Source organism: Arthrospira sp. PCC 9901, assembly GCF_059013425.1.
This window is the reverse complement of sequence record NZ_CP102296.1, coordinates 5,435,932-5,493,602: the sequence shown is the minus strand read 5'-3', so window position 1 is coordinate 5,493,602 and position 57,671 is coordinate 5,435,932. Positions and strand designations below refer to the sequence as shown.

47 protein-coding genes and 1 pseudogene (2 of these 48 only partly in view) are annotated in these 57,671 nt (G+C 42.5%); 25 read left to right on the top strand and 23 right to left on the bottom strand.

Going from position 1 to position 57,671, the window contains the following annotated elements; genetic code table 11:
* From NLZ44_RS24250 to NLZ44_RS24225, 6 genes are all read left to right on the top strand, one after another.
* Positions 1-497, top strand: the 3' portion of a protein-coding gene (locus NLZ44_RS24250; RefSeq protein WP_493751439.1) for a cytochrome c oxidase subunit 3. Its footprint begins 130 nt before the window's first position; 497 of the gene's 627 nt are visible here — the last part of the coding sequence; the start codon falls outside the window, past its left edge; the stop codon is at positions 495-497.
* 123 nt (positions 498-620) lie between these two features.
* Positions 621-1,448 carry a Ycf66 family protein gene (locus tag NLZ44_RS24245; protein ID WP_493751438.1) on the top strand — a complete coding sequence of 276 codons (828 nt, stop codon included), beginning with the start codon at positions 621-623 and terminating at the stop codon, positions 1,446-1,448.
* On the top strand, positions 1,417-2,046 hold the full coding sequence (locus NLZ44_RS24240) for a TolB family protein (protein WP_493751437.1): 630 nt from the start codon (positions 1,417-1,419) through the stop codon (positions 2,044-2,046). The genes NLZ44_RS24245 and NLZ44_RS24240 overlap by 32 nt, the downstream gene beginning before the upstream one ends.
* Entirely contained in the window at positions 2,043-2,573 is a 531-nt protein-coding gene (locus NLZ44_RS24235; protein ID WP_008052260.1) for a TolB family protein, read from the top strand. Before NLZ44_RS24240 ends, NLZ44_RS24235 begins: the two co-directional genes overlap by 4 nt.
* 168 nt (positions 2,574-2,741) lie before the next feature.
* Positions 2,742-4,217 (top strand): trypsin-like peptidase domain-containing protein, encoded by a 1,476-nt coding sequence (locus NLZ44_RS24230; protein WP_493751436.1) that lies wholly within the window; start codon positions 2,742-2,744, stop codon positions 4,215-4,217.
* Between the two features lie 67 nt (positions 4,218-4,284).
* On the top strand, positions 4,285-4,824 hold the full coding sequence (locus NLZ44_RS24225; protein WP_493751435.1) for a PPC domain-containing protein: 540 nt from the start codon (positions 4,285-4,287) through the stop codon (positions 4,822-4,824).
* Positions 4,825-4,933: 109 nt separating this feature from the next.
* On the opposite strand, the gene NLZ44_RS24220 is transcribed toward NLZ44_RS24225, so the two are convergent.
* A complete protein-coding gene (locus NLZ44_RS24220) occupies positions 4,934-6,538 on the bottom strand; it encodes an Hsp70 family protein (protein ID WP_493751434.1) in 1,605 nt (534 codons plus the stop codon).
* 103 nt (positions 6,539-6,641) lie between these two features.
* Here NLZ44_RS24220 and NLZ44_RS24215 point away from each other — a divergent pair, with 103 nt between their 5' ends.
* Positions 6,642-7,400 carry a transposase gene (locus NLZ44_RS24215; protein WP_111894555.1) on the top strand — a complete coding sequence of 253 codons (759 nt, stop codon included), beginning with the start codon at positions 6,642-6,644 and terminating at the stop codon, positions 7,398-7,400.
* Between the two features lie 65 nt (positions 7,401-7,465).
* On the opposite strand, the pseudogene NLZ44_RS24210 reads toward NLZ44_RS24215, so the two are convergent.
* A pseudogene (locus NLZ44_RS24210) lies at positions 7,466-8,782 on the bottom strand (GUN4 domain-containing protein).
* A gap of 271 nt (positions 8,783-9,053) precedes the next feature.
* On the opposite strand from NLZ44_RS24210, the gene NLZ44_RS24205 reads away from it, so the two are divergent.
* Complete coding sequence (locus NLZ44_RS24205) at positions 9,054-9,419, top strand: hypothetical protein (RefSeq protein ID WP_108614823.1); 366 nt, start codon at positions 9,054-9,056, stop codon at positions 9,417-9,419.
* Between the two features lie 72 nt (positions 9,420-9,491).
* Here the strand turns inward: NLZ44_RS24205 and NLZ44_RS24200 are convergent, their stop codons facing one another.
* A complete protein-coding gene (locus NLZ44_RS24200) occupies positions 9,492-10,487 on the bottom strand; it encodes a GUN4 domain-containing protein (RefSeq protein ID WP_493753069.1) in 996 nt (331 codons plus the stop codon).
* Positions 10,488-10,741: 254 nt separating this feature from the next.
* On the opposite strand from NLZ44_RS24200, the gene NLZ44_RS24195 reads away from it, so the two are divergent.
* A complete protein-coding gene (locus tag NLZ44_RS24195; RefSeq protein WP_493751433.1) occupies positions 10,742-11,083 on the top strand; it encodes a hypothetical protein in 342 nt (113 codons plus the stop codon).
* Here NLZ44_RS24195 and NLZ44_RS24190 read toward each other — a convergent pair.
* Positions 11,059-12,209 (bottom strand): IS630 family transposase gene (locus NLZ44_RS24190; RefSeq protein ID WP_493751432.1). Its coding sequence is split into 2 segments (ribosomal slippage): positions 11,059-11,768 and positions 11,768-12,209, totalling 1,152 coding nucleotides; the frame shifts between segments, so codons are not numbered across the junction. The genes NLZ44_RS24195 and NLZ44_RS24190 overlap by 25 nt on opposite strands.
* Before the next feature lie 97 nt (positions 12,210-12,306).
* Here NLZ44_RS24190 and NLZ44_RS24185 point away from each other — a divergent pair.
* Entirely contained in the window at positions 12,307-12,957 is a 651-nt protein-coding gene (locus NLZ44_RS24185; protein WP_493751431.1) for a hypothetical protein, read from the top strand.
* Between the two features lie 1,210 nt (positions 12,958-14,167).
* Here the strand turns inward: NLZ44_RS24185 and NLZ44_RS24180 are convergent.
* Positions 14,168-15,571 carry a site-specific integrase gene (locus NLZ44_RS24180; protein ID WP_493751430.1) on the bottom strand — a complete coding sequence of 468 codons (1,404 nt, stop codon included), beginning with the start codon at positions 15,569-15,571 and terminating at the stop codon, positions 14,168-14,170.
* A 431-nt stretch (positions 15,572-16,002) separates the two neighbouring features.
* Between NLZ44_RS24180 and NLZ44_RS24175 the strand changes: the two genes are divergently transcribed.
* The 3 genes from NLZ44_RS24175 to argC all read left to right on the top strand — a co-directional run bounded on the left by NLZ44_RS24175 (position 16,003) and on the right by argC (position 20,334).
* Positions 16,003-17,196, top strand: a complete 1,194-nt coding sequence (locus NLZ44_RS24175) for a tetratricopeptide repeat protein (RefSeq protein WP_493751429.1) — start codon at positions 16,003-16,005, stop codon at positions 17,194-17,196.
* An 809-nt stretch (positions 17,197-18,005) separates the two neighbouring features.
* On the top strand, positions 18,006-19,178 hold the full coding sequence (locus tag NLZ44_RS24170) for a reverse transcriptase N-terminal domain-containing protein (protein ID WP_493751428.1): 1,173 nt from the start codon (positions 18,006-18,008) through the stop codon (positions 19,176-19,178).
* Between the two features lie 124 nt (positions 19,179-19,302).
* Positions 19,303-20,334: an N-acetyl-gamma-glutamyl-phosphate reductase gene (argC, locus tag NLZ44_RS24165; RefSeq protein WP_230428079.1), complete on the top strand. Its 1,032-nt coding sequence runs from the start codon at positions 19,303-19,305 to the stop codon at positions 20,332-20,334.
* Between the two features lie 47 nt (positions 20,335-20,381).
* Here the strand turns inward: argC and NLZ44_RS24160 are convergent, their stop codons facing one another.
* The gene (locus NLZ44_RS24160; protein ID WP_493751427.1) at positions 20,382-21,233 is read right to left on the bottom strand and encodes a universal stress protein; all 852 of its coding nucleotides are present in this window, start codon (positions 21,231-21,233) and stop codon (positions 20,382-20,384) included.
* 121 nt (positions 21,234-21,354) lie between these two features.
* Here NLZ44_RS24160 and NLZ44_RS24155 point away from each other — a divergent pair, with 121 nt between their 5' ends.
* Complete coding sequence (locus NLZ44_RS24155; protein WP_008049536.1) at positions 21,355-21,822, top strand: acyl-CoA thioesterase; 468 nt, start codon at positions 21,355-21,357, stop codon at positions 21,820-21,822.
* Here the strand turns inward: NLZ44_RS24155 and NLZ44_RS24150 are convergent.
* The 6 genes from NLZ44_RS24150 to NLZ44_RS24125 all read right to left on the bottom strand — a co-directional run bounded on the left by NLZ44_RS24150 (position 21,819) and on the right by NLZ44_RS24125 (position 32,057).
* Positions 21,819-23,126 (bottom strand): hybrid sensor histidine kinase/response regulator, encoded by a 1,308-nt coding sequence (locus NLZ44_RS24150; protein WP_493751426.1) that lies wholly within the window; start codon positions 23,124-23,126, stop codon positions 21,819-21,821. The genes NLZ44_RS24155 and NLZ44_RS24150 overlap by 4 nt on opposite strands.
* A 62-nt stretch (positions 23,127-23,188) precedes the next feature.
* Positions 23,189-24,985, bottom strand: a complete 1,797-nt coding sequence (locus tag NLZ44_RS24145; RefSeq protein ID WP_493751425.1) for a two-component system response regulator — start codon at positions 24,983-24,985, stop codon at positions 23,189-23,191.
* Between the two features lie 164 nt (positions 24,986-25,149).
* Positions 25,150-25,785 (bottom strand): endonuclease/exonuclease/phosphatase family protein, encoded by a 636-nt coding sequence (locus tag NLZ44_RS24140; protein ID WP_493751424.1) that lies wholly within the window; start codon positions 25,783-25,785, stop codon positions 25,150-25,152.
* A 14-nt stretch (positions 25,786-25,799) separates the two neighbouring features.
* Positions 25,800-26,657, bottom strand: a complete 858-nt coding sequence (locus NLZ44_RS24135) for a hypothetical protein (protein ID WP_493751423.1) — start codon at positions 26,655-26,657, stop codon at positions 25,800-25,802.
* Positions 26,654-31,117 (bottom strand): PAS domain S-box protein, encoded by a 4,464-nt coding sequence (locus NLZ44_RS24130; protein WP_493751422.1) that lies wholly within the window; start codon positions 31,115-31,117, stop codon positions 26,654-26,656. The genes NLZ44_RS24135 and NLZ44_RS24130 overlap by 4 nt, the downstream gene beginning before the upstream one ends.
* A 166-nt stretch (positions 31,118-31,283) precedes the next feature.
* A complete protein-coding gene (locus tag NLZ44_RS24125) occupies positions 31,284-32,057 on the bottom strand; it encodes a TIGR01548 family HAD-type hydrolase (protein ID WP_008049541.1) in 774 nt (257 codons plus the stop codon).
* Positions 32,058-32,153: 96 nt separating this feature from the next.
* Between NLZ44_RS24125 and NLZ44_RS24120 the strand changes: the two genes are divergently transcribed.
* From NLZ44_RS24120 to NLZ44_RS24095, 6 genes are all read left to right on the top strand, one after another.
* A complete protein-coding gene (locus tag NLZ44_RS24120) occupies positions 32,154-32,453 on the top strand; it encodes a 30S ribosomal protein PSRP-3 (protein WP_006619075.1) in 300 nt (99 codons plus the stop codon).
* Between the two features lie 145 nt (positions 32,454-32,598).
* Positions 32,599-33,291 (top strand): Mo-dependent nitrogenase C-terminal domain-containing protein, encoded by a 693-nt coding sequence (locus NLZ44_RS24115; RefSeq protein ID WP_006620542.1) that lies wholly within the window; start codon positions 32,599-32,601, stop codon positions 33,289-33,291.
* Positions 33,292-33,847: 556 nt separating this feature from the next.
* Positions 33,848-35,287 carry an AAA-like domain-containing protein gene (locus tag NLZ44_RS24110; protein WP_493751421.1) on the top strand — a complete coding sequence of 480 codons (1,440 nt, stop codon included), beginning with the start codon at positions 33,848-33,850 and terminating at the stop codon, positions 35,285-35,287.
* Positions 35,288-35,305: 18 nt separating this feature from the next.
* Complete coding sequence (locus NLZ44_RS24105) at positions 35,306-39,262, top strand: AAA-like domain-containing protein (RefSeq protein ID WP_493751420.1); 3,957 nt, start codon at positions 35,306-35,308, stop codon at positions 39,260-39,262.
* Positions 39,263-39,356: 94 nt separating this feature from the next.
* The gene (locus tag NLZ44_RS24100) at positions 39,357-40,391 is read left to right on the top strand and encodes a TRAFAC clade GTPase domain-containing protein (protein ID WP_493751419.1); all 1,035 of its coding nucleotides are present in this window, start codon (positions 39,357-39,359) and stop codon (positions 40,389-40,391) included.
* Between the two features lie 27 nt (positions 40,392-40,418).
* Positions 40,419-41,249: a hypothetical protein gene (locus NLZ44_RS24095; RefSeq protein ID WP_493751418.1), complete on the top strand. Its 831-nt coding sequence runs from the start codon at positions 40,419-40,421 to the stop codon at positions 41,247-41,249.
* Between the two features lie 34 nt (positions 41,250-41,283).
* On the opposite strand, the gene NLZ44_RS24090 is transcribed toward NLZ44_RS24095, so the two are convergent.
* The 7 genes from NLZ44_RS24090 to NLZ44_RS24060 form a co-directional block, all read right to left on the bottom strand.
* Complete coding sequence (locus NLZ44_RS24090) at positions 41,284-41,733, bottom strand: hypothetical protein (protein ID WP_493751417.1); 450 nt, start codon at positions 41,731-41,733, stop codon at positions 41,284-41,286.
* Between the two features lie 185 nt (positions 41,734-41,918).
* A complete protein-coding gene (locus tag NLZ44_RS24085) occupies positions 41,919-42,356 on the bottom strand; it encodes a hypothetical protein (RefSeq protein ID WP_493751416.1) in 438 nt (145 codons plus the stop codon).
* 205 nt (positions 42,357-42,561) lie between these two features.
* Positions 42,562-42,870 carry a DUF4359 domain-containing protein gene (locus NLZ44_RS24080; protein WP_493751415.1) on the bottom strand — a complete coding sequence of 103 codons (309 nt, stop codon included), beginning with the start codon at positions 42,868-42,870 and terminating at the stop codon, positions 42,562-42,564.
* 392 nt (positions 42,871-43,262) lie between these two features.
* Positions 43,263-45,029, bottom strand: a complete 1,767-nt coding sequence (pabB, locus tag NLZ44_RS24075) for an aminodeoxychorismate synthase component I (RefSeq protein ID WP_493751414.1) — start codon at positions 45,027-45,029, stop codon at positions 43,263-43,265.
* A 7-nt stretch (positions 45,030-45,036) separates the two neighbouring features.
* Entirely contained in the window at positions 45,037-46,083 is a 1,047-nt protein-coding gene (locus NLZ44_RS24070) for a bifunctional heptose 7-phosphate kinase/heptose 1-phosphate adenyltransferase (protein WP_493751413.1), read from the bottom strand.
* Between the two features lie 19 nt (positions 46,084-46,102).
* The gene (locus NLZ44_RS24065) at positions 46,103-46,681 is read right to left on the bottom strand and encodes a response regulator (protein ID WP_493751412.1); all 579 of its coding nucleotides are present in this window, start codon (positions 46,679-46,681) and stop codon (positions 46,103-46,105) included.
* Positions 46,682-46,739: 58 nt separating this feature from the next.
* Complete coding sequence (locus NLZ44_RS24060; RefSeq protein WP_493751411.1) at positions 46,740-46,919, bottom strand: hypothetical protein; 180 nt, start codon at positions 46,917-46,919, stop codon at positions 46,740-46,742.
* A gap of 108 nt (positions 46,920-47,027) precedes the next feature.
* Here NLZ44_RS24060 and lipA point away from each other — a divergent pair, with 108 nt between their 5' ends.
* Complete coding sequence (gene lipA, locus NLZ44_RS24055) at positions 47,028-47,888, top strand: lipoyl synthase (protein WP_493753068.1); 861 nt, start codon at positions 47,028-47,030, stop codon at positions 47,886-47,888.
* Positions 47,889-47,951: 63 nt separating this feature from the next.
* On the opposite strand, the gene NLZ44_RS24050 is transcribed toward lipA, so the two are convergent.
* Positions 47,952-49,790 carry a type II toxin-antitoxin system HicA family toxin gene (locus NLZ44_RS24050; protein WP_493751410.1) on the bottom strand — a complete coding sequence of 613 codons (1,839 nt, stop codon included), beginning with the start codon at positions 49,788-49,790 and terminating at the stop codon, positions 47,952-47,954.
* A gap of 357 nt (positions 49,791-50,147) precedes the next feature.
* Here NLZ44_RS24050 and NLZ44_RS24045 point away from each other — a divergent pair, with 357 nt between their 5' ends.
* Entirely contained in the window at positions 50,148-50,993 is an 846-nt protein-coding gene (locus NLZ44_RS24045; RefSeq protein ID WP_493751409.1) for an SWIM zinc finger family protein, read from the top strand.
* Here NLZ44_RS24045 and NLZ44_RS24040 read toward each other — a convergent pair.
* The 3 genes from NLZ44_RS24040 to NLZ44_RS24030 are packed head-to-tail and all read right to left on the bottom strand — an operon-like array spanning position 50,990 to position 54,511.
* On the bottom strand, positions 50,990-51,679 hold the full coding sequence (locus NLZ44_RS24040) for an HAD hydrolase-like protein (RefSeq protein WP_493751408.1): 690 nt from the start codon (positions 51,677-51,679) through the stop codon (positions 50,990-50,992). The genes NLZ44_RS24045 and NLZ44_RS24040 overlap by 4 nt on opposite strands.
* Positions 51,680-51,704: 25 nt before the next feature.
* Entirely contained in the window at positions 51,705-52,886 is a 1,182-nt protein-coding gene (locus NLZ44_RS24035; protein WP_008051688.1) for a DNA sulfur modification protein DndB, read from the bottom strand.
* 44 nt (positions 52,887-52,930) lie between these two features.
* Positions 52,931-54,511 (bottom strand): DGQHR domain-containing protein, encoded by a 1,581-nt coding sequence (locus NLZ44_RS24030; RefSeq protein WP_493751407.1) that lies wholly within the window; start codon positions 54,509-54,511, stop codon positions 52,931-52,933.
* Between the two features lie 109 nt (positions 54,512-54,620).
* Here NLZ44_RS24030 and NLZ44_RS24025 point away from each other — a divergent pair, with 109 nt between their 5' ends.
* From NLZ44_RS24025 to dndD, 3 genes are all read left to right on the top strand, one after another.
* Positions 54,621-55,571 carry an HNH endonuclease gene (locus NLZ44_RS24025; RefSeq protein WP_493751406.1) on the top strand — a complete coding sequence of 317 codons (951 nt, stop codon included), beginning with the start codon at positions 54,621-54,623 and terminating at the stop codon, positions 55,569-55,571.
* Between the two features lie 22 nt (positions 55,572-55,593).
* Complete coding sequence (dndC, locus tag NLZ44_RS24020) at positions 55,594-57,180, top strand: DNA phosphorothioation system sulfurtransferase DndC (protein WP_493753067.1); 1,587 nt, start codon at positions 55,594-55,596, stop codon at positions 57,178-57,180.
* Between the two features lie 192 nt (positions 57,181-57,372).
* Positions 57,373-57,671, top strand: the 5' portion of a protein-coding gene (gene dndD / locus NLZ44_RS24015; RefSeq protein ID WP_493751405.1) for a DNA sulfur modification protein DndD. 1,687 nt of this gene lie beyond the right edge of the window; only the first 299 of its 1,986 coding nucleotides appear in the window; it begins with the start codon at positions 57,373-57,375; its stop codon lies off the right edge, out of view.

The window sequence follows — 57,671 nt, the reverse complement described above, 5'->3', positions numbered from 1 at the left end:
CAGAAAGCATGATCTTTCTAGGGATGTTTTCTGCTTATTTAATTTATCGCGCCATGTCCGCACAGTGGCCCCCAGAAGGCATTGAACGGGAACTACTGTTACCCGGAATTAATACCCTGATTCTGATTTCTAGTAGCTTTGTCATGAATCGCGGCAACAAAGCCATTAAAAACGATGACCAAGCCGGTTTACGGGTCTGGTTCGCCGCCACTGCTATCATGGGCGCTATCTTTTTGGCTGGTCAGGTTTATGAATACAGTAACTTAGAGTTTGGGTTAACAACTAACCTTTACGCCAGTTGCTTTTATGTGTTAACTGCCTTTCACGGTTTGCACGTAACTTTCGGCGTTCTCCTCATTAGTGGCGTGTTGGTACGTTCCGCCAAAGATGGACACTACACCAAAGAGTCCCACTTTGGCCCCGAAGCCGCAGAACTATATTGGCACTTTGTTGATGTCATCTGGATTATTCTGTTTATCCTGCTTTATTTGCTGTGAACCCTTATCACACTTAATGTATTTTGTCAACCCCCATTACAGGGGTTTTTTTAATTATTGGCTCTCGCCTGAGCGATTTTCGTCGTTTGAGTTAAGATAGGACTGACGCTGGAGATTTAGATAATGGTCAATTTAGGATTGAACTGGAGCAGCCTACTAGGAATTGTCCTAGCCGTGGCTGGTGCCGCGCTATATTTTCTCCGTTCGTGGAAGCCGAAGTTAGCTCGTGATCATGATATTTTCTTTGCCGCAGTTGGTTTACTCTGTGGCGGGATTCTTCTGTTTCAAGGATGGAGACTTGACCCGATTCTGGCTTTTGGTCAGTTTATGTTAACCGGGACTGCTATTTTCTTTGCAGTCGAAAGTATTAAACTACGGGGAGTCGCGACAACTAAGGCTAAGGAACGAGCATCTTTTGTCGATGACGATCGCTATGTAAGTGATGTTTATCGGGTAGATGCAGAACTAGATGAAATCGAACCCGTCGAAGAGTACGCCCCCATGGCTCGTCAAATTCGCGGAACCCGAGATTCTCGCCCCTCCAAATCCGATATGTATGATACAGAATCGGAGCGTCGTCGCCCAAGTAGTCGTCGCAGTAGTAGCGCCGTCAATAGTTCCGTAGAACGTAGCAAATCGCGCCCCAGAACTGCGCCCGACCGTAGCAGCAGACCCAGATCAGACGGCTGGGAATCTGACCTAGAAACCGATAGTCGCCCAAGTAGTCGGACTCGCAGCAGTAGACCTGCATCAGTAGACCGCAGCGGCGCTGAGAGTGTGGGATACTCCTACTCAGATACAGATGAACCATCACCCCCCAGAAGTCGGTCTTCTCGGTCTTCCAGAGCCGCCAATCGACCAGACCGGAGGGATGTGGCGACCACCGACTATGTAGAGTATCGTCCAGTAGACTACTCAGATGATGATTACAACCGCTCTGGGGAATACTAGGATTTTCCAATACTCTAAAAGCCGACTATGGGGAAAAATATTTCCCTGGCGGCGGAGTCAGGGGACTGGTAGGGCGAAATTCGTCCTGGCGGTTTTATTGCTGTTTCAGGCGCTCATGGTGGGCTGTAGTTCAGTAGCCATCAATTCTTCTATGGTTGATGGTGCTATCAATAGCATAGCCACCGATGAGCAACCCGCATTAAGTGGAAACGGTCGGTTTTTGGCATTTGTGTCTAACCGAGAAGGTCAAAATCAATTGTTCCTGTATGACCTGCGGCGACGTAGCTATAAAACCTTGCTAGAATTGAGGCGATCGCTAACAGTAATGGAAAGCCCCAGTCTAAGTTATACCGGGCGTTATATAGTTTATAGCGCCAATGACTCAGGCCGTGCTGATATATACTTATACGATCGCCTTACCTACCGATTAGAAATGCTCACCCGGGGATATCGAGGTGCTGTCAGACATCCTCACATCAGCCCTAATGGTCGTTATATCAGCTTTGAGGGAGCTAGGCGAGGTCAGTGGGATATTGAAATTATCGATCGCGGTCCGAATATTGAACTCGACACAGAAACCTCTTTGTCTGAATCATGATCAACCCATATTACCAACGTCTATTTATAATCGGATTATTAGTAATTTGTTTGGGAATGGTTAGCGGTTGTGGTGGCTATCCCCGACTGTTAAATTTACCCCCCGACCCTAGCGGAAACAGCATCAACTCTCCCAGTTCTGAGATGAACCCCCAGATATCTTCTGATTATCTAGTTTTCGCATCCGATCGCCAAGGTCGTCAAGACATCTATCTTTATGATCGCCAACAAGCCGAATTTATCGATCTACCCGGCTTAAATTCCATAGATGCGATCGCCTCAGAACCCGCCATTTCCAGCGACGGGAATTATATTGTTTTCAATTCTACCCGTGGCGGACAATCAGATATTTATTTATATAACCGAAACACCCGCCAACTCAGAAACCTGACCGACAGCCTCAACGCTCAAGTACGCCATCCCACCATTAACGCTGATGCCAGTGTAATTGCTTTCGAGTCTAGTCTCAATGGGCAGTGGGATATTGTCGTGTATAACCGATACGGTCAAGCCCTAAATATACCCTAAGCTCCCGGTAGAGTTTCCGGGTTTTGGGTAGAGTATGTCAAACTAGAAGGTAGTGGTAATTTTCCCCCAAGTAGCGATCGCTCTAAATTTTGTTCCCCCAGAAAAATCCAATCAATAGCATAACCCCCACCCTAGTTGACAGCCGAATACCCGATCTGGGAAAAAGTCATGATTAAACGTATATTCTTAAACCATTTAACATCTGGATTTTTAACCCTTAGCACCAGCCTAGGTCTGAATATAGCCCCAGCTAGTGCCATTTCCCCCATCACCGAACCAGAGTCCTCTCCTATTCTCATCGCTTCCGATATCGAGGAACAAACGAATATCCGGGTTTATGAAACAGCCAGTCCTGCTGTAGTTTCCATCAACACAGATAAAGCTAATGGTAGCGGTGCAATTATCAGCGCAGATGGTATGGTGCTTACCAACGCCCATGTTGTCTCCCAAGGCGGTCAGGTAGAGGTAACACTGGCCGATGGTCGTAAAATGGTTGCCGATGTAGTTGCTTATGGCGAGAATGGGCTAGATTTGGCTTTGCTGAGGATTCGCAATGCTAGAAATTTGCCGACCATTCCCATTGCTAGACCCGGTTCCGTCAGAGTAGGACAAAGGGCCTTTGCCATTGGTAATCCCTTCGGTCAATTCCAAAATACCTTTACCGTCGGCATTGTCAGCCGCATTGACCGGGAACGGAATTTAATTCAGACTGATGCTGCTATCAACCCAGGTAACTCTGGCGGACCCCTGCTGAATAGTCAAGGGGAATTAATTGGCGTGAATACCGCCATTTTTACTAGAGGTCGTGGAGGTGGCAATATTGGCATTGGTTTTGCCATTTCCGTAGACAATGTACCCCCATTTTTGCAAGCCGCCAAAGAAGGACGCGCCCCCCGCACCGCCCAGCAACAGCGTCCGATTATGTTTAACAATCAGGATGCCAAACCCTTACCATTAAACGGTCAGGAGGTTAGGGGAGTTCTAGCAGAAGGTGCTAATGTTCTACCCGTTGATAACAGTTTTTACAATCTTTATACTTTTGAGGGGCAGCGAGGTCAGCGGGTAATCATCGACATGATGAGTGATGATTTCGACTCCTATTTGATTCTACTCGATATTGATGGCAATGAATTGGCTCAGGATGATGATGGGGGGGGTAATACCAATGCCCGCATTGAGGTGACATTACCTGCCACTGGCACTTATACCCTGCTGGCTAACTCCTACCAGGCTGGAGAAACCGGAAACTATCGATTAAGGTTGCGGACCGTTGCAGGCGATCGCCGTTCCGAGTTACCCTCTTCTTCTGATGATGTCATTTTGCGTCAATCGGGAATGTTAGACCCTAACAGCGCTTCTGTACTTCCTTCTGATGGTAGTCTTTACCGTGAGTATAGTTTTGATGGAGAGGCCGGTCAATCGGTGAGAATTGATCTAACCAGTTCTGATTTTGATACTTATTTGGCGCTGTTTAGCCCTAATGGTCGCCTGGTTGGTGAAAATGATGATATCAGTAATGCCGATACCAATTCCCGCCTGACCGTGACTCTCCCTGCTACTGGTCCTTATCGAGTCGTGGTTAACGCTTTTGATAGTACCGGTCGTGGTCAGTACCTGCTGACAGTTCGTGAAGTTTCTATATAAGGTTTGATGCTGAGGAAACTGTTTCTGTTGGTGGTTGGTCAATCTAATTTGTTGTTTGAGGTCTTTTATGCTTATTAAAGTTTTCGCGGCTACAGCCACCAGTCTATTCGCACTTCTGCCCATTTCGATTCTACTGCCTTTTTCTTCTGCGATCGCCTCAGAGTCTTCTTTCGCTCCCTCAGAGTCTTCTTTGGCTCAAGGTATGGAACCTGATGCCGTTGATACCCCCCTCCCGGAGTCGGAGTCTTTACCCCAGCAAGATACAGAACCTGTCGTGGGAGAAATTATTTTGTTGGAAGAGGGGGAACTGAGAGATGGCGATCCAGTTTTGCCCACTGATGGTAGTTTATTCCATCAACATACTTTCTTTGGGGAGGCTGGGAAAAAGGTTAAGATTCTCCTGGAAAGTTCTGATTTTGACACCTATTTAGCATTGTTTAATCCCCAAGATGAACTGCTGGAAGAAAATGATGATATTGATGAAACTAACACCAATTCACGCATCATTATTACCTTACCCGAAACGGGAACCTATCGGGTGATTGTCAACTCCTATGATGCTACTGGACGTGGTCGTTATCAGTTGCGGGTCAGTGAAGTTGAATAAAATCCCATTAATCCCCGGTTGAATAGCACTTAAACCCTAGGGGGGTATTTCCTCCCCTGGTGGCAGAGTTTTTTGGTAGCCTAAAAAAACCGCCATATTTCCTCGGTAATCAGTTGATAAATTCGTCCTCACGCATGACAAAACCTGGGAACATTTGCGCGATGATATTTCCCAGTTCATATTCAACTTTTCGCTTTCCCCCCACGGAGACGATCGCCAAATAAGCTACTTGGGAACGGTTCACCCGCATTCCCACCCGCCATTTTTCTGAGGTGGCGCTGATTGGGAGTTTGACCGTATCCGGTAAAACCTTTTTAAAAATTGGTCCCTTGGATTGGGGAATCACCCCTAATATCACCTCTGGGGTGTCGTGGAAGGCTTCCAGAGGGGGGATATTCGCCAAGCATACCGAGGCGAGGTCGTCTAAATTTGTGCCTCCTTCAATGATGGGAATAAATGTTTTTTCTACTTCCATAGAAGCCGTGATTATATCCACCACAATACCGATAGTGTGGATGTAGGTTTCGCTGGGTTGGACTAAACCATTGGCGATTAAACAAGCACCGTAGGAAATGGCAAAGGCACTCTGAATCAGGTTAAAATCATTATCAACTCGGGGGTCTGTCTCCGTTATTTTTAGGGCATCTAGGATGGTTTTTTGCACTAGGTAAAACTGACAAAATCCCCCCACTAAAAAAATGCGATCGCATTCTTCCTGATGTTCAGCCATCCACTGATTTACCCGTTCTAATACTCGGCAAATTCCCTCCGCGATCGGCTGGAAGGCTTGGTAAACTTGCCCGTTGGTGATGGTATAGCCACTAGAAAAGCTATAGAGCGTGGCTTCTGCGAAGTCTGAAGGGCTTTTGCAGTAGTTTTTGAGTTTTCTGGTGTATCGGTCATGCCCCTCGATTTTGACCGTTTCAAAGCTCTGTAGGAGGTGCATAAATTCCTGGCTGTGGAGGTCGGGTTCTGTGCCGTTTTTTTGTTGGTAGGCTTGGATAACACAACGGCGATCGAAGGCTACCCCCGCTGAGTCTAAACCGCGATCGCCTTCTCCGTCGAAGTACAAAACCTCAACCTTTTTGTCTCCATAAACGCGGCACAAACTGACATCAAAAGTTCCCCCACCCATATCGCAAACGAGGAGATTACCTTGGAAAGGTTCCTGATTTTCCCGTTGGTGTCGGCGTTGGGTTTCCCAGGCGTAATAGGCGGCGGCTGCGACGGGTTCACTCACCAGTTGAATCAGTTGTTTTTCTAGTCCCAAATTCTGGGCAATTAAAGTTTGCAGGTTTTCCCGTCCCCGGTTGTAGATATCTCGCTGCCAAATTTCCGGCACCGACACCACCAAACCCTCGATTTCCCCCTGTTGGCGGCGGAAGCTGTAGGTATTTTCTGGGGAGAGGAGGAGTTGTCGCAGGTAGTCGGTGGTAACGGTGATGGGGGTATGTTGGGATGAGTAATTATTGGCAAAGTTTTCCGTTAGCGGCAAGTCCATTTTAAAGTTACCGTAACTTTCTAGTTGCGGGTCGTTGGCTGCTGCTTGTCTAGCGGCTTTTCCGATGTCGATATAGCCGTCGTCTTCGTAGGCGATGAAGGAGGGAATTGATTGTTGTCCGCCATATTTAAAGGCGACGGGTTCGCCGTTTTCCAGGTAGGATATAGTGGAGTTGGTGGTGCCGAAGTCGAGACCGATTTTATATGATGCCATCGCGGGTTTTTGACTGTGGATGCAGGGCTATTCATATTATAGATGCGATCGAGAAATTTGGGTTGGGTTTCGTTCCCATACCCAACCTACATATTGGATGATTATGTCTCGCCCTACTCGAAACTTTCAACCTGGACACTGCCATCATATCACAGTTCGATGCAACAACCGCGAGTTCAAATTGACCCGGTTGGAATGTCGGAAGGTGCTGCTGTATACGATTAAAAGGGTTTTGGAAAAATATCGCTTTCGGCTGTATGCGGTCTGCATCATGTCCAACCATGTTCATTATCTCATTGAACCTAGCCACCCAGAAGATTTGCCCAAAATTATGCACGGGTTAAACTGGTATGCGGCAATGTGCTTTAATCGGATGCTGAACCGCACGGGTCATTTTTGGGAGAAACGCTATCACTCCTCGGCTTTTCCAAATACCGACAAACAGCGGGCACTGAACACCCTACGATATATCCATGCTAACCCGAAAGCGGCGGGAATGCAACAAGGGTTTTTCTACGATTTCTCTAATTATGGCAGCTATGACAGGTTGACAGATGATGGACTCACACAATGGCATCCGGCTTTTTTGGCTTTGGGAAACACCCTTGACGAGTGTGCCCGCAAGTATCGGGGGTTTTGCCAAAAGTATAAGCCTAAACCAAAGTCGGAAAAACGCTACCACTGGGGAAGTAAGTTTTTGCCGAAAGTCATCAAGGGAAGTGGCAGAAAGACATCTCCCGGACAGATGAAACTTCCTTGGAATATCCCGGATATAGAAAGTACAGAGGTTGCAGAAGTCGCCCAAAAGTTTGTCAAAGCCAATGGCTACCGCCCGGAAGGGGAAGTGCCAGGTATCGAATAAGGAAAAAGCCGATGTTTCTGTGAAAAAGTTGCCCATAACAAGAACTTGACAACTGCCTGAAGTGGTTATATGCTACAGGTTACAAGTCTGTGCGCGAGAGAAGATAACTTTCTTTTATTTTTTCTAATTTCATAACTATAATATAATCGCGCCAAGTGCCGTCGGTATCTACACCGTGAGGGTAGATGGCCCCGGGGAGCCGCCGCCGAAAACGTGCAATCAGACCATGATAGATACGACCCATTCACTCGCCATCCCACCTCGTCACTATACCGCTCAAATATTGTATCACTTGGTATGCTTCCATCAGGCTTACCTCCACAATTGATGTAAATTTGCTTCTGGACACTAAACCCGAAGCGTCCGTTGCTGTGTTTGACCCAAAGACCATCGATGATTCGCAAATCCTCGCAGGGAAAGTTTTTGATATCATCGTCGTCTAAATATCCCCCTTGGGTTTGTCCCGCCACCGCTAACATCATCTTAGCCGTTTCTTCGTCGGCAGCTTTCCACTGGCCTGATTTCAATAATCTGTTGAGTTCGGTATAATCAAAACCAGAAGAAGACAGGATGCGAGTATCTGGCACTGGTTTTGAAATCTGCTTAGGTTGAGATGCGATCGCTTCATTCTGGGATTGGAGTTGAGATGCGATCGCTTCATTCTGGGATTGGAGTTGAGATGCGATCGCTTTGACCTGCGATTCTAGTTGAGATGCGATCGCTTCATTCTGGGATTGGAGTTGAGATGCGATCTTTTCATTCTGGGATTGGAGTTGAGATGCGAGCGCTTCATTCTGGGATTGGAGTTGAGATGCGATCGCTTTGACCTGCGATTGGAGTTGAGATGCGATCGCTTCTATCTGCGATTCTAGTTGAGATGCGATCGTTTCATTCTGGGATTCTAGTTGAGATGCGATCGTTTCATTCTGGGATTGGGATTGAGATGCGATCGTTTCATTCTGGGATTGGAGTTGAGATGCGATCGCTTTGACCTGCGATTCTAGTTGAGATGCGATCGCTTCATTCTGGGATTGGAGTTGAGATGCGAGCGCTTCATTCTGGGATTGGAGTTGAGATGCGATCGTTTTGACCTGCGATTCTAGGCGTGATTGAGTAGTGGTAAAACCGTCAATTGGCTGAGTCATTTCATCTCCGTAAGACTGTAACTGAGAGACCATCAACTGTGCCTATTCTACCTGAGACTGAGACAATTGCCAAACCCGCTTGGCTGCCGCAATGCGTTTTTTCTCCTTCTCCAAAAACCCGGAGGGTATCCCACCAATCACAGGGGGATAGGGTGTCAGGTCATAACCACACACGGAACAGGTTTCCACCTCATTTGGTGTATATTCCGTTTCACAAACGGGACATTTCGCCATCATTCCCAACCCGATACATCACGACAACCGGGTGCAGGGAAACCCGGCTTTATGCTACTATAACCCACGGGGAGGAACTAGAAACCCAGTTTCTACCACCACTGGGGAAGTAAGACTTCGTAGGGTTGGTTACGCTACGCTAACCCACCGCCAATGGAGAGTAGGAGTGGTGTTGACATTTGATTAACATTGTAATGGTCAACGGTGCGTTACATTTCATTAAAGCACCACTAGGGACCTACGATATATCCATGCTAACCCGAAAGCGGCGGGAATGCAACAAGGGTTTTTCTACGATTTCTCTAATTATGGCAGCTATGACAGGTTGACAGATGATGGACTCACACAATGGCATCCGGCTTTTTTGGCTTTGGGAAACACCCTTGACGAGTGTGCCCGCAAGTATCGGGGGTTTTGCCAAAAGTATAAGCCTAAACCAAAGTCGGAAAAACGCTACCACTGGGGAAGTAAGTTTTTGCCGAAAGTCATCAAGGGAAGTGGCAGAAAGACATCTCCCGGACAGATGAAACTTCCTTGGAATATCCCGGATATAGAAAGTACAGAGGTTGCAGAAGTCGCCCAAAAGTTTGTCAAAGCCAATGGCTACCGCCCGGAAGGGGAAGTGCCAGGTATCGAATAAGGAAAAAGCCGATGTTTCTGTGAAAAAGTTGCCCATAACAAGAACTTGACAACTGCCTGAAGTGGTTATATGCTACAGGTTACAAGTCTGTGCGCGAGAGAAGATACTTTTATTATGCGTTGGGTATCGACCCAATAGGCGCCAAGTGCCGTCGTATCTGTATCTACACCGTGAGGGTAGATGGCCCCGGGGAGCCGCCGCCGAAAACGTGCAATCAGACCATGATAGATACGACCCATTCACTCGCCATCCCACCTCGTCACTATACCGCTCAAATATTGTATCACTTGGTATGCTTCCATCAGGCTTACCTCCACAATTGATGTAAATTTGCTTCTGGACACTAAACCCGAAGCGTCCGTTGCTGTGTTTGACCCAAAGACCATCGATGATTCGCAAATCCTCGCAGGGAAAGTTTTTGATATCATCGTCGTCTAAATATCCCCGTTGGGTTTGTCCCGCCACCGCTAACATCATCTTAGCCGTTTCTTCGTCGGCAGCTTTCCACTGGCCTGATTTCAATAATCTGTTGAGTTGGGTATAATCGAAACCAGAAGCAGAAACAATCGGAACATCTTGCACTTCTTCCAAAATTGGCTTGAGTTCAGATTTTATCGCTTCTATAATTTCTGTTTTTTGTTGTGATTGCGACTGAGTTAAATTCCCAATTTGCCGATTAATTTTATCGAGTTGAGATTGCAGATTCTGCAATTGCTGCTGATTCTGTTCCTTATTCAAACTGTCGATGCGTTCGACAATGCCATCCAACTGGGATTGAAAATCAGCCTGACGTTGATTTTGCGACTGAGCCAAACGGTTCATTGTCTGCGTCATGCCATCTATACTAGACTGCAACTGAGAAACCATCGCCTGTGCGGACTCTATCTGAGACTGAGACAATTGCCAAACCCGCTTGGCTGCCGCAATGCGTTTTTTCTCCTTCTCCAAAAACCCCGACGGTATCCCACCAATCACAGGGGGATAGGGTGTCAGGTCATAACCACACACCGAACAGGTTTCCACCTCATTTGGTGTATATTCGGTTTCACAAACGGGACATTTCGCCATCATTCCCAACCCGATACATCACGACAACCGGGTGCAGGGAAACCCGGCTTTATGCTACTATAACCCACGGGGAGGAACTAGAAACCCAGTTTCTACCACCAGTGGGGAAGTAAGACTTCGTAGTGGACCGACACACCTTAAACGGTGGGTTACGGCGGATTGATATATGGCTTTCACAGCATGGGTTTCAGCCGCCTAACCCACCCTACTGGACCGTTTCGGCTAATTTGCTGCTTTAGTATGCTCCACAAACAGTGACGCTCAAAAACTATCAGGCGATCGCCGAAAACGGACAGCACAAAACAGGCGATCGCGTCAAAAGGACGACACCAAACGGGCGATCGCCGAAAACGGACAGCAAGAAACAGGCGATCGCGTCAAAGGGACAACACCAAACGGGCGATCGCCGAAAACGGACAGCACAAAACAGGCGATCGCGTCAAAGGGACAACACCAAACGGGCGATCGCCGAAAACGGACAGCAAGAAACAGGCGATCGCGTCAAAGGGACAACACCAAACGGGCGATCGCTCCCAACTAACTCTCAGAAAGTGTGGGGGAATTCTGGAGGTCAAGCCATTTCAAAAACCGGATAAAGATGTTTTAATTTGAGGCGGGCATCGCCGGTGGCAAATTTCCAGATTACCCGAGATGCGGTCTGATTTCGCTCTTTTTGCCAGGCTTCTATCTCCCGGTGCAGCGCTTCTTTGGTGGCGATCCTTCGGGCCAAACATTGCTTGGATAAAATACTCAGTTCAATTTCGGCGACATTTAACCAACTGCCATTCCGGGGTGTATGATAAATTTCCAGCCGCCGGGCCAAACGATGGGCTTCGGGAGCCGGAAAAGCCTCATAAAGTGAGGCGATGTTATGGGTATTCAGATTGTCACACACCAGCTTGACTTTTCGAGCATGAGGATAGTCTTCATCTAAAAGTTGACGCACTTCCTCAGCCCAATCTACCCTCGTCCGAGAGTCTCGGTTGCTGACCCGTCGCCAGCCCCGATTGGGATCGAAAAACATGAACAAAGCTTGCACCCCTTCACGGGTATAGTGATAGTCCTCTTTTTTGTCATGTCCGGGTTTCATGGCGACCGCCTCATAGAGATGTCCTCGGAGTTGGATTGAGGCTTCATCCATATTGATTAAAGGCTCCTCTTCACTGTGGACGCTACTGTAGAGGTCGAGAACGACTTCCATTTGAGCCACAAATCTGGCTAAATCTCGTTCGGGAATACAGAATCGTTGGGTTTTCCAAGGTCGCAATTGGTTTTTTTTAGAGTCCGCCACACGGTCGTACAGGAAATTTCGGTGACAATTTGCCGTTTTTTGAGTTCGGATGTTAACAGTCTGAGCGTCCACTGAGCTCTCCCAGATGGGGGGTCCGAACAACACAGGGCAATAATTTGAGCCTCAGTTGCTCCATCCACTTTGGGTGGAGTCGGTGGGGTTTTTCTGGGTTGCCGATTGAGAGCCACTTGTTCCCCTTTTTGAAGGAATCTTTGGCGAATGCGCCCCACTGTATTCTGATGGACTTGTAAAGCTTCTGCTATTTGTTGGTCTGTCCATTTTCTCGGAGCCATTTCTCCTTCATCAGACATCAGCAAAATACGAGCGTGTAGGATTTTTTTGGCGGGTGCATGACCATTTCGACTGATTTGTTCCAGATTTTCTCTCTGTTCGACCGTTAGATAGACTTTATCTCGCCGACCTCTTCCCATAATTGCAGTCCTCCGTCCTCGGTATCTATTACCCTATTTTAGCCGAAACAGTCCACTACCCTAGTTTAGATAATTTAGAAAAAAGGAAACTAATATTATGCCTTTAGATGCTGCATACGCCGCCGCAGTCCAAGGATGGAAAGACGGTCTCGCCGCCGCGAAGACACCCCACCTAGGACCTAAGCTGGTAGTTGAAGTACCAGTTGATAAAACGTCAAAAATAGGTGTTGCATTCCCTTTGTTGTTGCTGTATGTGTTAGGTGGTAGTCAAGACACATTAAAAGATGAACCTGCGGACGTTAAAAGCTTAACCATCTGGAAACCGCCAGGAACCGCTACAACACCGGTTGCCAATAGGCGTACACCCCTAAAAAGCGCTAGGGTAGTAGCCTATCGTCGCAGTGAATATAATCACTATTTCATTAAAGCCCCGTTAGACCCAGGCCATTGGTTAAAATATACGCCCAAAACCAAAGAAAAAACGTTGCGTTATATCAGTGTTAAAGCTCCCCCTATAGTAGGGATAAACTCAATGCTGCATGTCTTAGCTCACTATTTCACTAAACAGCCAGCAGCACTTAAAACCCACAATAGTATGTTTGTTATACCAGACAAAGACACATTCACTTTAGATAGCTTAGGTGAATTAACCGCTGGCAAGAGTGAAGCTGAAAGTCAAGAAACAGGCGAAATTCCGGCAAGCGCGCCAGCGGGCAATCCCGGGGCTAAACAGAGCACGAAAAGCTAAATCGCCAAAAAGTAAAAAAAGTAAACTAACCACTATTTTTTTAGATAGTGGTTTTTTGTTTGAGTTGTCTGTGGCGATAATTTAAATATTGCACAATTATCGTATAAAGTCAATAATTGTTTTATCGTTTTTGATGATATATTTATTATTTATTTATAAGTATTGATTAATTCTAAAGTAATAATCATAAATAACAAAAAATATAAAAAACAGTGAATTGTTGCGTATTTTACTTGATTTTATGAAAAGTTCCTTTGATAGAATCGTTTGTAAATCGAGTAACAATCATCAGAACCCTAACCGTAAAGATACCCCTAATGCTGATGATTGGCGCAAACCCTAGTAGCCTACCTAGCACCTAACCCATAACCCAATACCCTAAAATGACCCCCTATGGTTTCTGACTGTAGGGGGTGTCTGCATATTTTCCCTTTACAGGCCTGTATTTACAGTCTTGAAAACGCTTTATATGAATGCTCACCCTATCATGTCCACATAATACCCATAACTAAATTACCCCCAATAGACGGCTAAGATTTTGGAGGTGAGCTGATTATGTGGGTATCGGTTGTTGCACGTGATGATTGCCAACATAGAATGGAGACTTGCTGAGGATTATGTTGGTATCGGTTCACATCTCGATAGTCTCCTCCAGCGGTAAATTTGTTTAGGGGTATCGGGTTAGTTCCGGTAGGAGATGATTCTGATTTTGAGAAACAATCCTCCCCCCAACCGGAACAGACACTATTGGGGAAGTGACCGATGTGATAGCAGTCAATGGTGACGTTAGGAACCGATAGGCTTGCCATTGACGGGTATCACAAGGGAACTACCCTATCACTTGTTTGGTTGGGGGGTGATGTGGCTGTTTGACAGATTAATTGAATTGTGCTTATTGATTAACCCGTCAATAATTAAGTTTTGTTGCTAGGGGATATGCGCTAATTGTCCCGTATGTTAAGACTAGATAGAGTGTATTAAGAGTGTAGTAATGCAACTATCGGGTTAAGTGTTTCCCGACAATCGCAGTTAGGGTAGGGGTTTAAGAGCAATGCGGATGGCGAGACTCGAAGTTACAAGGATAGCATAACCCCTATTCTACCGTCACTCTAATGCACTCAATGGCGATCGCACATTTAGGAGTTAGTGCAAAATGAAACCCCCTAGATATTTAACCTAGAGGGTATTGTATTGTGGGTTTATTAGGGAATTAATCGTCTAGCTGGTAAAGAGCTCTGATAATTGCTTTAACCTCTGGTAGGTCTGGGTTGATACCCATATTGATTAAGACTTGTTTCCCCATTTCTAGCGGCAATGGCTGCTTTTGATGTCGCGTCAGGATACCTAACTCCGTGGCAAGGTTGCGACGTTTTTTGTACTTACTGTCATTGATTGCCACACTGTGACCAAACGAACGCGCCCTGATTTCCTGTGGTATCCCGTTCATCTCTCCCAGTTGGTTGGCTAGATGTCGGAAAGCGTAGGCCTGAGTAAATCCCCATTTATGACGCTTAAGCCATTTGCGGTGATTATCATTAAACAAACCGGGATTTTTAGATGTTGTGACAGGTAAGCATACGTTATGAATCCCTAGGCGGTTAATCAAAGTTTTGTCTTTTGACATCGGGACTGCTAACCGTTGACCTGTTTTGGTGCTACTACCAAAGTAAGTAAACTCACCAATAACCAGCACTAACTCAAGGTTGTTAGGGTCAGATATGGCTGGGAAAGTGATGCTGTCAACTGTAATGGCTTTGGTTAGATTTTGACTTGCTGCAACTTCTGACGGCCTTAACCCATATAAAGCACACATTGCTGATACCCAACACCAACCATCGCGAGCATTATTATCTGTCAGCCTTCCGTAGTCGGTGTTACGCTCATTGTCTAGTAGGTTTAGTAGGGTATCCAAATCTACACTTTGAGCGTCAGCAAATACTGTCTGAATAACATCAATTTTGTCTAATTTCTCCAGTGCTTTTTTGCAGTCAGTACGCTCTGCTACTTGTCTCAACCGGTAGTATCTTTCTTTAAAGGTTTTGCTACCTACCGGACTGCTGCCATCTTGTAACGGGCTATATAACGCTTCTTTTATACCCTCCCAGCTAACGTAAGCGTCCCAATCTGTGACTTTGTTAAACACATCAAGGAAACATCGTTTAAATGACCTAATATCGCTAGATATATCGCGGGAACGCTTCCGTTTAGTGTTCTTGTGTACGCCATTAAAATAATCATCCTCTATTTCTTTAAATACTTGGCGATAGGTGATTAAGTCATTAACTAGGGGGGTTTTGTTTTCATCAAGGATAGTAGCCTTGTACCAGTCCAGCCATTCAGATACTGACTGGAATTGTCCGTCAAGGGATTTATGAACTAACCAGGCTTTGTCAACAGCCTTACGGATGCCCTCAGAAGTGAACTGACAATTGCATCCCCGTTGCTTACGTTCCCCGGTTTCCGGGTCAATGGTAATATCTAGCTGGATTGTCCCCCGGTTACGCTTAATCCTGACACCCTTGGGACATTGTTTGCGGGATAGGTTAAAAAACTCAAGAATGTCTTGAAAGCCTTGATATGTACCACTATGTGTACTGTTTGTACTTACACTCATTTTGCACTAACTCCTAAATGTGCGATCGCGATTGAGTGCACTAAAGTGGCGGTAGAATAGGGGTTGTAGCCTTTAAACCGAGTTCGAGTCTCGCCATCCGCATTGCTGAAAGTAACAATAAAAATTCAAAACCCGGCTTCTGTTGAGAGGCTGGGTTTTTGATTGGTGGGGATTTTGGGCTGTTAAACAGATAGATAAATCCTGGTAATTGGAGTAGTATAAAATGGATTAATTTAGGGTTAATAAGTAGGCAATTAATGGTTAATTAAGTTGTAGTAATTATCCCAGACTTGGGGAAATTACAGCTTGTTCACCAGTGGCTTAATACATTGCCCTCACCCTAAATCCCTCTCCCAGGGGGGGAGAGGGACTTTGAGAGAGGAATAGATTGGGTATAATAATAGTCAAAGTTTGGGATAAAGTTGATAGAGATGAAACTTAGCTTTTGTATAATTGCCAAAAATGAAGCCCATCAGTTAGGGGAATGTTTACAGACGGTGGGAAAGTTAGTAGATGAAATGATAGTGGTGGATACAGGTTCTACAGATGGAACGCCGGAAGTTGCTAAAAATATGGGGGCGAGAGTTTATGAGTTTAGCTGGTGTGATGACTTTGCGGCGGCGAGAAATGCGAGCTTAAAATATGTGACAGGTGACTGGGTTTTGGTATTAGATGCAGATGAGCGATTAAGGGAGGAGATTATTCCGAAAATTAGGAGCTTGATTAACCAGGAAGATTATTTGCTGATTAACTTGGTGCGACAGGAAATAGGGGCGGTGCAGTCTCCTTATTCTTTGGTGTCGCGACTGTTTAGAAATCATCCGGATCTGTATTTTTCTCGCCCTTATCATGCTTTGGTTGATGATAGTGTGATGGAGATTTTGCGGCGGGAACCTGACTGGCGGATAGGTTCTATTCCGGAAATAGCGATCGCTCATTATGGATATAGCACGGATGCGATCGCCGCCAGGAATAAACAACAAAGGGCTTGTCAAGCTATGGAAAGCTATTTAAAACAGCATCCCGATGATCCCTACTTAGCGAGTAAATTAGGGGCTCTGTATGTGCAATTAGGTAAACTCTCAGCAGGTATTGACCTGTTAGAAAAAGGGCTAAAGCAGGCATCTGGGATTGAGGGGGGGACTATGTATGAATTGCATTATCACCTAGGAATTGCCTATAGCAAAAGGGGACAACTAGAGGCGGCGGAAGCACAATATCAAAAGGCGATCGCAGTTAATGTATTCCCTCAATTAAAAATAGGGGCTTATAATAATCTGGGCAATCTGCTGAAAGAGAGGGGCCACCTAAAAGGGGCCCAAAGTGCCTATGAAACGACGATAGAAATTGATCCATTATTTAGCTTAGGTTACTATAACCTGGGTATGACTCTACGGGCGATGGGAAATTCCCAAAAAGCGATCGCATCTTATCAAAAAGCGATTTCTCTTAACCCTCACCATGGGGAAGCCTACCAAAATTTAGGGGCGGCTTTGTTAGGTATTGGCAACATTCCCGATAGTCTGAAAGCCTTTCAAACAGCCATAAGCCTATATGAACAAACCAACCCCCACCAGGCCAAACTGCTCAAAAAAACCTTGTCAGAAATGGGATGGCGAATATAGACTTCTGCACTATGGGGAAATTTGATACTACAATGCAGCAACAGAACTAGGATGGGTATGATGTGAAAGTCTCTATCAAAGGTTCTAAAAGGTCTGGGTAGGTCGTCAGACCTATCTCAAAGGCTAATCATGTTAGGAGTCATGCAATAGTGCGACCCGTTAGCCTGAAACTAGGGAAAATCCCCTAGGGGAAAGGCTGCAAGGGGATATAAACCCTTGACAACTGAATATCGCTTGTTGGTGCGGAAATCTGAAAAGTCCCAATATGGGAAGTATCAGAATCAAAAAATCTCCAAGTCCAACCCTCCAAGTGCGGGAGTGAAAACAGTTCCCCACGGTAGCGACTGGTCATCAATCCGTGAAGCGGGAATTGGGCGTAAACCCTGTTCAATGGGGATTTAAGCGCCCTGTAGCTGGCTATGAGTAGGGAAGCGAACTTCTGGGAGAACTACCGTTAGACTCCAAATTAGGCGGGTATACGCTGCCTTATATGTATGGGGCGAGAAAGCGTTGTTGTTGCCAACGTTAACAGGTTATTTCTGTAGGGAATAACTAGGCACTCAAAGGGCCCCCGGTAGAAAGGAAGACTCTAAGGCCAGGAACCAAAGCGATTTTCGGAACGGGATAACCCCTAAGTTGCTCTCGGTGGGTTTTTAGCCTATTACTGAGTAGTCAACCAAGGCGGATAACTGGGTATTCCAGGCGGCTTAGGGGAGGGATGGTGTCAGAAGCGAAGGCCCTGACCATAAATCGGGGATATGCAGACGGACACACGGAATTGAGTTGTTGTGCTGAGTGAGTGAGTTGCTGTGAAGAAGACTAAAGCCAGTCTGATAGGGACGAGGATGGTATGCGTAGATGAGTCGTTGTTGAGGGTGAAGGGGGAGATGAAAAGCCGCCGAAACTGTTGGCAACGTGGTCTATGGAAGCTGCAACAACGGATTTACCGCGCCTCGAAACGGGGTGATATTAAGGTGGTCCGTAAACTCCAAAAAATGCTCTGTCGTTCGGCTTCTGTGAGGTATCTTGCTAGTGATATTTGTGATGGGGGTTCTATAGCTGTTCAAGAGTGTTTGATGCAATGGGCTTTGGAACCGGAATGGCGGGCTCGTTGGGAGTTGGATGATGATAGTAGTTTCGGGGTTGCATCGGTTGGGGAACTGTTGCAAGCGATCGCTCAAAGTCTGGAAAATGGCCCTAAGTTTGTCTGGGTTATTGATTTAGCCAGGCTGGGTCAACCGAGAATCTTGGCTCAAAGGTTGCCGGATTTACCGCGCTTTATGGCTTTGAATAAGGCTCGGATTGATGGGGCTTTGGGGTGTTTCTTGGATGCGATCGCACTGGTCGAGTTCAACCACCAATTGAGTCGCTTAATTAGGGAACAGACCCACCCGGAAACTACTCTGATTCGATTCGGCGAAATTATGGTGATTTTAGATGGTGATATGAGGAATATCAACACCTATCAAAAAGCGGTCAGTGAGTGGCTAGATAAATTGGAAATTCCCCCAGTTTCTGATTTCTATGCTGTCACGAACACGGCTAATTGTGTTGACGACAACTCTCCGGGTGTTGACCTGTTGGGGTTTCATATTCGCCAGTTTAAAAATCATCATCGCCGGGGATTAAACTATCATACGACTATCAGCCCTAGTCGAGAATCTGCCCATCAACACTATCGAGAATTGGCGGCGATAGTTAGTAGCCATAAAGCCAGTCGTCAAGGGGATTTAATTAACCTACTGAATCGGAAAATTGAGGATTGGTCTGGTCAATATCAATGGGCTAATAACCGCAAAATTCACCGAAATTTAGATAGGTTAATTAACCAAAAATTGCGGAGTTGGGCGAAACGTCGTCACCCGGATAAACCTATTAACTATTGGCGGCGAAAATACTGGCAAGGCACCGAAACAGGTGGCTGTAGGTTTGGCTGTTTCCATAAGGGAAAATGGGTGAGCCTTCTTAAACATAGAGTATAACAGCATAGCTTGATTCTGAGGAGCCGTGTGAGGTGAAAGTCTCACGCACGGTTTTGGAGACGAGTAGGCTGGGTGACTGGCTTGCTTAGTTTAACTGAGTAATCAACGTACACCTATCGGAATTGTGGGTGCATCAGGTTATGGTGGGGTGCAACTGGTGCGCTTATTACAGGATCACCCCCTGGTTGAAATTGTTTATTTAGGAGGAGAAAGTAGCGCCGGAAAACCTTTTTGTAGTTTATATCCCCACCTGGGTCATCAGGTGGAGTTGATGATTGAACCAATTGATTTGGATAAAATTGCTAGTCGGTGTGAGGTGGTGTTTCTATCTTTGCCGAATGGTTTGGCCTGCGAAATGGCTCCGCAACTGCTAGAAAAAGGCTGTTATGTTCTGGATCTGTCTGCTGATTATCGGTTTACTAATTTAAATACCTATACCAAGTGGTATAACAAGGAAAGAAGCGCTGATCTGGATGTGGCTAGGACGGCGGTTTATGGTTTGCCGGAACTATACCGAGATGCGATCGCCTCAGCGCGATTAGTGGGCTGTCCTGGCTGCTATGTGACCGCTAGTTTGTTGGCTTTATCCCCCCTATTAAAACAGGGGTTAATTGTCCCTGATAGTGCCATTATTGATGCTAAATCGGGTGCTTCTGGTGGGGGACGACAAGCCAAAACTAATATGTTATTGGCGGAAGCAGATGCCTCGGTTTCAGCCTATGGTATTGGTGGACACCATCGCCACACCCCGGAAATTGAGCAAGTTTGTAGTGATTTGGCTGGACATGATGTGAAGGTGCAGTTTACTCCCCATTTAATGCCTATGGTGCGGGGTATTTTGGCCACGGTTTACGCTAACTTGCGCGACCCGGGTTTGGTGCGGGAAGATTTGCTGACCATTTATAAGGCATTTTACCGAAATTCTCCCTGGGTTAAGGTTTTACCTGGGGGAACTTTCCCCCAAAGTAAATGGGCCTGTGGCACAAATCTTTGTTATATCGGTATTGAGGTAGACCAACGCACCGATCGGGCGATCGTGATTTCTACTATTGATAACCTGATTAAGGGTCAAGCTGGACAGGCGGTTCAATGCCTCAATATTATGAAGGGATGGTCGGAAACTCTGGGACTACCTCAGTTGAGTTTTTATCCCTAAAATTAAGTCTGGGGCGGGTTAATCAGTCTCTCACCCGCCCTAAACTTTTACCCGGCGTGGCGGGTTAATAACACTGGACAGTTGGCGTAAACTCGCACATAGTCGGATAGGGAATTCCCCAGTAGGCGATCGATATCAATGAAACTCTTGGCTACCGTGGGACGGCGATCGGGAGAACCCAGCAACAGCAGATCCGCGTTGATATCTTCTGCGATCCGGCAAATTTCCGGGCCGGGTTTTCCGGTTCCGGTAACACAACGATAACTAAGTCCCATTTGTTTGGCTTGGGCTACCGCCGGGGCTAAAACTGGGTCGTTTTCCGCATTGGCGGTGTAGTCTTCTGCTGATTTGCCACTGAGATCTTTATTAACATGGGCGATAATTAATTGTCCGCCTTGGATGTCTTTCACAAAGTCGATCGCCGTTTTTAGGCATTCCTGGGCTTCTGGGGATGAATTGTAAGCTACCATGACCCGCCGTAGCTTCTTGACATAGGTATCGTCTTTGACCAACAGCATGGGCCGAGATGTGAGTTGGAAAACGTATTGACTGACTGAGTTTTCTAAAATGGCTTGCAGTCGTCCTAACCCCCGTGAACCGATAATAATTAGATCGGCGTTTTCTTCGTCTGCTACCTGACAAACGATATCTTTGGGATCACCTTGTTTGAGTCTAGGATTAACTCGGTTGGGATCAACTTTCACGGATTGGACGGCTTGGGCGAGGATTTTGCCTCCCTCTTCTAGTTTGGCGGACATTCCCTCAGCCGTGACTTGGCTGGGGACTACATGGAGAAGGGTGATAGATGCCTGTTGCAGAGATGGTAAATCCATCAGCATATTTAGCATCTCTTCGCACAGTCCACGACCAGCAACAGCAACTAAAATTTTATTGATCATAGGTTTTGCCCAAAATTCAAAACAACGCTCATTATCAAACGCACTATATATATAACTTAGGACAAAGCGGCTGATTAACTGATAATTTGTAGAAATGTAGCGTTTTGGAACGAATTGTAAAGTGTCTCGATTAGAATATCCTAGTTCACAAGATCAGCCCACTAGGACCTCAAATTGGTTTGAGTATCTGGTGGAAGTGTTCCCACATCAAACTGACTATGCGGGGGTGGTTTGGCATGGGACTTATGTGGGTTGGATGGAAGAGGCCCGTATTGGGGCGTTGCGGTCTGTGGGGGTTGGTTATGATCAGTTGGTGGCTTTGGGGTTTGAGTTGCCTGTGGTTGAGTTGGAAATCCGCTATCATCAATTTGTACACATGGGCGATCGCATTAACGTTAAAAATCGTATTGCTGGCTTGACAAAAGTTCGCATTCCCTGGGAATTTGAGATTGAGTCCCTAGACGGTAGTCAACGCTATGTTAGCGCTACTACTACTCTGGTGGTTATCGATCGCCAAACTGGCAAAATTAGACGACAATGGCCGCCTATTTTAAATGAGGCGATCGCTAAACTCATCGATAATGGTTAAGTTACACTCTCCTGGGAAATTGGGGCGATCGGTAATTCTACTCGAAATTCTGCCCCCTCTCCAGGAAGAGAAGATAAAATCAACTGTCCGTGATGTTTTTCTACCACAATTTGATAGCTGGTAGCTAGTCCTAATCCCATCCCTTTGCCCACAGTTTTGGTCGTGAAAAATGGGTCAAATAAACGAGATTGTAACTCCGGCGGAATCCCCACACCATTATCACGAATCCGAATCGCTACCCGGTTAGGATTAACTTGTTCTGTGGTTATCCAAATAGTCGGAACCCAGTGGGAATCACCCCCTTGATTTTGAGCAGATTTTAAGCTATCAATAGCATTATTGATTAGGTGCATAAATACTTGATTAATTAAGCCTGGATAGCAGGTAACTTTAGGTAAATTTTCTACCTCTTTATTAATTAATTGAATATCAATATTATTATCGTTTCCCTGCAATCTATGCTTGATTAAATGCAAAATGCTGTTGATAGATTCATGCAAATCAATCGATTTCATATCTGCTTCATTGGTGGTGCGGCAGAAAATTCGCAAAGCTAACATGATTTGATCAATCCGTTTTATCCCTGTTTTCATGGATCTAATTAAGTCCCGAAGATCCTGTAAGATAAAATCTAGTTCCAGTTTTTCTGCTAAGGCTAAAATTCTGGGGGAAGGATGGGGATATTCTTGTCGATATAAATTGATTAACTCGATGATATCTTGACAATATTGATAGGCAGGTTCAAGGTTGCCAGAAATAAAATTAATCGGATTATTAAGTTCATGAAAAATCCCCGCTAATAATTGATTTAAGGCTACCATTTTCTGCTTTTGGATTAGTTCAACCTGGGTAGCCGCTAACTGCTTTTGGGTAGCTTTTAGTTGCTGATTTTGTCGCTGTAAATCTCTTTGCAGATTTTGGATTTTTAGTTGATTGTTAATCCTCGCCATCACCTCTTCTACTTGAAAAGGTTTCGTGATATAATCGACTCCTCCCACTTGAAAAGCCCTAACTTTATCTTCAATTTGATTAATAGCACTCACAAAAATAATCGGAATTTCCGAAGTTTCTGGATTGTTTTTTAACGCTTCACAAACTTGATAACCATTGAGACCCTGCATATTGATATCAAGTAAAATTAAGTCCGGTTTTAAGGCATTAACTGCCATGAGTGCCATCTTACCATTAATAGATTTACGCACCCGAAATCCAAACTCCATTAACATAGTTGATAATAACCTAATATTTTCTGGCACATCATCAACTATTAAGATATCGGCTGATGCAAAATTATTATTATTCATAATTAATAGCTTTTAATAGTTTTAAGGATTGATTCTTTAGGAGTTAAAACTAGCGAAATTATTTACCATGTTAGATTTCCGGCGATTAAATCGAGCAATGAACTTTCGGGTAGCGGTGGAGAAAATAAATAACCTTGTGCAAACTCACATTCTAAACTTCTCAATAATGACAGTTGATTTGTGGTTTCTACTCCCTCAGCAATTACCCCCATTTTCATGGTTTTTGCAATGTTAACAATCACGGGAACTAAGCCGCAACTTGAACCGTTATTATCCATTCTTTGCACAAAAGATTTATCGATTTTAAGAGTGTCAACTTGGAAATTATGCAGATAACTTAAAGAAGAGTATCCCGTGCCAAAATCATCAATACTTAGTCGGACATTTTGGCTTTTAAAACCTTCCAGAATAGCTACTGCTGTTTTCGGGTTATCCATAATTGCGCTTTCTGTTATTTCTAATTTTAAGCAATGGGGATCTAGTTTGGTGGCTTCTAAAATTTGTTGTATTTGCTGACTTAGCTCCATATTAGCAAACTGTCTCGCGGATACATTCACACTGATAAACATCGAATCATTAATAAGTTTATTTTCTTGCCAGCTTCTGAATTGCTCACAAGCACTTTTTAACACTAAATAACCAATGGCGTTAATTAAACCTGTTTCTTCGGCTATGGGAATAAATAAGACGGGGGGAATTAATTTTTTGGTGGGATGTTGCCACCTAATTAAGGCTTCAAAACCTGCGATTTTTCCGGTTTTTAGATGGATTATGGGTTGATAATAAACGAGAAATTCATTATTAGTAATGGCTCGCCTTAAATCGTTTTCAATTTGCAGCTTTTCCGAAACATTGTGGTGCATACTCGGGTCAAATATATGATATTGACCTTTGCCTAAGTCTTTGGCTCGATACATGGCTGTATCTGCATCTCGTAGTATATGTTCCGGTTTTTGATAATCTAAATGTGACAAAGATATGCCAATACTTACATTGATAAATACTTCTTGATTTGGCAAGACAAAAGGATGGGAAAAACTATCAAGAACTTTTTGAGCCATGGTTTTGGCTTCCGCCATATCCTCGATTTTATTAACCATAATCGCAAATTCGTCGCCTCCTAAACGAGCCAGGGTGTCTTCCGGTTTTAGCAGGGATTTTAGACGTTTGGAAATAGCGACTAATAGTTGATCACCTACGGAATGTCCGAGGGATTCGTTAATCATTTTAAAGCGATCGCAGTCTAGCAACAACACCACAAACTGATAGTTAGGATATTGCTGTTTGATGTCAATACCATCAGCCAGACGTTCCAAAAATAAGGCTCGATTTGGTAAATTAGTTAACTCATCACGAAAAGCCATATCCCGGAGTTTACTGTTAGCAATTTCTAATTCTTGAGTTCGCTGTTCAACTCTTGCTTCTAGTTGGGTATTTAAAATTTGTAATTGCTGTTGAGTTCGCCGGAGAGTTAGTTGATTTTTTACCCTGATTAAGACTTCCTGAAACTGAAAGGGTTTACTGATATAGTCTACTCCACCACTTTCAAAGGCTTTCACCTTGTCAAAAATATCGTCCAAAGCACTCAGAAAAATTATGGGTACTTCTGCTGTATTAGGATCGGATTTAAGCTGATTACAAACTGTATAACCATCTATATCAGGCATCATAATATCCAGCAGGATTAAATCGGGTAACTTATTATTGACCTCCTCTAGTGCCGTTTTGCCGTCGATCGCCTCACGAACTTGATACCCTTTTTTTCTAAGAATTCGTGACAGTAGATGCAAATTTCCTGGCGTATCATCAACAATCAAAATATCTGATTCTTGGTGGTTATTTGACTGGTTATAACTCATAATGTATTTTAGTCTAGGTTGTGGGGTAAGCTATTGAACCCCCATGGTCAAGGGATTGATAAATAGGAAATATTAACATTGTACTCAACCCAGTTGTTTTTTGGGTATATGTTGCTTATTTGGGTAGCGATACGCCAAACAGACACCAAGATACCACAGTGTTATCAAGAATAGCCATTTAATTGAATTGTCGCCACCACCTGTCCATGATCTGACTTCCAGGGTTCTATTGATTCATCACTTAGGCTTTGGTCTACAAGGTGATCGTTGAATAAGGCAACATAACTAACCTTCCCAACTTGGCGGGAGTTTTCTAAAACTAATTCTTGACTGACCAAAATATGATCGAGAGTTTCATAATAACCATTATACATATAAGTGTAGTAGCAGTCTCGGTAACTTTGCCTAGCCTGAATATCTTTGACACTGTAAAGCTGTAACTCATCATGGTTGTGGTTTGGTTTAAATCGGGTTTTTTTCCAAGAAATATCACCCGCCATAATTTTGGTGGTAATGGCTAAATCACTATCATTAAAATCTCCTAAAATAATAATCGGATTTTGGTTATGGCTCCAAGTCTTGAGCATAATACATCGTAAAGCAGTGGCTTCGGCGGCTCGACGCAGTAAAGACCTGACTTTTCCTTTGGCTTTTTCTACGGGGTTTTGGCTATCTACTCCTTCGGGAATTTTGGGACGCTGGGATTTTAGATGCACAACAAAAACGGTACATTGTAGGCGGTTTTGTAGTTGAATATTAACTGCTAAAACTGGTCGAGAAAAATGGTTAATGGGAATCATAGTTCCTTCTATATCTATTTGAGACTCTGGGGGAATTTATCATAAATTTGCCAGGAGATAATTGGTAATTTGGAACAGAGACCTACTACGGGTTTATTCCGAGTGGGATTCGTGGTAATTAAATGAGCGTTATGATAGGATTCGGTGGCGGCGAGAATTTCTTGTAGCGCTTCGGGATCAAAGATTTCTTGAAATCCGATAATGTCGGCTTGCATGGTTGCTAACTGATGAGAAATCCAGGCTTTTTTTTGTTGGTAAAGTTCTGGGGTATATTGTCGGGTTTCGTAATAAGTTCGATTGGGTAAAACTAAGTTATATAGGTTAAATGTGCCTATTTTAAAGATGTTTCGGGGTATAATTACTGGGGATTTTACGGTTTTTTTAAAGGTTAAATATTCGAGAAATATTGCCCAACTAGCGATCGCATTTTTCTCCCCCACAGCCTGTCCCCCTGTTTCGGTGGCTAGACGATTATATGCTGTGTCTATTAAGTCTTGACTTGGGGAACTTTGGCGGTTAATATAAATAGTCACATCATGGAGTTTACATGATGCGATCGCTTGATTAATCGCCGTCGTTAAACTGGTGGGGTTTGGCTGACATTCTGTGGGTCTACCCTCCCAGTAATAAATCACTCTCATGGCTTGTGGTCGCCATTGAAAGTCACTACAAATATCCCCAATAGTATCAATAGCCGCCATGGTATTTGGGGGGATACCGTCTCGAACCTGTAACCATTCAACGCGCCAATTATATGATGAACTTGAAGCTACTGTAATCATCACTTCAGCAGTTTCTAAAAATTCTGGAAAGGGAGGTTCTAAATCATCAATAGCATTGATTAAAAGGACTATATCAATTGTCATCATCATTCTACCTTAGACATTCGCTGATAAAGATAATTATTAAACAGTCTAATTATCATGGTAGTGCCGACATTTTCCTGGGAGTCACATTCGAGATAACCACCATGTTGATCAACAATAGTCTTATGAGCAATAGATAAACCCAAACCCGTACCACGTCCCACAGATTTAGTCGTAAAAAATGGGTCAAAAATTTTCGACTGTATTTCCTGGGGTATTCCCAGACCATTATCAGCAATTTCGATTTGTACCCCCACATTACCAGACTTAGGATGATGAACAGGTAAAGTCGTGACCGTGAGGGTAGGAATAAAGTCTCTATGGACTTTGATCCGGTCTTCCAAAGCATCGATCGCATTATTTAATAAATTCAGAAATACCTGATTTATTTCACTAGCAAAGCATTCAATTCTCGGCAAATCTCCCAAATTCTTAATCAGTTGAATTTGGCATTTTTTGGCGACCATATTAAAGCGACCTTGTAGCATCATGATCGTACTTTCCAAGCCTTCATTAATATCGGCTTTTTTGATTTTAGCCTCATCAAGCCTAGCAAAATTTCGCAAAGATAAAACAATTTTAGTGACTCGCTCGGCTCCCCGTTGCATCGACTCTAAAATATTACCAAAATCTTCCTTAATAAACTCCAGATCGATTTCCTCAATCTTATCTTGAATATCGGGATGAGTTTCGGGATAAACCTGCTGATATAATTCACACAAATCTAATAAATCGGCTAAATATTGTCGAGCCGGATTAACATTACCGTAAATAAAACTAATCGGATTGTTAATTTCATGAGCCACCCCAGCCACTAACTGTCCTAAAGATGCCATTTTTTCACTTTGGATAATTTGCGCCTGGGTACTTTTCAGCTCTTGCAAAGTAGTAGCAAGCTGTTTAGCCTTGCGTCGTTCTCTCCCCTCGGATCTTTTGAGAGCCTCTTCCGCCTGTTTCCGTTCAGCCAGTTCCATTTGTACCTGTTCAAAGAGGCTGCATTGTTGGAGAGCGATCGCCAATTGCACGCCAATTTGTTTAAGGCTAGAAATCTCAAAGGCTTGCCACTTCCGAGTATCCCGACATTGATGAGCAATTAATAATCCCCAAAGTTTACTATTGTCTTTTGCCACATTTTTCGGTTGCAAAATGGGAATTACCAGATTAGCTTTCACCTGTAAACTTTCCAAAAGTCCCACATGACAAGAAGTTAAATTAGCATGATAAATATCAGCGATCGCTCTAGTTCTGCCATCTTCATACAACCGCGCATGGGAGGACTCAAAACACTCATCACGAATATCTAAACCCTGCAAAGCCATCCATTCTTCACCCACCGACTCCACCGCAATAAAGCCAGTCCAATCGGCATTAAACTGATAAATCACTGTGCGATCAACCTGCAAGAAATAGCGAACTTCTTCCACTGCAGTTTGCAAAACTTCTTGTAAATTCAAAGATGAGCGTATCCGCTCCAACATAATACCGACAAATCGTTCCTGTAGTAACTTTTGTTGGAGAGTTTCCTCCGCTCGTCGTCGCTCGGTAATATCCGTATGTACAATAATTAATCCAATGGGATTTTGTGCAGTATCAAAAATACAATCAGCGCGGACTAAATTAGGAATAATCACCCCAGAGCGAGTTTTAATCCCCACTTCCCCACTCCATGATCGCAAATTTTGCAGAGAAGCCAAAATACTATTACCAACCCGGGTAGAAATATAAAGTTTAATCGGTCCACCGATCGCATTTAATTCTTCCACAGTATAGCCGTAACTTTCAATCAAGGCGCGATTCAAATATAGTGCTTTTCCTTCCAGGTCTGTAATCACAATAGCATCACTGCTGCTATCTACCGCCGCCTTAACCCGCAATAGTTCAATTTCGGCTTGTTTGCGATCGCTAACATCTTTATAAGTCCCCGTCATTCGCAGGGGTCGTCCTTGTTCATCCCATTTAAATATCTTACCACGAGACAGCATCCATTGCCATTGTTCGGAACTATTTAGCATTCGCACTTCCACCTCATAAACATGGTGGCGACCCTTCACAGAATCATTTAAAGCCTCCACAACCCGTTTTTGATCATGGGGGTGAATTAATTGTTTCCAGGATTGAAAATTATTCTCAATTTCATGTTCCAGATATCCCAACATTTTTTGCCATTGAGGGTCAAAATATACTTCTCCGGTCGAGATATTCCAATCCCATAAACCCAAAGAACTACCTTCCAGAGCCAATTCTAATTGTTCCTCACGACTTTGTAACGCTTCCACGGCTTTTTTAAATTCAATAACCACCGCCATTTGATTAGCAATTACCGCCAAAGTTTCCAAAACTTGCTTACTCAATAACTCCCGACTAAATAAACCCATTACCCCCACACAAGCACCCTCAACAATCAACGGATACCCGACAAAATTAGTTAAACCTTGCTGGGTAATAGTGGCAAAATCATCACCCCAAGCATCATGGCATAAATCTAGGCTCAAAATCGATTGTTGTTTACTCACTATTACCCCAATTGGCGGAGAACCAACTGTAATAACAGCCAAATTTGCTGGGGGATTATCCAAGCCATAAATACCTTGTAATTCTAGTAAAGTATTGGCATGATTTATAGTCCAAATACAAGGAATCGTATCATCAAAATAATTCCCAAAAGTCTTAGCACAATTAGTCATAACTTCCGATAAACTACCCCCACGAGTCATCGCAAACCCTACCTCAGATTTGAGAGCCGTTAATTGTACGCGACGCGCTAACTCAGCCGTGGCTCGTTTTTGTTCGGTAATATCCCTAATTATGCAAATGACTGTTTGGGAGTTTCCACGGATAATGCGGGTTTCATATTGCCTCCATTCCTCTCCATTCTTGACAGGTAGTTGATATTCAATTGCTTGAATTTCCGAGGAAAATAAAGCGCGATCGTGAGCAGTTTTGAGATTATTCGCCACTTCCTCTGGTAAAATATCTAGGATATTTCTCTCTAACAATAATTCTGGTAACATCCAGTCACAACTATCATGGGAGGGTTTCACATCAACGATTGTACCATCCCCCTGACATTGGATAATTAAGTCAGGAATTGCATTTAATAAGGCTCGGTTAGTCGCTTCGCTTTCCCGCAGTGCCTTTTCGGAACGTTTATGATTGGTGATATCTGTAGCCAGACAGCAAATAGCTGCTGGTTTACCCGTATCATCTTCTAACAGAAAACGATGGGATAGGTAGGTGTTAAAACTGTTGTTAAACCGTATATCTTCTTCCCATTGGATAGGTTCTTGACTCTCTAATAAAGCCGTATCAGCCGATTGAAAAGCTAGGGCGATTTCTGGGGTAAACAAATCATAATCAGTTTTCCCCAGCACCTGATCACGGAGCAAATTAAACCGCTTTTCATACTCTCGGTTAACTAGCAGATAGCGTCCGCCATCGTCTTTCATGTAAATAATCGCCGGAGCGTGATCAAGGATGTCTTGTAGTCGCTTTTGGCTTTGGTGTAGAGACCTTTGAGCGATCGCCCTTTCATGAGCCTCCAAAGCTAGAGTTACCCAGTCCGCTAGGTAGGTGGCAAAGTTCTGTTGTTGCAGATCCCAATTAATCACCTCTCCCTGATTTTCTAAACACAGAACCCCGATAGTTTCCCCTCCCAAACGAATGGGAATATCTAACATAGACCTAATATCCAGAGGCTGAAGATAGGCGGCTGTAAATTCCCTAGTGCTGGGGTGATTTTGGGCATCTCCAGCCACAATCCTCTCTTCCGTTTCTAGGGCGGCAAAATAGTTGGGATAGTCCGTAGCTTCCAGCTTTAGACCCTGAGAATAGCGGTCTTTTTCCTGCTCATATAACTTGACACACTCAATGCCGTTATGGTATGGTGTATAAAACCATATACTCGCTCTACTTACTTGCAAAGTGCGGGCAGCAATACGAGTCAGCGTCTCAAAGGCTTGGTCAATATCTCCGTGATAAAATTCCCAAGACCGAGCCAGTTCCATTTGTGCCTGTTGTTGATTATGTAGAAACTGCTGTCGCTGTTTTTGGGTATTGATCGCTTCTGGTGCTAGTGGTCGAACCATTGCCAAAAATCCGATCAATTCCCCATTTGCGTCTCTCACGCCGCTGATCAACAGAGACACAACCACAGTAGTACCATCACCGCGAATATAGGTGTGTTGCTGTTCGTCAGTTTCCCCTAAAATTACGCGCTCTATGAGGGTTTGATGTAGCTGTTCTTGTGGGTCAGTGTGGCGAGTATTTCTGTGGTCTTGGTGATGAAATTCCGTCCAGTGAATATGGTCGATCGCCTCCGACGCTGTATATCCTAGGAGGTTTTCCGCCGCGCGATTAAATGTGCAAACCATACCATTGCGATCGGTCGCAATGATAGCAATATCAGCGCAATTAATAATAGCTTGCTGAAATTCTGGACTCGATGGATAAATTGTCTGAGTAACCATCACAGTTTAATAGAAGTTTAACCAACTCGGCCGATTCAAATCAAGATGCTGGACCTATATGGTAGATGCAGGCTTTCACAGAGTTTGCTATTAAAATTTGGTATTATCATCTAGTGTAGCCTGATTAGCCATGAATAGGAGAGAAACTAGCCGCGGTGGGACGAAACTACTCAGCAATTAACCGGAAAATCACCTCTGGTGTTAGTTGTTGTACACCATTGACCACTTGAGTCGCTCCGGCTTTTTTCAGCGTCTGGGTGTAGGATGCTATACTCTCCGTAGTTTCTTGAGCATGGGGAGGTAATACACCCACACCCACCCAAGTCCGCGTGCTGTCCTGTTGCTGTGCTTTAGCGACTGTGTACATATCCGCCACCGTGTCACCCACATAAATCACAGGTTTTGGCGACTCTGGGGCTTCCAATTGACCCACGACAGCCAGCAACCCCGTGGGGTCTGGTTTTCCCGGTGCGTCTTCCATAGCAATTAGGGCAATATTAGGCAGATTTAGTTTCCCCTGTAATACATATAATGCCTCATCTCGCATGGCTCCGCTAAAAAACCCCCAGGCGATCGCATTATCGGTTAACTGCTGGAAATATTCGGGGGTACACAAGAGGGGTTCAGAACAAATGTAACCCGTCCAATTATCTGGGTCTGGTCCCTGATAGCGGGATTGGAAAAAGGCTACAATTTGCCCATAGTCCAGGTTAATGGCATCGCGATTTTGACCCTGACTCTCAAAATAGCGATAAATCAACTCCCTGGACGCTTCCCAGTCATTATTCCAAACCCCTTCAGACTTGAGGCGATCGATATCTGACACCGTAGGGCGATAGGATTTAGTAAAAAGTTCTACCGTATCTGCGATCGCCCGACGATAGGACCCTCCCACGTCTCGAATTACCCCATCAATATCAAAAATTACAATAGCCTTCATGTCAACCCATCAAAAATGTTACAAACGAGAGATACTGCGATATAATCGAGTGTTGTGTATTTTTTGCAATTAACTCAAATTAGCCCGGAGGTGTAATTGTCAAGATTCATTCTAAAAGTTCTCTGGCTCGATGATAACGTCGCGCTGGCTGTTGACCAAGTAGTAGGGAAAGGGAGTAGTCCACTGACCTCCTACTTTTTCTGGCCACGCAAAGATGCCTGGGAAGAACTCAAAAATGAACTAGAGTCCAAGCGCTGGATCAATGATGTCGAGCGCATTGAGTTACTCAATAAAGCTACCGAAGTCATCAACTACTGGCAAGAGGAAGGCAGGCGGCGGCCCCTTGGTGAGGCTCAATCCAAATTCCCCGAAGTCATTTTCACCGGAAGCAGTTGATAGCGCGCGACAGTTTTTAACATTATAGCGAGTTTGAGCCTACAGCATTCGGTTGTAGGCTTTTGCTCTGTTGGTAACATTGCATATACTTTTTTTTGAGCGATCGGCTAAGTTAAACTGGAAACATCGAGCGCTAGGATAACCAATGAATAGCATCGCTGAATCCACCCAATACAGCAGCCAACAGACTCTCGCCTGGATGAGAGGCCTACTAGCCTTAGCTTGGGCTGACGGTCAGTTTCAAGAGGAGGAACAGGAATTAATTGCCAGCATCACCCATGACATCCTCGCAACAGATATCGATGTTAACACCCTCGAACCCATTTCTCCCCAGGAATTAGCAGAAGTCTTAGGACCCAACCCAATTCTCGCCGAGAACTTCATGCGAACCGCCGTCATGGTCGCGCTGGCTGACGGCATTTATTCAGTCTGTGAAGATGACCTTCTCCACCAGTTTTGTGAAGCCTTGGGTTTACAAGTCAAAGTCTTAGACTCCCTCAGACACACCTTAGAAGATCTATCAGAAGGTTACTGCAAAGAACCCAAGGAACCCAAGCGCCCAGCACATCATCACCATCATATAGATGTTTTAGCTCCCGTCAAGCATTGGCTAGATGACTGGCAACTACATGACCCCAAAGTAGCCAAATTCATTTGTAAAATGGTTCCTCCTCAGTGTCCTTTTGAAAGGGATATTAAGCTCTTTGGTCACAAAATTGTTCATATCCCCCCCATGTGCAAGATTAACCCCCTCTATGAGCAATTAGTAGGGTTACGCTTTCGGGCTTTATCTTATCTGGCTGATGAGTGTCACGAGGATATCTCCAAGTATTGTTAGCTAATCACCAGAGGCAATTATCTTCCGCTTTCAGTTGTTGATGATTGCCTCATTCTGACTCCCCAACCGACTAATCAAATTTTTCTGTTGGCGGAAACCACAGTCGCACCCAACATAGATCCGAGACTAAATCTTAACATTAAATTAATATTTGAGACAATGTATATCACAGGCTGGCTTGTAAAATGCTAGTAACATTTTGTAACACAAGTTATTATCTATAGTATATATGCGTGTTATAATAGTCTCACTAAAATATATAGCTTGAAATAACTACACCTTGGCTTCTTGGACTAGGGGATGTAGATTATTGGTAATCCCGTTATCATTATTGCCATTAGTTGTTTCGGACGCACCCTATTCAACTCAGAAATGATGATGAATTGATGGTTTGCTAATTCGTTCAATGAATAGCCGACAGCCTTCTTGAAGTTGTATTGAGCAAATTCGGCAGGAAATAGTTGATCATAATAAGTTCAATTGTCTCTGGATAGTTAGTTCTGATAACATACAATTTTTCTGACCACTTTTTATGATACCCTAATCATTATCATCTATGTTCAATCAGTTTAAAGAACTTAAAAATCAATTTGACCAGTTAGACGATACCCAAAAACTATGGTATGATGTTCTAGCATCTTATTTAATTAATCATGGTGGAAGTGAAAAAACGGCTCATCTTTCTTCCAGTCAATTTACCAGACAACTGGAAGAAAACAACTTACTATCTCGTCCCCAAAACACAGCAAAGAGAAACAATAATCCAGCCGAAAGATTTTTAAAAAAATTAGAAGAATTAAAGTTAATTACGAAACAAGTTCCCAGAGGAGGCAAAAAAAGAGGCAGGCCAGGCAATATCTATACTCTTAACTTTTATATTTATAGAGGTGAGCCTTTGGTTGGATGTGTTCCATTAAGTCATCCTCTATATCTCAAGAGAAATATTGATTTTCGTTGTGAAGAGTTTTTAATGAATGGGATGTTAACAGGAAAAAATGCAGCTTTTCTAAAAATTAAGTCACCTAGATATATGGGCAAAACTTCCTTGCTGATTCGTTTAAAATCTTATGCAGAAGACCAAAAAAAAGCAGTTGTGGGATTCATTGATTTAAATAACTGTAAATTCCCAGATCATCTCTTTGTCAATCCAAAATCTCAAGAAAGTGAATACAACAAGAGTCAGTTTTTGACTCAGTTTTTAGATGTTTTTAAAACTTGTGTAAAGGAAGAATTTCAAAAACATATTCAGGCGAACTCAGGTGTCAGATCAAGTCAACGATATGCTCTATGGGCTAACATCGCAGGAGGAGCAGGGTTCACTAATGATTTAGAAGATATTTTTGCGAGTATTGAGAAACCAAAACTTTTAATTATAGATGGTATCGACAGACTTCTGGGAACGCTGATACAAAATGATTTTCTTTTGATACTACGTTCGTGGTTTGAAGATAAGATGAAAATTCGTGAAAGGGGAGTTCCCGTAAATTGGCCTAATCTCATTATTGCGTTTTCCACAGAATCCTACTTTAATAGAGAATCCCCTTTACAAAATGTAGGAACTGATATCAAACTAGATTTATTCACAGAAGAGCACATCTTGCATTTAGCCCATTTGTATGGCTTGATGTGGGATGACGGCTTAGAGTCTGCCAGTAAATTGAAAGAATTTTTAGGAGGTAATCCTTATTTAATCAATATTTTTATTTATGAAATGATTCGCAAAAAGGTAGACTTAGATACTCAAAAGAAACAATCTTTATTTCCTGATAGTCCGTTTATCCAGCATCTTCGTCAGATTGTAAATACAATTCAACAAGATCAGGATCTAGAAAAAATTTTTGTTAGCTGGATTCAGGATTCTAGTTTGTTTCTTGATGAGGACTCAAAAATCAAGTTAGGAAAATTAGGAGCAATTATATTTGATGAAAATTCTGGCAAGCCTCAAGTAACTTGTCAACTATATAAGTTATATTTTGAAAAACATTTTCTTAAATAAACTTACCAAAACAGTAATATGCAGACTGATAGCTTTTTTTATTGCAACGGTGGATGGACAAATAATCAGCATAATTATGTATCAAGAAATGCGGATGCAGAATTATTGCATTTTTGTCGTAACCAAAATAATCGAAATTCTGTTGCCTTGCTTCTTGCACCTAGGCAAATGGGAAAAACAAGTTTAATGAATAATCTAATATCTCAACTGAAAAGTGAAAATGTATATACTCTTCCTATTAATGTTCAAGGTTGGGTAGACATTAATGAGGAAGCACTATTTTTAACTATTTTATTTCATCTTTTTAAAGAAATACCAATACTCACTAAAATTGAAGCAGAACTTAATGATTTTTGGCATCAAAATCAAAGGATTGTTTTGAGCGATCGCTTCTTATTTTTCATACTTGACAAAGTATTGCCAATATTAGACAATAGAAAATTAATTATCTTTATTGATGAAGTTCAATCTCTTGTGAGATTTGATTTGCAAGATAAGTTTGTGAAATTTCTGAAATCTTTTTCTGAGTGTCACCATAGTCGCCTACACCAGATTAATTTTGTGCTAATTGGAGTTGCCAAACCTTCTGAATTTGTGGTTAATTTAGATACAAGATTTTCGGGATTACAAATTAATTTAGAATGTCTATCAGGTGAATGTTTGCCACTGCAAGAAGGATTAAAGCCAATTACCACGCAGCCTAGTATTATGATTAATAGAGTTTTATATTGGACTGGAGGTCAGCCTTTTTTGACTCAATATATGTGTTATTTATTGGTGGAGCAATTTGCACATACTTTGATTACCAAATCTGTAGATACAATGGTGGATGACACTATCCAAAATGAGTATATCAGAAAATGGCGTAGTCGAGATTTACAATCTCACCTGGTAGGGATAGAAAATTATTTTGTCAAAATTAATAATAATCAAATAGAGGACAAACGAAAACTTTTGAATTATTATGAGAGTATCCTAACCAATGGACGACAGAGGTTAGAACAGCAGCATGATATTCAAGAGGAACTTTTAATGTCAGGATTAGTAATTAAGATTATTGAAGATAATAGGTTTTATTTGAAAATTGCTAATCCCATTTATGAAAATATTTTTAACTATCAATGGATTGACGAAATGCGGGAAAGATTGACCATCAATCATGCCATTTCAAACAATATAAAGTATACTGATACTGATGAGGATAACAACCAAATAATAATTAATCAATGCGTGAAAATACTTGAAGAGGTTCTTCAGTATTTCATCAAAAAAAGAATGGAAAAATATTTGCGAGAAGGATGGGGAAATAGCCGGGAAATTAGAATGATTATTCGTCCTGCTAATGATGAATCCCCGACAACTGTTGTCAATATTGATAAATTAATAACCATTATTGATCGGTATTGGGATAATGTATTTATTCATGTTTTTAATACCAATGATAAAAAAGAATTTACAGCATTGTTAAAATTTTGTCAAACCCATCAAAGTCAATTGACAGATATTGATAACATTTCAGCAGTCACAGTCCTTAATACAATAGTTTATTTGCTCAGGGCCATAGGGTATCTCAACAAAGCTCAGGCAGTTGATGAATTAATGATGAATAAATACCCAAATATGAGGAATTACTTCCTTGACAGAACTTGCACTAATACGTTAGGCTCGACAGAGTACAGCATTCAAGAGGCTAATCCCTCAACTGATGCGACAAGTTCAAGTAGGTTAATACTCAGTAGTAACACTCAAGTGATTTCAAATAATATGGATAGATCTAGCCGTATTCAAAATATTCTTGACCAGCGCCATCCTCGTGGCCAGAAAGTGGGAGAATTAATTGGAAAACTAAATTCCTTATCATCTCATTTGGAAACAATGCAGCAGGCTGCGAGTAGCTTTTATAATACAATGAATGATGTCTCTGTCGCCAACAATATCAGTACGTTATTCCCCATCTTTTTGGAAACAAAAAATAAAATAGAAAAAGTCAATCATACACTAGGCAATCTAAAAACAAGGTTTTATCGGGACAGTTTAGCCATTGCATTTGTGGGAAGTGCTGGTCAAGGAAAAAGTCGCTTAATCCAAACTATAACAGGATTAACGAGGGAGGAAGTTCCTGATGGAACGATGAACAACTGTACAGGGGTGCGGGTAATTATTGCCCATTCTTCTAATAGCCAAACTCATGGTGAAGTTTATCTCCATACTCCTGAGTCTTTTCTTGAAGAAAATATCAAACCCTATTACCCGGTATTGAGCTTAGGCAATCCTCCAAGAACATTAGATGAGTTTATTAATAATCCTCTGCCTCAGTTAAGGATTGATACTGCTAAGGCAAAAGCTTATTATGACCACTTAGTTAAATGTAAAGATCATTACCGTGATTACGAGCAACTGTTGCACCAGAATTCTCCTTTGAGTATTGAAAAAAATCAAATTAGAGAATATGTAGCTCAGACCAGTGAGAATAACCAAAGAAATAACTTTAATTATTTAGCAGTTAAAGAAGTCAAAATTTATTGCCAGTTCCCCCATCAGGATTTGGGGAAAATTGCATTAATTGATTTACCAGGACTTGGAGATACCGTATTGGGAGATAGGGAGACATTACGCAGAAGTCTTGGAGAAGACGTAGATTTTGCTCTTTTTGTGAATATGCCTAAAGGTAAAATATTACAAGAAGAAGACTATAATTTATTTGACACAGCCAATCAAGCGTTACCAGATTTGCCAATAAATCAATGGTCATTTATGGTTTTAAATGAGGTGATAAAGCCGCCCGAAGGATTAGGAATAAGAGACAATCGTTCTTTGTGTGAAGAAACTAAGCGCCGAATTGAAGATGAGCAACGAATTCAAGTTGCTAAGTGTGTTATTGCAGATTGTGCAGATTCAAATCAAGTATCTGAGGTTATACTAATGCCTATGTTGCAATACTTGGAAACTCATATTCTAGAATTAGATGCAAAGTATGCCGCCGTCGCTAATCAACTCATTCAACAATTAGAACAGGAAATCAAATCCTTGTTAGATAAAGCAAATAAAGCTTTCATAGTAGCGCCTAAATATCAAAATGAAAATCTATTGTTTCTAAATCTAGCAACAAAACTCACCCGAGACATAAATAGAAACTTAAAAGAATTACTTCAAGGAATACGGCCTCAGACTTTGATTATAGAAAAAAATCAAAAGGATATTGAGTTTTTTCAAGATGCTACTCGCAGCATTATCAAAAAATGTCAGGAGGACACGGGAATTCATTCAGTTGAAAAAATTAATGATATTCGTTATAATATGGAAACTGGAGGATGGGTTAGTGTTTTACAAAGATGTACTAATGAATTAAGAAATCATATCAGTAAAAAATTTACTTCATTTGATAGTGGCTTTGAATCTTATGTAGATCAGGTTAAACAACAACTATCTCAATCTTTAACTAATACTGAGTTAGGGAACATAACTTCTGCTAGAGGAATAGATTTTTTAGAGTTTTTGGCTCAAGAAATTCCTGAAGCATATTCGACCTTAAAGGAGGCATTTAAAGAAATAGTTGATTTCAAAATTACTTATCAGTATCATCTCAAACATCTGATTCTTCAAGCCTTAGAGGAAGAGCTGGAACCGAATCTAGTTGCTAATATTTTTGATCCGGTAGGAAAAACTGACCAGGAAAACATTGAAATAATCCATAACATTTTGTTTGTTAAGCATCGGAATACAATTTCCAAATGCAGAATAGCTTTAGGAAGGCTACAAGGTATGCCTAGCATAATTGTGTATGCTCAAGCTGATTCTTTCGTAGATGCTATTACTGGTTCTGAGGAAATACAGAATGTTTGGTTAGCTTTACTTACGGAGTGGAGTTCACTGGTCTTCCCTGATCATTTTGGTAAAGAAACTAGCAAAGAAAAACAGCAATGGGAAGACTATATTCAGAAAGCTATAGACATGAGTAGATTCCAAAGGATTTAAGTGATTCATACAAGTTGAGTAATTGACCATTCATAATTAACCCGGTAAAAAAACGCTCTTTCAATCAACCGATACCAATTCAGGAGAACTCATTATGACAAGTCAAGATAGTTATATAATTCAACCAACAAACCACTTACCTAAACCAACGGTAAAGTTAAGTGTAGCTTGTCTAGGACCTAGTTCAGTTGGAAAAACCTGCACGTTGACTGTTATGCATAGATTTTTTAGGGATGAAATTGTCAAAACCGACTTCAAAGTTCAAATTGATGAAGAAAGTTTTGAAATCATGAGGCAACACGAACAAGAGCTGGAGGATTTAGTTGCACATTTTGATGCTAGTTTTAGAGGTCCAGTAAGTACGGAATCTTGTAAAAATATTAAATTTATTCTTGTTAGAGATAAATGGAGAAGTAGGGATGCATTAGGAATAGATTTCTACGATGTTCCAGGAGAATGGCTTAATCAAAATACATCTAGTACAAGCTACCAAGAGTATTTTAAACAAGTCAAAGATAGTGGTGCAGTTATTATTCCAATTGATACTTTAGCTTTAATGCAAGAGGATGGAAAATTTCATAAACAGCTTAATGAGCCTGAGTCAGTCACTCAAATGATTTCCACTGCTTATGAAACTTTGACAGAAAAAGAGAAACGGCTTGTGCTTTTTGTTCCTGTAAAATGTGAAACTTATGTCCGGGCTAAAAACATGGAGGACTTAATCAAAGCAGTTCAAAAAGGTTACGAAGAATTAATTCATGATGTTTTAAGTCCTAAAGCAAACAATGTCGCAGCAGTTATTACTCCAGTCCAAACAGTGGGTTGTGTAGTTTGTGGAGGTGCTGATGTTGACATAGATACTGGAGAATGGAAGGGATGGAATTTAAATAAGACTAGAGTTGATGCTCCTATGCAAACCCAATGGGAAGATCAGCCTTTACGCTACCTGTTACGATTTTTGCTTCATCAATACATAAACAATAATCAAGCCGGTGTTTTTGGCGCTATCAATAATTTACTGGGAGCCAATAATGATCTTAAAGACGCTTTAAATAGATTCGCAAAAGGAATAGTAAAGACACCCCCTTTTTATATTATTCAGGGGAGTGACGCATTAAAAATCGATTAAAAACTGTAAAAAAAGGAAAAATAAACAGTGGATATTTTTGTCCGTAGTCGTGGATCCGAACTACAAAAAGGCTATGTTTGGGTTCATGTTGGTGATAAAAAACAGCATAGAGTTGATAACTTTCCCAATCTATTTGAAGACGAATCAACCAGCTTAATTTATAGCGAAAATTTTTCTGTTGTTTTATCTAGAAAAAACAATAAGTTATTACTCTTGATAACTGCCATTGAACCGGAAGGGCGAGGAGATTTTTCCAGAAGACAAATTAGAATCTCTATCGGATGGATTTCAGAATACTCTCAGGAATGTGAAGAGGCTTTTCGGCTCTTAGCTGCACGAGCTTTGGATGAAGAAGAAAATTTTCAATTAACTGAAGAGATTTCTGAGGCTATCCCTTTAGGTGGGACTGATGGGTTTGAAGCTAATTTTAATAAATTATCAGAATTGATTAATTCTTGCCAAATAGAGCATAAAGTTGATAGCAAAGAATTAGAGGAGGAAGAAGAAAAGTTTAACAAGATAGCAAAAAATTCTCCTGAAATCAAAAAGGATTTAGTGCGAATTCTCAGAGAATTTCAGCTACCAGATCGAGATGGAGTTTTGGTAGTATTCACAACGAATAAAGCCGAAGTAACCCTCAAAAGTGCTAAGGTTTGGCGGGGAATATCATCTCTTGTTAAATCCCCAAATTGGAAAGCTTATTATCCCTTTCCAATACCTCTTCCACTCGAACACTGCGAAATGTTGGAGGTTGAAATCAAGAGCATTGATTTATTTAAAAAAGTTAATTTACGTTTAGCTACTTGGATGATTGAGAACCTAGAAAAAAAAGTTAACAGAAGACTCCCAAGTAATTAAATAAAAAATGGGGTCATATAAAATTATCTAAAAATTAAGTAAGTCGGTCATATGCTTTGATTAAGGGTGAAATATCTTGTACATAACTAAAAATAGTGGATTGCTCTAATTGTAGTTTTTGGTTTGCTTGTAATTTGCTTGAAAAAGCAAGTCTATAATTTTTATATGGATAAACTAAAGTCCAAGATTGAAATTGATAATTTAAGTTTTTGGTAATCAAGCTGGCATGATAAAGATTTGTATTTTTTCCTAAAGTATCGGTAGTAGTTTCATGGAAATTCTCTAATAAAGAAGGTATGAAATTAACATTCAGTTTTTGCGGCGATATATCAGAACAAGCAATAATATGCGAGTTTGATATAAATGCCACTGTATCTATGTTACTGTTGCATATAATCAGCCAATCAAAGATATCTTGAATTGTATTAAGTACATCTTCAGAGTCGGTATAGGTTGTTACAATAATCTTTGACTTAATTTTCATAAGAAACTTTAAATGAAGTTGGTTTAAAAAGATATTTGCGAGCAGTCTCAAAAAATTGAACATTTTTCTTTTTTATATAAATATTTAAAGCGGAAGAACCTCTCGGCAACACCCCAGAGGTTCTATTTTAATAAAAACACCAGATGATTTACAGTTTTTGATTCATGAGCAAACCCTTACGAAAGTTAAGTTAAGCGATCATACTCTTTAATTAAAGGTAAAATCTCTTGCACATACCCGGCTACGGTTCCTTGATGAACTGCATACTGCTTTTCCTTTTGAAATTGTCCCGTAAATACGAGGCTATAACTTTTATAAGGAAAAACTAAACTCCAAGCAATTAAACCTTGAGTTTCTACATCTTGGTTTAAAAAGGAAATATGCTTAAGAACTGTACTTTCGCCAAAAGTATTTTCGTTGGTCTCAGTAAAGTTGTCCAACAGAGAAGCAACACCTCGAATATCAAATTCTCCGCCAAAGCCAGGTACTTCGGAACGCTCGATCATAGAAACGCCGTTAAGAAATGCTATTCCATCAACTTTATTGTCAAGCTTTGCACAAGAGTTGAGAATAGGCTGCATCTCATTGAGAACTTGCTGTGCGTTTGTATATTCTTTAGCCATAATTAAGTTCTCCTTTGTTCAAAATTATTAAAGTAGACTCATCTCTGATATTATAGCTGATCAGATTTGATTTGTAAAGAGAATGCTTTTGCATTACCTTTAATAAGGATCTTATCTTCAAATCATTGAAATTAGCCAGATTTTTAGCTAAATTTAATATTTGACGGGATCGGGCATTTGTAGTAATGCAAAAGCAGTGTAAGCACTAGAGATTGAAAAAGTGACCACCTAATCCAAGAGTTTGGGTTTTTAAACCCCATAAATCGGTTGTGTAGATGCTGAAAAAGATAAAATTCCGGTGATGGCTATAATTACTTATAAGCGGCTCGACCGTTTTGTGAGGTAAGGGCGATAAAACAAAGCAGGTGGCTTTTCCAGGAACGGTAAGTTCATTTTGTTGACAATCCGACTTGAACTGCCATGCTCTATGTTTAATATGTTCTTCTTCACTCGGATTGGTGATAGCTAAAGAAGTCACAATAAGTGGAATTAAGCCCCAGGATACATTTTTCATCTTCATCTTTCCTAATTCCTATTTGATGAACGCATACATCAATCATAGCCCTAATAAATTCATCTTTTTTCATCTATTCTACGATTTAATTCATCAAGAATTGCTATGTAATACAATTGGGGTCTGAAACAGATCTGATTGTAGGGTCAGTTGCAGAGTTTAGTAACCGCGACAATGGTCAGGACACTCAACGTATGTCTAAACAAGAAATGGCATTCGATCGCATTGATATGATGTACTAATTACTCTAGCGACTGATATAATACCCGTAAATACGATCGCCATTCTGAGACTGTCTATTTGGCTCTGTCAATTCGATTCCCAAGCGACCGACTCGAACCGATCGCAATTTTTCCACAGCCAGAAGCGATCGGCAATCCCAACCAGTCCCCTTAGCTAAAATTAGTGGTTTTAAGAGTGGCTTTTTGCCATTGGCGGACAGAATTAATGATATAAATATCCTCGGATTTTTGGAGGGTTTCTATATCAATAATAGCCTCTTTGAGCTTACCCTGCTTGAGTAAGCTACCCCGAAAAGTTCCGGGAAGTAAACCGCTGGTGACTGGGGGGGTAAGCCAATCATCATTGATTTTAATAATCAGATTAGCAATCGTAGTTTCTGTGACCTCTCCCCGTTCATTCCATAAAATCACATCATCACAGTCGGGACGGGAATTCCGGGCGGTTTCATAGATGCTGCGGTTCGTGGTTTTATGATATAAAAAAGGGTTTTGGGAATTAATGGGCGTGGGAGATAAACCTAAATAAATCTGTCGGTTAGGTGGGGATTTCTCAAAGGCAGAAATTTCGTAATTGAGAACACCCTGGCGGTCAACTAATAACCTAACTCGATAGGGAATTGACCAGGATTTACTTAAATCGATTAATTGTTGATTGATGTGTTCTAGGGATAAGGGAATCCCAAAATATATGGCTGACTCTGATAACCTGTTTAGGTGTTCTTCCCGGAGAAAAAATCCTGCCTCTGGGGTCCATAGCATGGTTTCTAATAGGGAAAAATCACAGCTATTATTGATGCTCAGAAACTTGGCTTTGGTTTCACATTCTTGGTATTCATCCTGGCTGTCAGAATCCCACAGAATACCACCACCAACGCCATACTCGGCTTGATTATTTTCGTGGTCAATGATAACTGTACGAATGGCTACGTTAAACTGGGTTCTATAATTATTCGGGGTCTGTTGTGGTTGGATAAAGCCAATGGTTCCAGTATAAAGGTGGCGGGGAGTAGTTTCTAACTGGTGAATTAACTGCATGGTTCTGGGTTTGGGTGCGCCTGTAATGGAAGCACAGGGGAATAAGGCGGCGATGATTTCTGATGGTAAAGCCTGGGTTTTGGCGGTGACTGTGGAGGTCATTTGCCACAGGGTTGGGTATTTTTCGACGGTAAATAATTCGGGAACTTGGACGGTTTTAATATCCCCAATGCGACTAATATCATTGCGGATCATATCCACAATCATCACGTTCTCGGCGCGGTTTTTGGGGGAATTTTGCAGCCATTGGGCGATCGCATTATCTTCGGTTAAAGTGCAACCACGGGCGGCGGTTCCTTTCATGGGACGGGTGATCAGTTCACCGTCAGCTAGTTGGAAAAAGAGTTCCGGGGAAGCAGAACAAATGCTAAAGCGATCGCCACATTCGATATATGCTGCATAGTCGGCTTGTTGCGATCGCACTAATTGCCAAAACCAAGCCAAAGCATCCCCAGAAAACTCCGTCCGTAGGCGAAAAGTATAATTGACCTGATAGGTTTCCCCCCTAGCAATATAACCTCGAATTTGGTTAATAGCCTCCTGATATTCAGTGGGGGTGACAGAAGATAACCAATCACCCAGAGTATAATCTGATGGGGAACAGAGGCGGGGTGGGGTGATAATTTGTGGTTGTTGATATAGCCCAAACCAGAGCAAAGGAAACTCATCTGAGGGATAGGTAGTCAAAGCCGAATCCCAAGCGCTAGAGGCTTCATAACTGATAAAACCCGCCGCCCATAAATGCCCTTCCCGGAGACTTTCATCAATCTGTTGTAAGGCAGGAATTACCTGTTCGAGACGATCGCAATTAACAATATAGCAGGGATGTTCAAATAGTAACCACTGCTGATTTTTGGCATCATGGATGATTACTCTGTTCATAGTCAACTCAACTAACTTCACCTTCCAAAAGCGATCGCAAAGCCTCCTTCATTTCCGCTATAGAAGTCGTAGCCGTCCCAAACTGACGCACCACCAAACTAGCCGCCAAATTACCCAAAACCGCCGCCTCCCAAAAACTCGCCCCCACAGATAAAGCCAAAGTTAAAGCCGCCACCACAGTATCTCCCGCCCCCGTCACATCAAAAACATCCAAAACATTAAACGGAGGAATATGGCTAACTTGTAGCGTGTGATTTTCCCCCCATTCAAAAAGACTCATCCCCTCCTCACCCCTAGTAATTAGCACCCGTTTCGCCCGAGTCAAATTCAGTAAATCAGTCCCCGCACGTCTGAGACTCTCTTCATTAGCGATCGAATATCCTACCGCCTTTTCCGCTTCAGGAACATTAGGAGTAAACAACATCGCCCCCTGATAGCGTTGTAAATCAACTTGAGCATCCACCACCGAAAACCCATGACCCAAAGCCGCGCCAATAACCGGGGAAGTTAACACCCCATCCCCATAGTCCGAACAAACCACCCCATCAACATTATCTCTGTGTTGTTCGATATATTCAGCCAAGCGCCATTGAAGTTCCAAGCTAGGTAAATCATCCGATTTGCGATCGACCCGGACAATTTGCTGAGTCACCGACTGGCGCGCGTGTCCAGAAATCCGAGTTTTAGTCACCGTAGGGCGGTCTGCGTCTGTGAGAATACCCTCCGTCTCAATTCCCGCCTCCCGAAAAATCCTCTTGAGAGTCTCCCCTTGGTCATCCTTTCCCACCAAACCCGCCACCGACACCGCAGCCCCCAACTTAGCCAAATTGTAAACCGCATTAGCTCCCCCTCCTGGGATTTGTTGAGTAACTTCATGGCGCAGAATTAGCACCGGTGCTTCCCGCGACAACCTCTCCACCTGACCAGTCATAAACTCATCCAGAGTCAGATCCCCCACCACCAGAATTCGCGCCTTAGCAAAATTATCCAAGTGTTCCATAAGGGTATCCGCCGCCCCCTCAAGCTGATTGAGAAACGAAGATTCTAGGGTCATAATTAACAGTTACTCACCCCTACTTGACTTTTTTGAGTACAAAAGCCTTGATTTGCGCCACCTGTTTTTTCAGGGCTACCATTTCCCTCTGCATAGCAACAATTTTCTGTTCTAAAGCCTTAATCTTAGCCGCGTCCGCCCCCGTTGTTGCCGCCACAGGAGGGGCTGTATCTTTAGTTGGTGCAGGTGCGGGGGGAGTCACTTTCAGAGGTGGGCGAGGTTTCTTAGCCTTTTCAAAAGCCGACTTGATCGCATCTACCAATTGTCCTTTCTCAAAAGGTTTTTCGATAAACTCAAAATACTCGAAAGGTTCAGCAATTTTCTCCGTCACTTCCTCTTTTCGACCAGACATCAACACCAGGGGGATTTTCCTAAGTTCTTCACTAGCTTGGATTTGCTGAAAAACATCCCATCCGCTGAGTTTAGGTAACAGGAAATCCAGCATAATCAGGTTGGGGTGTTCTTGGCGCACTAGGTCTATGCCTTCTTTCCCGTCTTTGGCTTCTAGCACATCAAAGTTACCCTGGGGTAACATCTCCCGAACTTTTACCCGAATCACCTTACTATCATCAATAACTATAATTTTCCGACCTGCCACGGCTTACTCCCCCGGTGATGAATACATAATCTGAATATTGGTGCAGCACTTAACCTTCTCAAATCTGTTCATAGCTTAACAAAGTCGAGAATAGTATGGCATCACCAACAATGGTCAAGGATACTGCCATCAAACCATTACCCTCACCCCAAACCCCTCTCCCAACGGGGGCGAGGGGCTTCCGAATGCACTTGATGGCTTGAGAAGCTGCTATAGTGAGTTCCCATATAATCAGCATCGCAGAAAACTGCTTTGTGTTATAAAAAATAGCTATCCTAGATATCAATACATCATGTCAAGCACTCCTGATTCTATCTCATCACGTCACCGAGACGCAATTAAATCTATGCCTGAGTGGTTGCGTCGTCCTATTGGTGCGGCTAGTGAACTCTCGCAGGTGCAACGGATTATCAAACAGCGACAAATTCATACCATTTGCGAGGAGGGGCGCTGTCCCAACCGGGGGGAATGTTATAGTCAGGGGACGGCGACTTTTTTACTTATGGGGCCTACTTGTACCCGCTCCTGTGCTTTTTGTCAAGTTGACAAGGGCCATGCTCCTATGCCACTTGATCACGATGAACCCCGCAAGGTAGCAGAAGCAGTCCAAATTTTGGGCTTGCGTTATGTGGTGTTAACTTCTGTGGCGCGGGATGATTTGGCTGATGGCGGCGCGGGCTGGTTTGTGGCTACTATGGACCAAATTCGATCGCTTTGTCCCCAAACTCAAATAGAGGTGCTTACTCCCGATTTTTGGGGGGGAAAGGCTGAAGATACTCAACAGCAACAATATCAGCGTATTGATTTGGTGGTGAGGGCGAAACCTGCTTGTTATAACCATAATATTGAAACCGTGCGACGGCTGACGCTTCCGGTGCGACGGGGGGCGAAGTACGATCGCTCTCTCGACCTGTTGCGCCACGTCCGAGAAGTTGACCCGACTATTCCTACTAAGTCCGGTCTCATGTTGGGACATGGGGAAACCGAAGAAGAGATTTTACAGACTTTGGCTGATTTAAGACAAGTTCAATGCACGCGGGTCACTATCGGTCAATATATGCGCCCTTCCCTCGATCATCTCCCCGTCCATAAATATTGGACCCCCCAAGAGTTTGACCGTCTAGGGGCGATCGCCAAAGATATGGGTTTTTCTCACGTTCGCTCCGGTCCCCTGGTTCGGAGTTCCTATCATGCTGGGGAATTTTAGTCCCACCCATCATCCCAATTTCCCCAATCATTTATGATTAAATAGGGAACCGAGTTGCTCAAATCAGAAATTATCCCTCAACTCTTGTTCGCTTATCTTCCCAAATTGTAAAATGTTTTTGAGGGTACCGTAAGGCACATCTTTGTTAGGATGGGGAACCGTACAAAAAAGGGTTTTTTTGAGGTGAACATGGCTCCCTGTTTGGCGGTAACTCACAAATTCCAAGCGATGTAGACCTCTGATTACCTCAGAACTGGACAGAGAGGATATGTTGGATCTACTGAGGTTGGCTGGGGTCAAGCAATCTTCAGGTTTGATCGAGTCACTGACATCGTAATCACCTACCTGCCTATCCTCAAGGCGACTTTTCAGGTACACAATTTTCGATCTATGTTGCCCCAGTTCATTTTCTAAATCTCTGATTTGGGCTGCCAAACCCTGATTTTCTTCGGTGATATAGGCTACCCATCCCTCCCTATCCTCAAGGCGACTTTCCAGGTCCAAAATTATCGATCTATGTTCCCCCAGTTCATTTTCTAACTGTCTGATTTTGGCTGCCAAACCGTCATTTTCTGCGGTGATATAGACTTCAAAATCTCGGGACTGTTCTTTGATATACTCTGATTCTTCCCTAGCCGATTCCAAGGCTCTTCTCAACTGCTCAACATCAGCTTGTTCCCTCAGTTGGCTTTGCAGGTCTGCCGATTGCTGTATCGCCTGATCATACTCGCGCGTCAGTTCCGCAATCTTTTGATTCAGGCTCACTATCTGCTCATTGGTCCTCCCTTCCCGCTCTTCGGTTTCCTGCAACTGGCGCTGCCACTTTTCCAGGGTGCGCGTCATTTCCTGCTGTTCCCTGTTCTGGCTATTCAGGCAATTTTCCAGGTTGGCGATCGCCTCAGACCGTCTGTCAATTTCCTCTTGCGCCTCTACCTGATATTCCACCGCCCAGGCTAATTGATTCCGCAGTTCTTGCAGAGAGGTCTGGCTATCATCCTGTTGATGTTGGAAATCCACGATTTTCTGTTCGTAGTCCGCGATCGCTATTTTCAGTTCCGTTGCGATCGATTGCTGTTCCCTTCGGTAGTCCTCCAACTCCTCCCGCCCCTTTTCCCTAACAGCGATCAGGGCTTCATTTTGTTTAACTTTCTGCTCCAACTCTTCCCGAATATTCCGCGCCTCTTCCAGTAACTGTTTCTTTTCTCGGCGCTTTCGGTACAACATAAATTCGATCAGCAACCAAACCACTGCACCCCCCGCCAAAAATATACCCGCAGTCAGCGAGAAAATACTAGGACTGTGCTGGAACCTCAGCAACCCCCTCGCCCATTTCCCGTAACTCTCCGCGAAGGTTGGCGGCACCCGCCGGACGTAATATACCCGCCCGATGATTTCCCCTCTGTTGACCATCCCCGTCGGGTCAGCTTCCGGTTGATAACGCCGTGTATATTTGCGTTCCGCAAACAATGGCGGCGGGTCCCGTAGGAGATCGTAAGGCTCATTAGTTAGGTTTTCCACCTTCAAACCCTCTTTCCAAAGGCGACGGGAATTGGAATAGTAGAGGATTTCCTGCTCTGGACAATCGGCGATCGCACTTTCGCAGTTCGTGACTACTAACCCGAACAACCCGTAGTTACTGTCCAGGGTCCGCTGCAACTCCTCCGTTTCTCCCTCTAGCAGCGCCAGGGAAAGTTTCGTCGGCAAAGTGTGAGATAAAATGTTAAAATCTACTGTCTGCGTCGCAAAAATTGTCCGCTCCCAGTAGTTTTTATGATTTCCTAAGTTGTTAATCGTTGCCAGAACCAAAGATATGACGCTGATTATGCTTAATCGGCCCAACATTAGCAGCGCGATTTTGACATTCACCTTGCCCAGCAGTTCTTTCGGTCTTCTGAATCTCATAAATTAACCTATCCCTATAATTATTTATCAATTTTCGTCAAACAATTTACGCAAATTCTCAGCCCAAATATTCCCCCTACCGCGATCGCATTATCGCCATCACTAGGTCATTATGTTAACTTTTGTAACAAAAAATTAAGAAATGTTGCGAAAAAATTTTTTTTGGGGGGGTGGGGTTGCCTTTTGGGGGGGTCTGTGCTATACTTTAGATAATGGGAATAGTGGAATTTTTTTTATGGCGGCATATATTCTTATTTTGAAACGATATGTCAATATCTTATCATGAGTTCCCGGCTGTTGTCAACCCTCACCCGTTGTCTATAATGAATAAAACGATATTTTTTGGGGTTCCCAATTATGGCAGATTACCATATAGAAAATAATCAGGAATGGTGGACGCAGCAATGGTTAGATATTCTGAATCGCTATCGGTTTAAGAAGCGATTGGAAAGGGCGAGAAATTATGCGAGACAGGGTAATGTTCTCAATATTGAATTTACTGGTCAGCGGGTTCTGGCGCAAGTTCAGGGGACGCAAGCGGAACCTTATCAGGTGGAATTGTGGTTAGATGCTTTTACGGAGGAAGAATGGGGATATGTGATTGAAACATTATCCCAGCAGGCGATTTTTTCGGCGAAGTTGTTAGCGGGGGAAATGCCTTATAATATTGAGGATGTATTTGCTAAAAATGGCTTGCGGCTATTTCCTTTTAATTTGGATGAAGTACACTCTCGGTGTAGTTGTCCAGATCCGGCTAACCCCTGTAAGCATATTGGTGCAGTTTATTATATGTTAGGCGATCGCTTTAGTGAAGATCCATTTGTCTTATTTCAACTGCGGGGACGCTTGAAAGAAGAGATTATCGCTAAATTGCGAAATATACGGGGTTCTGGTGAGGATAAAAAAGACAGAAAAACCTCCCAAGTATCCCCATCTGTCAGGGGTTATCAACCTCCGGCTGTGGGTGGATATTGGCAGTATAACCAACAGTTAGAATCTTCTCTAGTCGTGATTTCACCACCTCCAGGAAGCGAGACGATTTTGGATGTTTTGGGTTCCATTCCTCTGGGGACTACCGTATCTAAAAATGGGGGAATGTCAGCTACGGCGGCGGATGTAGTTATGCAGTATTTAGATACTGTTTATAAAAATGTCAGCGATCGCGCCGTTTTGAGGGGATTCAATCGAAATTCGGAAGGCTAATTTATCGGCAAAAGAGAGGCGATCGTTGGGGGTAAGTCTTGGGGTTGATTAATCATAAAATCCGGTTGATATTGAGCCAGGATATTAGCCGAATTAAACCCCCAAGTTACCGCGATACTCTTGATTTGCGATTTGTGGGCTGCAGTGATATCTCTGGTTTCATCTCCCACATAAACGGCTTTATGTTTGGGGATATTTTGCTGTTTTAGCAGGCGGTTAATAATTCGGTGTTTACCAAAGAGTGTTGACTCGGAATTCAGATTATCAAAAAGTGCTAAAACACCATGTCGGTTTAACACAAATTCCACATTACTTGGTGAGTTAGACGTGATAATAGATAGTTGACAGCCTTGGTTTTTGAGGTCGTTTAAGGCTTCAGGAATACCCGGAAATAGAGAAATAGATCCGAGATTATTTTGTAATTCCTGCTGGACTCGGCGCAGGAGTTTAGGAATTTTGAATAGGGAGATATTAGACAGCTTAATAATTTGCCAAGAATTGAGATTTTGTAATTGCTGTAAATCAGTGGCTGTGGTGGGGGAATATCCAAAATCTGCCGCCAGGTCATTGGTAATGCTAATCACCACTTCCAAGGTATCAGCTAAAGTCCCATCAAAGTCAAATATGATAATTTTTTCATGGCGATCGACCATAAGGTTTAAGATATCTTTAAAAATGGCTATCACCAGTATACTACCCCCACCATAACATTTAACTCAGATAGGGATGAGATGAACCCCAGCCCAAATAGGTTTTAACTATATTAACCGCAATTCTCACCTGACTAGCCCCCATGGAAATTTTATAGGGTTTATGGGGGTTTTTCGGATTAGGATCTATCGTGACCACATTATTTTCCCATAGACGACTCTCCCGCGACCAGTCCAGTTGCGCCAACTCAGATATTTGACTTCCATTAAACTCATTTTGCTGACCGTCATAGGTCATATATAACAGTCGCCCCAGTATTTCCAAACCCACCCGAAAACCTAATAAATATTTTTCCTTAAAATTAGCCACTTCTTCAACCGTTAATTCATCCACACTCTGATTAGCAATATGTGATGTGACCGGACATTCCGAAAAAAACTGATTCAGACATTGAGTTAATTCATGGGATGCCATTTCTACATCATAATCTTCTAAGTCATTATCCGGCTGATTAGTAAAAGCACAACTGACCAAATTCACAATATAAGCATTAGTATAAATCAACTTCTGCTTAGTGGAAGGGCTTTTTTTCACCTTCTCAGTTTTCCCATAAAACATGGAAACGCGATTGACCAAATTTTTGGTAATCCCAATGCGACCGGAATGTTCCCCAAAAGAAACCAGCAAAGATTTATCTAATTGTCTGGCTTGCGCCATATCCCTAAAGTCGGTCTGACACTGATTAAAATTCTCCTCCAAAACCAAAGTAATCGGAAAATCATCCTCACCGATTAACTTTCCTAAATCACTTTCAATTAATTGATGAATCGCGGTTTTGCGGTGTTGTCCATCAGTGATATCTAACTTATGACCACGGGGAATTATCACAAAACACACGCCTCTACCCAAGTCAAGAATTTGGATATCTTCAGGATTAACATTAGCTGTCAGTGTTCCCAAAATCCAGGGTTTATTTTTATGAACACGCTGGATAATATAGTCTTTAATTTCCTCAGCATGACCTTTAATCTCCGGTCGATTTTTGCCAGAGTCCGGGTCATTTCCCAGGGAGGGTCGCGCCTGTAGGAGAGTTGGTAAATCTTGGGCTGGGACATTAATTTGAATCATTTGTCGCCCTCCCTGGTGACACATCAACCCCAAATAACACCTCTCGCGGAAGTATTGATTATAAAGAGGTGCCACCAAATGGTCTATTTTATTGGTAGGTTCATCATTAACCATGGTTTGATTAGTTGGTATGAATTTATATCTATTGTTAGATGATATCACAAATCTATAGGTTCAGGTAATCCTACTTCCCTGGGTTTAACTATCCGACCCTCAAAATTAATCGCCCTATTTTCAAAAGTCCGCGCCTCAGCCAGTTGTTTGCGTATCATTGCCTCATCCATTAATTCGGTGATTTCTCCTAGTAAATAAACAATTAAATCAGTAGCCAAAGACCGACCAGCTACTCGGACTCGGCGTTTATTGGGATCATATAATACGCCATACCATATAGATTGAGGGTATTCTATATGATTAAAACCACCCTCGGCATCAAATTTAACTAACTTTTTAAATACGGTTTCCAAGGGTTGTTGATAGTGAAATACCACCTTACCAATACCATGAGCGATCGCTATTTGTCCCACGGGTCTAAATAAAATATTTCCTAATCCTGGGGGGCGTTCAAATCCAAACCTTCGCAAATCAGGAGTTTCCATTCCTTGTGTAAGTTTTTGATAACTGGGTAAACTCGCCAAACCATCAAATAAACTCATTAATTCCTGAGTACCTAATGCCAACTCTTCGGGTTCGGGACGGTAGGGAACCAAACCGGGTTGTGGCGCTTTCCAACCTCGAAATTTAGGGTAACAACCTAGATATAATTCCGCCATATCTCGTAAGGCTTGTAAGGTAGTTAATACTGTTGATTTGGTGGCGACTGTGGCGCTATCCCAGTTAATCCGAGGCTTACGTCCGGGTTCATCTTGGAGTAGGGGATGATTAACGGCTATCTGGCGACAAACAATAGAAAAACCATCATTTTCATCTAAGGCGGCTAACTGTCCTTTACTGAGTTTAACTGCCATTTGATTAAGGTGTACAAAAATAGACCTAATTCGCCTTTGTGCTTGCTGTCTAGTCTCTCCAGCCAAGACGGCGGGGATAAATTCAATGCCAATGGTTTCGTGGTTTAAGGCGGCTAGTTTATCTTGTGGCTGCATATTTACTATAGGCAATTTATCCCAAGTTATGGGTTCACCGACAGGTTTTTTGAGTTTGCTATAGGGTTGTATTTTCCGGGTTGTTAATAATTCTATGACTCCCTGAATTCCCATGAGTCTATGCTGTCCATCTAAAGCAAAGACAGAGACGGAAGATGATAAATCTAAGATGCCGATTTTTCCCTGTTCATCTAAGGGGATATATTCGGCGGCTGAACAGGTAGCTTGTCCGTTTTTATCCCATTGTGGTGCTTGCGGGTTATCTACCCAGTGGGGACTAATAACGACGACGAGGGGGGGAAATTTCCGATCCCAATTGTGGGTAATCAGGTATTGTACCAAGATGGCTTGACGTGACCAGTCTAGGGGTCGCTGGAGTATAGCATCAATGGTTTCTGCGCCTCTTTCTATATTTTGGGTTTCGGGGTCAATGTGGCTTTTAAATAGGGGTAATTCGGAAGCATAACCAATGTGACTGGCAGCCCATTCTAGGCTGACTGCGCCTATATATCCTTGGGTGACTCCCATTGATGTCGGTTGAACTAAAATGCGATCGCTATTATTTAACAACTCGGTTAGCAGTTGTCCTAGTTCCCCTGGCTGTCCCTCGGTTTTTGGGTTCCTTGCGATCGTCATAGCTATTGTACTACTATACTGATATGGTTTTTAAAAACTTCTGTCCCCAATCGCATACTATCCTATATGGGGCATTTCGGCAAGGCTATTCTATCTGTTAGGAGGGACAGTGACAAACACCAGACCAGACAAACATAGCCGAAACTTGGTAGACTACTGTGATATGTTTGCCAAGCTTAAAGTCAGCAATACCCGTCAAAAGGGACAGGCTCCCTATAAGCCTATTTTACTTTTATCAGTTATAGATCTGATATCCGAGGGATTAATTACGGAGAATGAAATCACTGTATCTGATGATTTAGTTAGTGCATTTAACAAATATTGGAAAATTTTAGGTAATCCATCTTACTCAGGCGGACTACATTACCCTTTTTTCCATCTAAAACGAGATAATTTTTGGCACATACAATTTCATGAGGAATTTGATGGTTTTCAGCCTAAGAGTTTAGGAAAACTTAAACAAGCAGTCAATTATGTTAAGGTAGACGATGAGCTTTTTGACTTTCTTAAAAATGAAAAAACTAGACAAGAGTTGACTAACATACTAATTGCAACGTGGTTTTCAAATAACCATGAAGACATAGAATCCTTGGTGAATCTTAATGAAAAGTTAGCCATGCTTGACCATGAACAAAAGCCTACTTCAGAAACGCCTACTTATCACATGAAAAAATCATGGATAAGGCAGGCATTTTTTAGAAAAGTTGTTGTACATATTTATGATTATAAATGTGCTTTTTGCGGCTTAAATATCAGCAAAAATCTTAGTCAAAATATTGTAGATGGCGCACATATTAAGCCCTTTTCTCAATTCCATAACAATCAAATCAATAATGGTATTTCATTTTGCAAAAATCATCACTGGGCATTTGATATGGGCTGGTTTTCTATAGATAGCAGATACAGAATTGTAATTGGCAGTAATTTAAAAGAAACTCAATCTATGGGGAAACAGATTAAAGAATTTCACGGAGAGCGAATATTTTTGCCATCTCAGGAAAAATACTATCCTAGTCTTGAGTCGCTACAATGGCATCGTTACCATGTTTTCAGAGCTTGATTATTTACAGGAGTATTATCAAATGAATGCTGAACAAATTAGTTTATTTCCAGATAGTCAAAATACGCCAAATACCAAAATTGAAGAATTTGTAAAATCACTAGAATTTTTAACCCAAGAAATTCAAGAACTCTACTGCTTGGATCAAATTCCTTGGGTGATAGGTTATTCTGGCGGTAAAGATAGCACAGCCACATTACAACTAATTTGGAATGCGATCGCGCAACTACCCCCAGAAAAACGCCATAAGACAATTCATGTAATCACAACAGATACTCTAGTTGAAAATCCAGTAGTTTCCGTGTGGGTCAAAAAATCTTTAGAAAAAATGCAAGAGGCTGCTAAGATACAAAATATGCCCGTCCAACCTCATTTGCTAGTCCCTGAGATAGCACAGACATACTGGGTAAGTTTAATTGGAAAAGGATATCCAGCACCTCGACATAAATTCCGGTGGTGTACTGTGCGTTTAAAGGTAGATCCATCTAATCGCTTTATCCGTAATGTTGTCCGATCAAGTGGTGAAACAATTGTAGTCTTGGGAACCCGTAAAACAGAAAGTGCTAATCGAGCAGCAATTATGGAAAAGCGAGAATTAAAGCGTGTGAGAGAACATCTATGTCCTCATCCTCATTTACCTAGTTCTTTGCTTTATACTCCTATTGAAACCTGGACAAATGACGAAGTATGGCTGTATTTGATGCAGTTTGAAAACCCTTGGAATTACAGTAATAAAGACTTATTTACAATGTACCGAGGCGCTACAGCAGACAATGAATGTCCCTTAGTTATTGATACCTCAACCCCTAGCTGTGGAGATTCTCGATTTGGCTGTTGGGTTTGTACATTGGTGAGTCAAGATAAATCAATGGAAGCCATGATCCTAAATGATGAAGCTAAAGAGTGGATGCAGCCTCTGTTGGATATTCGTAAGGAATTAGATGTAAAAAATGATCGCGATAAAAGAGACTTCCGGCGGATATTTGGGACAGTGCAATTGTTTGAAAGGAATGTTGACGGAGAAACGTCAGTCGAACCGATACCAGGACCCTATAAACGAGAATGGCGGGAATATTGGTTAAGGCGGGTATTAGAAGCTCAACAACAGGTTCGTAAAAATGCACCGCCTGATATGCGGGATATAACCTTAATTCAACCGGAGGAACTTAGCGAAATTCGGCGGATATGGTTGGAGGAAAAACACGAATTTGATGATAGTTTGCCGAGAATTTATCAAGAGGTGACAGGAGAACCTTTTGAAGACCCTCGCCATGGTGGTGGTAATGCTATGTTGGGTGTGGATGAATGGCAGATTTTGGAGGAACTTAGCGAAGGTGATCCGATGTATTTAGAACTGATGACCAGACTCCTGGATACTGAACGACAGTATAAAACTATGTCGCGGCGTACCGGAATCTATGATACGTTAGAAAGATGCTTTGAAACCAGTTCTCGATCGCAATCAGAAGCGATCGCAAATGCACACTATCAGCGAGACCTGAAACAAGCGGCTAAGGAAGGAAAAGTTGAAGATATCAAAAAAATTGTCAATGGTGAAAAACCGGAACCTCCCCAACAGCTAAACTGGGCGAGTCTCAAATTTAGTTAAGCGTCATGTATTAAGATGCTTCTGGGGGTTAGTTATCCCGTGATTTGTGATTGGTCACAAGTTGGATTAATTAACCCCCTAGGATGAAAATTGATGCCTTGATTTGGTGCAACTCAAGGGGGCTATATCCTAACTCCATAAGTTGTTGATTTCTGGCTCGACTCTATTAACCTTTACGGAAACTGCTATTCTGTGATTTTCCTGGAATTGACTCTGCAAAACTTCGGCCCCTATCGCGGTAAACAAGTTATTAACCTGCGTCCGCAAATGACTGGTGAAACCGTCAGTCCTATTGTCCTACTTGGGGGGATGAATGGAGGCGGAAAAACTACGCTAATGGATGCTATGCGCTTGGTGTTTTATGGTGCGCGCGCCCAATGTTCGACTAGGGGAAATATTGCCTATCCTGATTTCCTCAAACAGGCGATTAATAAACATACCCCACCCCATGAAATGACCTGCGTGGAACTATTATTTGAACATATTTTAGA

Excerpts from the sequence above, each read along its gene's own strand:
- NLZ44_RS24245 (WP_493751438.1), top strand. The coding sequence starts at position 621 with ATGGTCAATTTAGGATTGAACTGGAGCAGCCTACTAGGAATTGTCCTA.
- NLZ44_RS24240 (WP_493751437.1), top strand. The coding sequence starts at position 1,417 with ATGATGATTACAACCGCTCTGGGGAATACTAGGATTTTCCAATACTCT.
- NLZ44_RS24235 (WP_008052260.1), top strand. The coding sequence starts at position 2,043 with ATGATCAACCCATATTACCAACGTCTATTTATAATCGGATTATTAGTA.
- NLZ44_RS24230 (WP_493751436.1), top strand. The coding sequence starts at position 2,742 with ATGATTAAACGTATATTCTTAAACCATTTAACATCTGGATTTTTAACC.
- NLZ44_RS24225 (WP_493751435.1), top strand. The coding sequence starts at position 4,285 with ATGCTTATTAAAGTTTTCGCGGCTACAGCCACCAGTCTATTCGCACTT.
- NLZ44_RS24220 (WP_493751434.1), bottom strand. The coding sequence starts at position 6,538 with ATGGCATCATATAAAATCGGTCTCGACTTCGGCACCACCAACTCCACT.
- NLZ44_RS24215 (WP_111894555.1), top strand. The coding sequence starts at position 6,642 with ATGTCTCGCCCTACTCGAAACTTTCAACCTGGACACTGCCATCATATC.
- NLZ44_RS24205 (WP_108614823.1), top strand. The coding sequence starts at position 9,054 with ATGCAACAAGGGTTTTTCTACGATTTCTCTAATTATGGCAGCTATGAC.
- NLZ44_RS24200 (WP_493753069.1), bottom strand. The coding sequence starts at position 10,487 with ATGGCGAAATGTCCCGTTTGTGAAACCGAATATACACCAAATGAGGTG.
- NLZ44_RS24185 (WP_493751431.1), top strand. The coding sequence starts at position 12,307 with ATGCCTTTAGATGCTGCATACGCCGCCGCAGTCCAAGGATGGAAAGAC.
- NLZ44_RS24180 (WP_493751430.1), bottom strand. The coding sequence starts at position 15,571 with ATGAGTGTAAGTACAAACAGTACACATAGTGGTACATATCAAGGCTTT.
- NLZ44_RS24175 (WP_493751429.1), top strand. The coding sequence starts at position 16,003 with ATGAAACTTAGCTTTTGTATAATTGCCAAAAATGAAGCCCATCAGTTA.
- NLZ44_RS24160 (WP_493751427.1), bottom strand. The coding sequence starts at position 21,233 with ATGATCAATAAAATTTTAGTTGCTGTTGCTGGTCGTGGACTGTGCGAA.
- NLZ44_RS24150 (WP_493751426.1), bottom strand. The coding sequence starts at position 23,126 with ATGAATAATAATAATTTTGCATCAGCCGATATCTTAATAGTTGATGAT.
- NLZ44_RS24145 (WP_493751425.1), bottom strand. The coding sequence starts at position 24,985 with ATGAGTTATAACCAGTCAAATAACCACCAAGAATCAGATATTTTGATT.
- NLZ44_RS24140 (WP_493751424.1), bottom strand. The coding sequence starts at position 25,785 with ATGATTCCCATTAACCATTTTTCTCGACCAGTTTTAGCAGTTAATATT.
- NLZ44_RS24135 (WP_493751423.1), bottom strand. The coding sequence starts at position 26,657 with ATGATGATGACAATTGATATAGTCCTTTTAATCAATGCTATTGATGAT.
- NLZ44_RS24130 (WP_493751422.1), bottom strand. The coding sequence starts at position 31,117 with ATGGTTACTCAGACAATTTATCCATCGAGTCCAGAATTTCAGCAAGCT.
- NLZ44_RS24125 (WP_008049541.1), bottom strand. The coding sequence starts at position 32,057 with ATGAAGGCTATTGTAATTTTTGATATTGATGGGGTAATTCGAGACGTG.
- NLZ44_RS24115 (WP_006620542.1), top strand. The coding sequence starts at position 32,599 with ATGAATAGCATCGCTGAATCCACCCAATACAGCAGCCAACAGACTCTC.
- NLZ44_RS24110 (WP_493751421.1), top strand. The coding sequence starts at position 33,848 with ATGTTCAATCAGTTTAAAGAACTTAAAAATCAATTTGACCAGTTAGAC.
- NLZ44_RS24105 (WP_493751420.1), top strand. The coding sequence starts at position 35,306 with ATGCAGACTGATAGCTTTTTTTATTGCAACGGTGGATGGACAAATAAT.
- NLZ44_RS24100 (WP_493751419.1), top strand. The coding sequence starts at position 39,357 with ATGACAAGTCAAGATAGTTATATAATTCAACCAACAAACCACTTACCT.
- NLZ44_RS24090 (WP_493751417.1), bottom strand. The coding sequence starts at position 41,733 with ATGAAAATTAAGTCAAAGATTATTGTAACAACCTATACCGACTCTGAA.
- NLZ44_RS24085 (WP_493751416.1), bottom strand. The coding sequence starts at position 42,356 with ATGGCTAAAGAATATACAAACGCACAGCAAGTTCTCAATGAGATGCAG.
- NLZ44_RS24080 (WP_493751415.1), bottom strand. The coding sequence starts at position 42,870 with ATGAAAAATGTATCCTGGGGCTTAATTCCACTTATTGTGACTTCTTTA.
- pabB (WP_493751414.1), bottom strand. The coding sequence starts at position 45,029 with ATGAACAGAGTAATCATCCATGATGCCAAAAATCAGCAGTGGTTACTA.
- NLZ44_RS24070 (WP_493751413.1), bottom strand. The coding sequence starts at position 46,083 with ATGACCCTAGAATCTTCGTTTCTCAATCAGCTTGAGGGGGCGGCGGAT.
- NLZ44_RS24060 (WP_493751411.1), bottom strand. The coding sequence starts at position 46,919 with ATGCTGATTATATGGGAACTCACTATAGCAGCTTCTCAAGCCATCAAG.
- lipA (WP_493753068.1), top strand. The coding sequence starts at position 47,028 with ATGCCTGAGTGGTTGCGTCGTCCTATTGGTGCGGCTAGTGAACTCTCG.
- NLZ44_RS24050 (WP_493751410.1), bottom strand. The coding sequence starts at position 49,790 with ATGAGATTCAGAAGACCGAAAGAACTGCTGGGCAAGGTGAATGTCAAA.
- NLZ44_RS24045 (WP_493751409.1), top strand. The coding sequence starts at position 50,148 with ATGGCAGATTACCATATAGAAAATAATCAGGAATGGTGGACGCAGCAA.
- NLZ44_RS24035 (WP_008051688.1), bottom strand. The coding sequence starts at position 52,886 with ATGGTTAATGATGAACCTACCAATAAAATAGACCATTTGGTGGCACCT.
- NLZ44_RS24030 (WP_493751407.1), bottom strand. The coding sequence starts at position 54,511 with ATGACGATCGCAAGGAACCCAAAAACCGAGGGACAGCCAGGGGAACTA.
- dndC (WP_493753067.1), top strand. The coding sequence starts at position 55,594 with ATGAATGCTGAACAAATTAGTTTATTTCCAGATAGTCAAAATACGCCA.